This is a genomic window from Rhodovarius sp. (genome assembly GCF_040399605.1).
GTDB lineage: Bacteria > Pseudomonadota > Alphaproteobacteria > Acetobacterales > Acetobacteraceae > Rhodovarius > Rhodovarius crocodyli_A.
Map to the genome: position 1 here is coordinate 24,501 of NZ_JBBARU010000009.1, position 54,404 is coordinate 78,904.

A 54,404-nucleotide genomic window follows, 5' to 3' on the forward strand; every position below is an offset into this window, starting at 1 on the left:
CGCCGCCCCGGCGGCACGGTAGGCCCACGCCATGCTTTCCTCCGTCTTCGTCGATCGCCCCAGGCTCGCCATTGTCATCGCGATTGTGACCACCATTGCCGGCGCGCTGGCGCTTTCGGTGATCCCGGTCAGCCAGTTTCCCAATATTGTGCCGCCGCAGGTGCAGGTGACCGCGCGCTATCCCGGCGCATCCGCCGCGGTGGTGGAGGCCACCGTCGCCCAGCCGCTGGAATCGGCGGTGAATGGGGTGGATCGTGCGCTCTATATGCGCAGCAATTCGGCCAATGATGGCACCTATACGCTGAGCGTCTCCTTCGCCCTGGGCACGGACCCGGATATTGCGACGGTGAATGTGAATAACCGCGTGCAGGCGGCGCTGGCCCGATTGCCGACGGAGGTACAGCGCAATGGCGTGACGGTGCGCAAGCAGTCATCGGCCGTGCTGCAGTTTCTGTTCGTCTATTCGCCCGATGCCTCGCGCACGCCGATTTTCCTGTCGAACTACACCACCATCAATATCATCGACCGGCTGGCCCGGGTGCCGGGGGTGGGGCAGGTCACCCTCTTTGGTGCCCTCGACTATTCGATGCGCATTTGGTTTGAGGTGGATCGGCTGATCAGCCTCAATGTTTCGCCTTCGGATATCATCGCCGCCATTCAGGGGCAGAATGTGCAGGCGGCGGTGGGGCGGATTGGTGCGCGGCCCACCGGGCCTGACCAGCAATTCCAGTTCAACCTGCAAACCCAGGGGCGGCTGACGACGCCGCAGCAATTCGGCGACATCATCATCCGCGCCAATCCCGATGGCTCGGCATTGCGGGTGCGCGATGTGGCGCGCATCGAGCTGGGTGCCGCCAATGAGGACACTGAGAGCCGGCTGAATGGCCAGCCCGCGGTCACCATGGGGATTTATCTCTCGCCTGGCGCCAATGCCGTGGCGGTGGCGGCCAGTGTGGGCAGGGCGATGGATGAGCTGAAGGGCCGCTTCCCGGAAGGCGTCGATTACCGGGTGTTTTATGACACCTCGACCTTCGTCTCCGACACCATCAAGGAGGTGCTCAAGACGGTGGTGGAGGCCTTCGTGCTTGTCGTGCTCGTGGTCTATCTGTTCCTGGGCAGTTTCCGCGCCACCATCGTGCCTGCCATCGCCGTGCCGGTCTCGCTGATCGGCACTTTCGCGGTGATGCTGGCCCTTGGCTTCTCGGCCAATACGATCTCGCTGCTGGCCATGGTGCTGGCGATTGGCATTGTCGTCGATGACGCCATCGTGGTGGTGGAGAATGTCGAAAGGGTGATGGAGGAGGAGCCGGAGCTTTCGCCGGCGGAGGCCACCAAAAAGGCGATGGGTGAGATCACCGGGCCGATCATCGCCATCACCATGGTGCTGCTCTCGGTCTTTGTGCCGGTGGCCTTCATCCCCGGCGTGGCGGGGGTGCTGTTCCGCGAATTCGCGGTGACGATCATCGTCGCCATGATCATCTCGGCGATCAATGCGCTCACGCTCTCACCGGCCCTTTGCGCGATTCTGCTGACACATTCGGGGCCCCGGCGCGGGCCGATCAAATATGTGCTCAAGGCGATTGATGGCGCGCGGGACGGCTATGCCTGGATTGTGAGCAAGCTGGTACGGGTGGCAGTGCTGGCCATTCCCATTACCGCCGTGATCGGTTTTGGCATTTACGCCGCAGGGTCACGCACACCGCAGGGCTTTCTGCCGCAGGAGGATCAGGGCGCCTTCTTCGTGCAATTGCAATTGCCGCAGGGCGCCTCGGTGGGGCGCACCCGCGCGGTGGTGGAGCAGGTGGAGGCGATTCTCAAACAAAATCCGGCGATTGAGAATACCCTGGCCATTGTCGGCTTCTCGCTGATCGATGGTGGCGCGCAATCCAACGCCGCCTTCATGGTGGCGCGGATGAAGCCTTTTGCCGAGCGCACAACGGTGCAGGACAGTGTTTTCACCGCCATCGGGCGGGTGTTTGGCGCCGCACAGGGCATTCGCACCGCCAATGTCTTCGCCTTCAATATCCCGCCGATCATCGGCTTGGGCACTGGCGGGGGCTTTGAATACCAGTTGCAGGATCTGGAGGGGCGCGACCCCGTGGAATTGGGCGGCGCCATGCTGGGGGTGATGATTGCGGCCAATCAGGACCCCAGACTGCGCGGGGTATTCTCCACCTTCTCGCCCACCACGCCCTCGCTCTTTCTCGATGTGGATCGCGACAAGGCGCAGGCGCTGGGGGTGCGCATCTCCGATATCTTCACCGCCTTGCAGGCCACTTTGGGTGGTTTTTATGTCAATGATCTCAACCTGTTTGGCCGGACCTGGCAGGTCAATATCCAGGCCGAGGCGCGCGATCGGGACGAATTGTCGGATATCTGGCGCATTCGCGTGCGCAGCCAGACCGGGCAGATGGTGCCGCTGCGCTCCTTCGCCGATGTGCGGGTGGTGCTGGGGGCGCAGACCATCAGCCGTTACAACAACAGCCGCACCGTGCTGCTCAATGGCGCGCCATCGCCCGGCACCTCCACAGGTGATGCGCTGCTGGCGATGGAGCAGCTCTCCGCCCGGGTGCTGCCGCCTGGCTATAGTTTTGAATGGACTGGCACGGCATTCCAGGAAAAGCAGGCGGCGGGGCGGACGAGCGTGCTGATCGCCCTGGCCATGCTCTTTGCCTATCTCTTCCTGGTGGGGCTGTATGAGAGCTGGACCATACCCATCCCGGTGCTGCTCTCGGTCGCCGCGGGCGGGTTGGGGTCGTTTGGGGCTTTGCTGATCGCTGGCAAGGCGCTGGACGTTTATGCCCAGATCGGCCTTGTCGTGCTGATCGCGCTGGCCGCGAAGAACGGGATTTTGATCGTGGAATTCGCCAAGGAGCAGCGCGAGAAGGGCATGCCCCTGCGCGAGGCTGCCGTGCTGGGCGCCAGAATGCGATTCCGCGCGGTGATGATGACCTCCATCGCCTTTATCCTGGGCCTGGCGCCGTTGGTTTGGGCCGAAGGTGCCGCTGCTTTATCGCGCCAGGCGGTGGGTACCCCGGTCTTTGGCGGCATGATCGCTGCGGCGGTGGTTGGTATCTTCATGATTCCAATGCTGTATGTAACGTTCCAAGGCATGCGGGAGACCATCAAGGGATGGTTCAAGCGCAAGCCCCGGGCGCCGCATCCGCCCGCGCCACAGCCGGCCGCGTAACGCCGCGGCATGGAAGGGGCGGATAGCCCCTTCCCGAAATGCCACTTCGCCCCCATCCTCTTCCCAAAGCAACGGAGCGTCACCCATGGCAAAGTTCGGCCTCAGCCAATCCATCCGCCGCGTCGAGGATCCACGCCTGCTCAAAGGCGTTGGGCGTTATACGGGCGATATCGCCCTGCCGGGCCAGACCCAGGCCTATGTGCTGCGCAGCCCGCATGCGCATGCCGCGATCACCGCCATCGACACATCGGCCGCCAAGGCCATGCCGGGCGTGCTGGCGGTGATCACGGGGGCTGATCTGGTCGCCATGGGCGTAGGCGAGGTGCCCTGCGTCATCCCCCTGAAGAATGCCGATGGCAGCCCGCGCGGCGACACACCGCGCCTGCCCCTGGCCACTGATACCGTGCGCCATGTGGGGGACCCGGTGGCCTTCATCGTGGCCGAAAGCACGGAGCAGGCGCGCGACGCCGCCGAGGCTATCCTGATCGACTACAGTACCCTGCCCAGCACGACCGACCTGGCCACCGCCACCGATGCCGGCGCGCCGCCGGTCTGGGCCAGCGTGCCCAGCAACACCGTCTTTGACTGGGAAGCCGGCGACAAGGCGGCAACCGACGCGCTCTTCGCCCAGGCTGCCCATGTCACCAAGCTGACGGTGGTGAATAACCGCGTGGTCGTGGCCTCGATGGAGGGGCGCGCCTGCACCGCCGAATATGACGCGGCGGCCGAGAAATTCACCATTTACGCCGGCACCCAGGGCTCGTGGCTGGTGAAGAACCTGCTGGCCGGCAATGTGCTGAAGGTGGCGCCCGAGAAGGTGCGCGTGGTCACCCCCGATGTCGGCGGCGGCTTTGGCATGAAGCTCTACCTTTACGCCGAATACGCGCTCTGCGCGATTGCGGCGCGGCAGGTGGGCCGGCCGGTGCGCTGGGCGGCGGAACGGACGGAGGCCTTCCTCTCCGACACGCATGGCCGCGACAACATCACCCTTGGCGAATTGGCGCTGGATGCGGCGGGCAAGTTCCTGGCCCTGCGCACGAAGAATTACGCCAATATGGGCGCCTATCTCTCCACCTTCGCGCCCTTCATTCCGACAGGTGCGGGCACCAAGGTGCTGGCGAGCATTTATGGCTTCCAGGGCATCCACGCCCATGTGATTGGCGTGCTGACCAATACGGTACCGGTGGATGCCTATCGCGGTGCTGGCCGGCCGGAGAGCAATTATCTCGTCGAGCGGCTGATCGACACTGCCGCGGGCGAGATGGGGATCGACCGGATTGAATTGCGCCGGCGCAATATCGTGCCATCCTCCTCCATGCCCTTCACCACCGCCATCGGCCAGCGTTACGATAGCGGCGAGTTTGAAACCATCATGGATGCGGCGCTCGCCAAGATCGACTGGGCCGGCTTCCCGGCGCGGCAGGCGGCGGCGGCCAAGAAGGGCATGAAGCGCGGCATCGGCCTCGCCTATTACCTGGAGGCCACGGGCGGCGGGCCGAGCGAGAGGGCCGAGGTGCGCTTCACCCAGGATGGTTTTGCCGAGGTCTGGGTTGGTACCCAATCGACCGGCCAGGGCCATGAAACCGCCTATGCCATGCTGACCAGCCATGAGTTGGGCATTCCCATGGAAAAAATCCGCATCATGCAGGGCGATACCGACCAGGTGCCCACCGGCGGCGGCACCGGCGGCGCGCGCAGCCTGTATTCTGAGGGCACGGCCATTCTCGCCACCACGGCGACGGTGGTGGAAAAAGGCCGCCAGGCGGCCTCCGAGGTGCTGGAGACGGCGGTGGTTGATATCGAATTCGAGAAGGGCCGCTTCTCGGTGACCGGCACCGATCGAGGCATTGATATCCTCGCCCTGGCGCTGCGGCAGAAGGAGCGGGCGGCGGCTGGCGAGGCCGCGACGCTGCTCGACGCCGCCGAGGTGGCCGATATTCCCGCCCACACCTTCCCCAATGGCTGCCATGTGGCCGAGGTTGAGGTGGATCCGGAGACCGGCATCATCTCCATCCCGCGCTATATCGTGATGGATGATGTGGGCCATGCGCTGAACCCGCTGATCGTCCGTGGCCAGGTGCATGGTGGCGTCGCCCAGGGCGTGGGCCAGGCCTTCTTCGAGCGCACCTCCTATGATGAGGCCTCGGGCCAGCTGCTCAGCGCCTCCTTCATGGATTACGCCCTGCCCCGCGCCGATGACCTGCCGGATATCGAGGTGGATTTCATCGAGGTGCTTTGCGAAACCAACCCGCTGGGGGTGAAGGGTGCCGGTGAGGCCGGTGCCGTGGGCTCGCCGCCTGCGGTGATCAATGCGCTGATCCATGCGCTGGCGGTGAAGAGCATCGACATGCCGGCCACGCCCGAGGTGGTGTGGAAGGCCTTGGCGGGTGCTGCTTGATGCAGACCGCGTTGACCATCCTGCTCATCACGGCCATGGCCGGCACGCTCGTCGTGCTGGCCCTGGGCGTGGTGCAGATGGTGCGCGGGGATGCCAATGGTAAGCGCTCCAATGCGCTGATGCAGTATCGCGTGCTGTTCCAGGGGCTGGCGATTGCCTTGTTCCTGGGGCTCGCGCTGCTACTGAAAGGCTAGGCCCCGCGCGCGCATCCGGGCCAGCACCCAAGCCGCCCAGAGCAGCTGCACGGCCAGTGCGGGCAGCAGCACCGCGGGCTTCCAGGCCGGGGCCAATTGGATGAACACCGCCGCCAGTATCGCGTGGAAGACGGTGAAGCCGGCATGGATGGCGGCGACATGGGCGGGTTGAACACCGGCCCTGACCGCCATCTGGTAGAGATGGGTGCGATGCGGGGTGCTCACCCGCTCACCGGCCAGGGCCCGGCGCAGCAGGGTGAAACCGGCATCAAACAGCAAACCCAGCAGCAGTAGCGGCACGATGAGGAAACTGATCTGCGTGGCGTCAAACCGCGCCGCCGCCACCGCCAGCACCGCCATCACGAAGCCGGCAAACTGGCTGCCCACATCGCCCATGAAAATCCGCGCCGGCGGCAGGTTGAAGGGCAGAAACCCGGCAAAACCGGCAGCCAGAAACAGCGATGCGGCATAAACGAACCAGGCGCCCTCGCTGGCCGAAATCAACGCCAGGGCTAGGGAGGCCACCAGCATCACCGAGGCCACCAGCGCATCGCTGCCATCCATGAAATTCACCGCATTGGTGCAGCCCAAAATCCAGAACAGCGTGAGGCCCACGCCGAACCAGCCCAGCTGCACTTCCCCCAGGACAGGCACCGCCAAGCGCTCCAGCACCAGGCCTGAGGCCACGGCCACCACGGCAGCACCGGCTTGCGCCGCCAGTTTGACCACGAAGCGGAAATCCCGCGCATCATCGGCCAGCGCCACGCCGGCCATGACAAGCGCGGCGAGAATGACGCCCAGGAACTGCAAGGGCACCAGCCGGGCGATATCGGCGATGACGAAAAGCGCCAGCATGCCGATCATGAAGGCCACCACCACCCCCACGCCGCCGCCTTTGGGCGTGGGATGCAGATGCGCCTTGCGGGCATCGGGATGGTCGAGAATAGGAAAGCGGATCATCAACACCACGCAGCCGGCAGAGACCAGTGCGAGGAAGAGCGCGAAGCCCAGATGGGTGAGAATGGCCGTGATCTGCATTGATCGCCGCTATGGCCCGCGCGCGGGTCCCATGCAACCTCAGGGCCCGGCGTGCAGCCCGGCCCGCAGCCGCTGCCCCTCGGCGCTGGCGGGGTCGATCAGCCCCTCGCGCAGAAAGAGGTCGATCAGCACGAGATTAACGTTGAACTTGACCGTATCCGTCTCGCGCACCGCCTCCAGCAGGCGGGTGGCGGGCCAAAGTTCGAAGGCTTCAACCTCATCATCATTTGGCCGGGGGATAAAGTCTTCGGGCAGATCAATATCGTAGATATGAAGGACATCGCGCCGCAGCCCCTCGGGCAGGGTCAGGATATAGCTGATGCGGCCGGTGCGGCGGGCCTGGGCGGCGATGGCGGCGGGCATGCCGGCCTCCTCCTCGGCCTCCTTGATCAGGCATTGCTCAGGGGTCAGCCCGGCCGGGATGCCGCCGGCCACCACATTGTCGAGTTGGCCCGGCGCCACCGCCTTGTCACGGGCGCGAATGCCGACCCAGACATGCAGCCCATCGGACCGGCGCACCAGACCATTGAGATGCACCCCCTGGCCGATCACGCCGAAAGCGGGGATGGCGCCACGGTCCAGCGTGGCGAGGCTGGGGCCCTCGGCGGTGGCGCGGATATCGAAGGGCTCGCCCCGGGCGCGCAGCCCCAAGGCGCGGCACAATGCCTCCAGCGCCGCGCTGCGGGCGGTGGGGCTGCGGTGGCGCGCGGCCAGGGCCACGCCCTGCGCATCGAAATGCACATCCCGCGGGTGGAAGGTCAGCGCCCGGGCCAGTTCCGGCGCAACCCAGCCAACCTGCTGCTCGCCCAGGCGAAAGGGCAGCAGATGCGCCGGCGATGGGGTGTTGTTGCAGGCCTCGATATGCCGGTGAAGATCGCTCATCCGCCCTTATCGGGCGGCTTGGTGGGGAAACTCAATCCCGCCTGATGGGAAGGCTGGCCTCGCGCATCACGGGCGCCGCGCCGGCATCGGGTTCTGGCGCGGCCGCCGGCACGGGGGTGATGCTCAGCCAGGTGGCGAGCAGGGTGGGCCAAAGCCCGCTATTGCTGACCATGAAGTCTCTCCCGCCCTATTGCAGGCGGATTTGGCCAGCCGGGTGTGGCGGGAGAATGGCTGAAACATGTCCAAGTGTATCAGCCGCCTCGCGCCCCGGTCTCGCGCAGAATCGGCAGCCAGCGCGCCTGCTCGGCGGCGATGAAATGGGCGAGATCGGTGTTCACCGCCTGCACCCCCACCTCGGCATAGCGGCGCAGCAGCGCGGGGTCTGCCAATGCGGTGGCGGCGGCGGCGCGCAGCCGGGCCAATTCGCCAGCCGGCGTGGCGGCGGGGGCATAGAGCGCCTGCCAGGACGAGGCGTCGTACCCGGCGAGGCCGATCTCGGCGAAGGCCGGCAATTCGGGCAGGAGCGCCGAGCGTGCGGCAGTGGTGACGGCCAGGGCGCGCAACTGACCGGCAGCGGCGAGCGGCGCCAGCAGGGTTTGGCTGTCCAGCATGAAATCAACGCGGCCAGCGACCAGATCCGTCACCGCCTGGGGCGTGCCGCGATAGGGCACGACCTCGAAATCCACCCCAGCCAGCTTTTTGAGCAATTCGCCCGCGAGGTGTGAGGCCGCCCCCACCCCAGTGGTGGCAAAGCGCGCCTGGCCTGGGCGGGCGCGCAGCCAGTCCAGAAATGCCCCGGCATCGCGCGCGGGATTGGCCGGATGCACCACGAGCACGAAAGGCTGCTGGCCGAGCAGCGCGATGGGGGCGAAATCCGCCACCGGGTCCACCCCGGCATCCGGGTAGAGCGCGGGAATGACGGCGTGCGCCGCACCCGAAAGCAGCAGGGTGGAACCATCAGCCGGGGCCCGCGCCACGCTGCGCGCGCCGATCACGCTGCCGGCGCCGGGCTGGTTCTCCACCACCATGGTCTGACCCAGGAGGCGCCCCATCGGCTCGGCGACGATGCGCGCCACCACATCGATGATACCCCCGGCACCAAAGGGCACCACCACGCGAATGGGGCGAGCGGGTTGTGCCAAGGCTATGGTGGGAACCAGGGCAAGCAGATTGCGGCGGTGCATTCTTTACTCCATGCGGATATTGCTGGCGCGGATGATGGCGGAATAGCGCTGGGCATCCTCGCGCAGCAACTTGGCAGCATCGGCCTGGGTTCCGCCACCGGGGATGAAGCCGGCATCGCGCACCCGGCCGCGCAAGGTGCTGTCTGAAAGGGCACGATTGACGCTGGCCACCAGCCTTTCGGTCACCGCCTCGGGGGTGCCGGGTGGTGCCATCAGCATGTACCAGACATTGGCATTGAAGGTTGGGAAGCCGCTTTCCGCCACCGAGGGGACATCAGGCAGCCAAGGCGTGCGCTCGGGCATGGTGGTGGCGAGCGCGCGCACCCGCCCGGCGCGGATATGGTTGAGATAGGTCGGCAATGTGTCGATGGCGATGTCGATGCGCCCGGCCAGAATTTCCGTCACCGCCTGGCCGGTGCCGCGGAAGGGGATATGCACCATGCGCAGCCCCGCCTCGGCGGAGAGCAATTCGGCCGCGAGATGCTGCTGGGTGGCAACGCCCGAGGAGGAATAGTTCAACCGGCCCGGATTGGCCCGGGCATGGGCGATGAAGCCGGCAAAATCCTGCGCCGGGGAACTCTGCGGCACCACGGCCACCAGCGGCACCGTGCCGCAGAGCACGACGGGGAGCTGATCGGCATAGATATCGAAGGGCGGCGGGTTCATCTGCGGCGGCACCACGGCCGAGGCGCTGACGGTGGTGATGCCCAGCGTATAGCCATCCGGCCGGGCCCGGCCCACCGCGGCGGCGGCCAGCGTACCAGAGGCGCCGAGCCGGCTCTCGATGGTGAGGGGCTGGCCCAGATCCTCCTGCATGGCGGGTTGCAGGGCGCGGGCGATGATGTCGGTGCCCCCGCCCGGGGCGAAGCCGATCAGCACATTGATCGGCCGGGTGGGCCAGGCCTGGGCATGGGCCGGGAGGGCCAGCAGCGCGGGCGCGGCCAGAATGACACGACGGTTCAGCATGGCGATCCTCATTCCTGTTGCAGTCTTGTTGTTGCGCGCATCTTTGCCCGAGGTGACATCGCGGTAAAGAAGCCCCAAGAGCGGGTCGCAGAATGTAACATCAGATGCGAAGCGCCGCCGGGCTGCCTATCTTGCGCCACAGGCGGGCAATGAACGCTCTGCAAGGTGAGATGATGACACAAACCACACCCATATCGGCCCTGGCCGGGGCTGCCCTCGCATTGACCGCCTGTGCCACGCCGCCGCCGGCCGGCCCGGCCGTGCTGGCCTTGCCGCCCAAGGGCGGAGACTATGTGCTGTTCCAGCAGCAGGATGCCGCCTGCCGGCAGAATGCCGCGGCAAGCATTGGGAATGGCAGCCCGCAGGTGGCGGCGAACCAGGCCGCCGCGGGCACGGTGGCGCTGGGCACATTGGCCGGGGCGGGGATAGGTGCGGCCATTGGCTCGGCCACCGCCAATGCGGGCGCGGGTGCTGCCATCGGCGCGGGCGTCGGCGCTCTGGCCAGCGGTGGGGCGGCAGCGAATGCCGGGGCGGCTTCAGGCTATGGCACGCAGCAGCAATATGACATCACCTATTCCCAATGCATGACGGCGGCGGGCAATGAGGTACAGCCCCTTGCCGCGGCCCCGCCGGCGGCCGTGGGCTATGCCGTGCCCTACGCCTATCCCACGCCTTATCCGTATTATGGCGGGGGGGTGTATCTCGGCGCGGGGCCGCGTTGGGGCGGGTATTACGGCGGGTACCGCGGTGGTTACAGCGGCAGTTACCGCGGCGGATACTATCGTCGGCGGTAGGAGCGGGCGGCACCGCTGACAGAGAGGGCTGCAATGCCCGCCCGCGTCAGAGACCAATTCGCATGCGGGTGATACCCCACACGATCGCCGCGGAAAGGGCGAGCAGGGCCAAACCGAAGGCCGGGCTAGCCATGCGCGGCGGTGGGATATCGGCCGGAAGCTTCTTTTCGCCATGGATCATCGGGCCCAGCAGGTCATGGCTCTTGGCCACGAAATACACCCCCACCGCCACCACATGGGCAACGATCGCAGCCAGCAGCCAATAGAAATTCTTCACATGGAGCGTGGAGGCGAAATCGACCCATTCTTCGGAGACCCAACGCGCCAAGGGCCCGCGGGTAAAGACCTGATCATAGGTGAAGAGGCCGCTCGTCGCCTGGGTTAGCAGCAGGGCCAAGAGCAGCACGACCATCCAGCCACCGGCGGGGTTATGGGAGACCTCCGTATCCGGCTCCCGGCGGCCAAGCTTGGCCAATTGCCGCCATGCCGCGCCGGGCCAGGCCAAAAATGTCGCGAAGCGGGCGCTATCGCTGCCGAAGACGCCCCAGAGCAGGCGAAAGATCAGCAGGGTGAGGATCGTGTAGCCAGAGAGCATGTGCCAATCCATTTTCTGGGATTTGGCCGTGCCGAAGGAGACCAGCATCAGCACCAGGATGAGCCAGTGGTTCATTCTCACCCAGCCATCCCAAACCTTCACATAATGGAATTGCATGCTCGCTCCTGCGCCTGATGATGCAACGCAGCATGATGATGCGACGGGTTCAATAGGTGATTCCACCGCGCGGCCAGCCGGGGCAGAATGGCGGCATGCTCGATGATCCACGTCTTATTGCCTGCCTCGCCACGGCTCTGCTCACCCTGACAGGGGCGGGGCTGGCACGGTTTGCTGGATTACCGCGGCTGGGCGCGGCGGCGCTGCCACTGGCGCTTGTGCTGGGCTTCACGCTGATCATTGGCGGGGTGCAGGCCAGCCCCAGGCAATTGGGCGAGCGGTTGCCCTTGCTGGCGTTGCTGCTGCTCGCCCCGGCCCTGCTCGCGGCCTGGCGGCCACGCGTGGCGCTGGGCTGGGTGATGCTGGTGGTGGCAGCGCTTTTGGCAGGCTGGTGGATGAGTGGCGGCGCGCTGTATGGCCCTGATCTTGGCCGGGCGCTGCCGGTTCTGCTGCTGGTGGCCGTGAGTGCCGGGCTGGCCGGCCTTGCGATGCGCAGCGCCTGGCAGGGCGCCATCCTGCCGCTAGGCCTCACTGCAATGCTGCTGCAGGCAGGGCAGCCCGGGCCATGGGCGGAGTTGGGGCTGGCCTTGGGCACGGCCGGGCTGGCCAGCTTGGCCTATGGCCACCGCTTGCCTATGGCCGGGTGGCTGGCGCTGGGGCCGGCTATGGCGGCGCTGGCGGCGGGCCCGGTGATCGCGCTGGGCCGGCCGCAGGATTGGGCCCTGGCGCTGAGCCTGACCGCCGCAGCTTCCCTGGCGGCGGCGCCACTGCCGCCGCTGGCACGGCTGGTGCTTGGCCCCGCCATCATACTCGGCGCAGCGCTGGTGTTTGGCCTGCTTTGAGATCGCATGCCGTCCCGCTCAGCGAGAAAAGATCGCGTCGCCAGGACCTCAGGCAACTTGCCGCCTCGGGGTGAAGAGAGGATAAACCGCGACCATGGCCCTCGCGCAATCACTCAGCATCGTCCTCGCCCGCCCTCACCCGGCCGGCTATCCTTTCATTGGTGGCGGTGCCGCTGCCTGCGGGCTGGGCTTGATCCTGGGAGGGTGGCTATTCTGGCCCGGTCTCGCCTTCACCCTATTCTGCCTGTATTTCTTTCGTGACCCGGACCGCGTGCCACCCGCCACGCCCGGGCTGGTGATTGCGCCCGCGGATGGCCATGTGGTCAGCATCGGCGAGTTCCCGCCCCCGGCCGAACTCGATATGGGCAACTCCCCGGTCTGGCGTGTGGCGATCTTTCTCTCCGTGCTCGATGTGCATGTGAATCGCAGCCCGGTGGCGGGGCGGGTGAAGAAGATCGTCTATCACCACGGCAAATTCCTCTCCGCCAACCTCGACAAGGCGTCGGATGAGAATGAGCGCAATGCGCTGGCGATCGAATTGCCGGATGGGAGGATGGTGGGCTGCGTGCAGATCGCCGGGTTGGTGGCGCGGCGCATCCTCTGCGACGCCAAGCATGGCGACAGCCTGCAGGCGGGCGAGCGCTTTGGCATTATCCGCTTCGGCAGCCGCACCGATGTGTATCTGCCGCCCGGCGTGCTGCCCTCGGTGCTGTTGGGGCAGACCATGATCGGCGGCGAGACGGTACTGGCGGATCTTCGCTAGTGGCGCGCGCTGCGCGGGAGACCACCCCGAAGCTCTCCGCGCGGGAAAGGGCGCGCAGGGCGCTGCGCCGGCGGCTGGAGCGCCGCCCGCGTTATAGCGGGCCCTCCATCAACCGCTTGATTCCCAATATTCTGACCATGCTGGGGCTTTGCGTCGGCATGATCGCCGTGCGGTTTGCCTTCGAGGGCCATTTTGGCCAGGCGGGGGCGATGATCGTTGTGGCGGCGGTGATCGATGGGCTGGATGGAAGGGTGGCGCGGCTGCTGAAGGGCACCTCGCTATTCGGCGCCGAGTTTGACAGCCTGAGCGACTTTCTGAGTTTCGGCGTGGCGCCGGCCTTGGTGCTTTATCTATGGGCGATGCAGTCGGTTGGGCCGCTCTTCTTCCTGCCATCGCTGATCTACGCCGTGGCCCTGGCCTTGCGGCTGGCACGCTTCAATGCCGCCCTGTTCGAGGACCCGGCCCAGCCCAAGCCGGCCAAACCGCTCTTCGTGCATAATTTCTTCACCGGGGTGCCGGCGCCGGCGGCGGCGGGGCTGGTGATGTTCCCGCTCTTCGCCTCACAGGCGCTGCTGGAATGGGGCTGGCTGGTGAGTGCGCAGGCGCTGCGCAACCCGGTCTTTGTCGCGATGGTGCTCGTGCTGGTGGCGGGGCTTGCGGTCTCCACCCTGCCGAGTTGGAGTTTCAAGCGGGTCAAGGTCAAATCGGGCCTGGTATTGCCGCTGATGCTGGGCGTGGTGGCCTATGCCACCTTGCTGGTCACTGAGCCATGGGCGGCACTCGCGCTGGCGGGGCTAATCTATATGGGCATGCTGGTGTTCTCGGGGCAGCATTATCGCCGCCTGGCGCGGGAATGGGCGGCGGCGCATCCGCCGGCGGGGTGATGCTACCGCACCAGGGTGCGGGCCATATCGTCGAGCCCTGAGAGGGTGAGAGGGTACATCGCACCCTCCATAATCTCGCGCAGCATGCCGATGCTGCCGGTGTGGCGCCAATGCGCTTCTGGCGTGGGGTTGAGCCAGGCTGAACGGCGGAAATGGGCGCGCAGACGCTGCATCCAGACCCGGCCCGCCTCCTCATTCCAATGCTCCACACTGCCGCCGGGCTGGATGATCTCATAAGGGCTCATCGCGCCATCGCCGACAAAGATCAGCTTATAGTCGGGGCCATAGGTGCGCAGCAGGTCGTTGGTTGGCAGCATATTGGCTTGCCGCCGCTGATTGGTGGTCCAGACCTTTTCATAGACGCAGTTGTGGAAATAGAAGTGCTTGAGGTGCTTGAACTCCGCCCGCGCGGCGGTGAAGAGTTCTTCCGAGGCGCGGATATGATCATCCATGCTGCCGCCAATATCGAGCAGCAGCAGCACTTTGATGGCATTGCGCCGCTCGGCCACCATGCGGATATCGAGCAGGCCGCCTTTCGCCGCAGTGTCGCGGATGGTGCCGTTGAGGTCGAGCTCGGTGGCCTCGCCCTGGCGTGCGAAGCGGCGCAGGCGGCGCAGCGCCAGCTTCATATTGCGGGTGCCCAGCGCGACATCATCGGCAAGGTCGCGGAATTCGCGCTTGTCCCATACCTTGGTGGCGCGGCGGTTGCGGCTTTTATCCTGACCGATGCGGACCCCTTCGGGATTATAGCCATGCGCGCCGAAGGGGGAGGTGCCGGCGGTGCCGATCCATTTCGAGCCACCCTGGTGCCGACCCTTCTGCTCCTCAAGCCGCTTCTTCAGGGTTTCCATCAGTTTTTCGAAGCCGCCCATGGCCTCGATCTGCGCCATTTCCTCCGGCGTCAGGTTCTTCTCGGCGATTTTTCGCAGCCATTCTTCGGGGAGAAGTGGTGTCTCCTCACCCTCGGGTGGCTCCAGGCCTTTGAAGACCTGGGAGAAGACACGGTCGAACCGGTCGAGATAGCGCTCATCCTTTACCAGCGCGGCGCGGGCGAGGAAGTAGAAATCCTCGACCGAGTAATCCGCCACGCCAGCCCGCATGGCGCCCAGCAGGGAGAGCCATTCGGTGAGGCTGGAGGGCACGCCCGCACGGCGGAGTTCGAGGATGAAGGGGGCGAACATCGCGCTACCTACGGGCGCGGTTGAGGAAGGCCAGGCGCTCGAAGAGGTGCACATCCTGCTCATTCTTCAGCAGCGCGCCGTAAAGCGGCGGGATGGCCACCTTGGCATCGCTCGAGCGCAGGGCTTCGGGCGGCATATCCTCGATCATCAGCAGCTTCAGCCAATCCAGCAATTCGGAGGTGGCGGGTTTTTTCTTCAACTCATTCACCTCACGGATCTGGAAGAAGACATTGAGCGCCTCGCTCGCCAGATCCTTGCGGATATCGGGGTAATGCGCCTGGACGATGCGCTCCATCGTGTCGCGCTCCGGGAAGCGGATGAAGTGGAAGAAGCAGCGGCGGAGGAAGGCGTCCGGCAATTCCTTTTCATTGTTGGAGGTGATGATGACGACGGGGCGCTGCTTCGCCACCACCGTCTCGCGGGTTTCGTAGACATGGAACTGCATGCGATCGAGTTCGAGCAGCAGGTCGTTGGGGAATTCGATATCGGCCTTGTCGATTTCGTCGATCAGCAGCACCACGCGCTGATCGGCGGTGAAGGCCTCCCAGAGCTTGCCCTTGGCAATATAGTTGCGGATGTCATGCACCCGCGCCTCGCCCAATTGGCCATCGCGCAGGCGGGATACGGCGTCATATTCATAGAGCCCCTGCTGCGCCTTGGTGGTGGATTTGATGTGCCATTCGATGAGCGGCGCGCCGAGGGCGAGTGCCACCTGTTGGGCCAGAACGGTCTTGCCGGTGCCAGGCTCACCCTTGACGAGCAAGGGCCGGCCCAGGGCGACGGCGGCGTTCACCGCCACCTCGAGTTCACGCGTGGCGATGTAGTCCTTGTTGGTCTTGAACATGCCGGGCTCCTGGCTGATTGGCCTGAATGTCGGACGGCCTTGCGCGCTGCGCAAGCATCGGGCTAGGCCTGCGCCATGCAGTCCTATTTCGCAGCGCTGGTGATGTTGAGCATTGCCGCCTTCATTGAAGGCCGCTCCTCCACGGCCGGCTTGCGCCCCAGCCATCCACCGGCGGACCGAGCCTTTCGCAATCTGGGCCGGGTGAGCCTGGCGGTATGGCTGGGGATGCTGGCCTGGGGGGCGGTGGTGCTGCCCTGGTGGCAGCCCTTGGCTGGGTTTGCGGGCTCACTGGCGGCCAATGCGCTGGTGTTGCAGGCCGGGCCGCGGCCGGGATGGCCGGGCATGGCGATGGGCCTGGCATTGGCCGGGCTGGGGGCGGCGAGTTGGACCTTGTCGCGCCACTTTTGAGGGGCGGGTGGCTTTAGGCGTTCAATGGCGGGGTGTTTTACCTCACACCATCTCCACAACACCAGCGACGCGCAATGAATCGGCAAGAAGGGCTACGCGGCGATCAATAGCCTCGCCGGGAAACACGGTGTTGCTCCGAGGCAATTTGAGAAACAAGCCTTGTTTCCGTGATTCTATTTTCGTCTCTTTCAGTATTTCTGCGATACCTGCCGATAATGTAAATGCAAGACGAAATGCGAGGCCAATTTGATTGGCGATATCCCGACGCCTTTCGTCTAAAAGACAAAGGGCGCCTTGGAGAAACCTATCGGTCAGCTTGGCATCATAGCGGATAGCGATAACGACTGCGAGAAACGCCCTTACAACATGGTCTAAGCCAGCGCCGTTTTGTAGGAAAATACGATCAAAACTCTGTTCCGCACGATAATCTGGGTGGTCGTAACAGCCGACATCGCATAATAATACTGAAGCAATCAGCAATTTTTGTTCATTTTCTTGAAGATTTATATTGATATCCATCATCCAGATGAGCAGGGCATCGGGGAATAGATCATTCCGGCCCAAACGGGCGCCAAGCTCTTTGGCTGCGCTGATCACGGGATCCTGCTGGCGGATAACCTCGGGCAACAGGGCACTATACCACCCCTCGCGCAGCCCATTTGCGCTGAAAATAACGTTTTCTGGCTTAAAGGCACGCAGCACTTCCCGAATTATGATTGCTACATAAGGCAAATCATCAAGCCGCTTGGTGGAGACGATTTGAATTTTATCACGAGACGGATTTTTTGCTGCGATCAATTTTGGCGCGTAATTTCTCGCTTCATTTCTTCCGATTGTATAATTATGAATCATTGACAATGGATAAGACGTGGAAGATATATGTAACTTTGCAAAAGCTCTAAATCCGCCACCAACCAGATAAATGTTATTTATCCCGACCAGATCGGCCCAATTTATATTTTTTATTTTTTCTTCAACAATTGATTTGGCCAATAACAGCGAGCCATTGGACATATCGCTCAGCCTAATGGTGCCGATGGATAGAGAGACGGATTCCATCACCTCGCCATTGGAGAGGTGGGCCAGTTCGAGTGAACCCCCTCCCAGATCCGCGATCAAACCATTGGCACCAGCATTGCCAAGAAGAACACCATTGGCCGAAATTCGCGCTTCGTCATCGCCAGTCAGAACAATAATGGTGACAGAGGGAACTGCAGACTGTACCCTTGCAAGAAAATTACTGCCATCACTCGCCTCTCTTACGGCGGCAGTGGCTAAAATCTCCAGACGCTCGCAATTAAAACCAGAAGCGATCGCATTATAGCGCGATATTATTGTAATCGCCAAATCGGATGCGGCAGGGTTGAGGTTCCCAGTTTCATTCAGGCCGCGAGCCAGCCCTATAATTGCCTTTTCATTGAAAATGACATGCGGATTACGTGACAAACCTTCAAATATGACAAGCCTTATCGAATTGGATCCTAGATCGATAATTCCAAAACGCATGCCTTACATTCCATTTAATATTAACAATGCTGTCAACAGGAGGGTCCGATAGCAAATCATCATTCGCAACTGCAAAATTGTTTTATGAAATTTGATGTCGGACATACCCATCCTGCGCATGAGAAGGCCCCATACCGGATCAGTCCATACCGCCAATCCCCGGCGCCGGACAGCCTGCAGGCCCCGCACCAGCCGCGCGGGCGGCGCGGGCAGTGGCAAGTCTGCAGGTATTTTCGGCGCGGCGGACGGGCAATTCACCGCAATATCGGGAAATTGCCCCTGCCCGAGATCAGGCAGAGCCGGGATCGAGCCAACCCACATTCCCATCCGCGCGCCGATAAACCACGTTGAGCGCGCTGGAGGCACTGTTGCGGAACAGCATCACCGGCAGATTGCCCAGGTCGAGCCGCATCGCAGCCTCACCCACGGTGAGGTGCATGATCTCGGTGGTGGGTTCGGCCACCACAGCAGCATGGTCGGCCGTGCGGATCTCTTCCTCATGATCCTCAGCCTCATCGCGCAGCAGGTATTCCTGTGCCATTTCCCGCGGCAGGCGGTCCGTCGCCTTGCTGCGAGCATGCTCATTCACCCGACGGCGATAGCGGCGTAGGCGCTTGCCCACATGCTCGGCCGCCTGTTCGAAGGCGCGATGCGCATCGGCGGCCTGCCCCTCGCCGCGCATGATCAGGTTCCGTCCAGCGTGAAAATTGATGTCGCAGGAGAAAAAGCTGCGCACTTTGCTGAAGGTCACGCGGGCCTCCATCGCGTGGTCGAAATACTTTCCTGCGATGGTGCTGAGCCCATGCTCGACATGGGTTCGCAGCGCATCGCCGGTTTCCACCTGCTTTCCAGCCACAGTAATGTGCATGTTCGCGGTCATCCCTTCCTATCGAAGGTCCAACCGCAGGACCGGTGGCTTTCGCCCCAATAAGGCTAGGCCCAGGCCGTTGCGACCTTTCCTTCCTTGTCGCGCTTGCGTTGCACCGAACTTGGTATTCGCAGCGCGTCCCGATACTTCGCCACAGTCCGACGGGCGATGTCCACACCTTCTTCACGCAACCGCAACACAATTGCATCGTCGGACAGCACACAGGCTGCGGTTTCGGCATCGACCATGGTCTTGATGCGGTGGCGCACCGCCGCCGCGCTGACGGATTCGCCCCCCGCGGTGCCGCTGATGGCGGTGGTAAAGAAAAATTTCAGCTCCAGCACGCCGCGCGGCGTGGCGATGTATTTATTCGCGGTCACCCGGCTGACGGTGCTTTCGTGCATCTCCACCGTCTCCGCCACCTCGCGCAGGATCAGCGGCTTGAGGAATTCCACCCCGTGGCGGAAGAAGCCATCCTGGCGCTGCACGATATCGGCGGCCACCTTCAGGATGGTATTGGCGCGCTGTTCAAGGCTTTTCACCATCCAATTTGCGGTTTGCAGCTTCTCGGCCACAAAGGCTTTCTGATCCTTATCGGTGGTGCGCAGCATGCAGCGTGCCGCGAAACCCTGGTTGATGAGCACGCGCGGCAGTGTCTCGGGGTTCAGTTCCAAAATCCAACTGCCATCGGGGCCAGCGCGCATCAGCACATCAGGCTCGATGGGCCTCGCGGGCGTGACATCGAAGCCAGCGCCGGGCTTGGGATCGAGCCGCTTGATTTCGGCGATCATCTCGGCGAGATCCTCGGCATCGACCCCGCAGCAGGCCTGCAGCGCGCGGTAATCGCGCCGCGCCAGCAGCGGCAGATTGTCCAGCAGCGCTTCCATCGCCGGGTCCAGCCGGTTCTTCTCCGCCAATTGGGCGCACAGGCATTCTGCCAGGTTGGCCGCGAACATGCCGGTGGGGTCGAGCCGTTGCAGCCGCAGCCTGACGCCCTCCACCACCTCCTTGGCGCATCCCAGCCGCGCGGCCATGGCCGCGACATCCACCACCAGACGGCCCGAAGGCTCCAGCATGGCCAACATGGCGCTGGCGATTAGTTGCTCACGGGGCTCACGAAAACCAAGGCGAATCTGCTCTGACAGATGCTCGCGCAGCGTGGGTTCGCGGCCGGCCAGGTTCTCGATGGTGGAGAGGTCATCGCGGAAATCGCTTCGACCGCCCGCACCCAGGCTGGAACTGAAGGGTGTGCCCTCGTCATGCACATTGGACCAATCGGCGTCGAGCGGCGCTGCTGCCTCACTCGGTAGTGAATCGGCCGCCGCCGCAGCGGCGCTGTCACGGCTGTCGAGCACCGGCAGCACATCCGCGCGACGGCCATCCTCCATCGCGGGCTCGGGGCGTTCATCACGCTCCAGCAGCGGGTTGCGCTCCAGCTCCTCCTCGACGAAGGCAGCCACTTCCAAATTGGAGCTTTGCAACAATTTGATGGCCTGCCGCAGCTGCGGCGTCATCACCAGGGATTGCGACTGCCGGAGATCCAGCCGCAAGCCGGAGCTTCTCGGCCCTATCGCCATGGCACTGCGGCCGGTTTGGCGCGAATAGGGTCCATGGCGAACAAACTACAACGAGAATTTTTCGCCCAGGTAAACGCGGCGCACACCTTCATGCGCCACGATATCCTTCGGGCTGCCCTCCATCAGCACCAGGCCATCATGCAGGATATAGGCCCGGTCAATGATCTCGAGTGTTTCGCGCACATTGTGCTCGGTGATCAGCACGCCGATGCCGCGATTCTTCAGGTGCTTCACCAGGTCGCGGATTTCGGAGACGGCGATGGGGTCGATGCCCGCCAGGGGCTCGTCCAGCAGGATATAGGCAGGGTGGGTGGCCAGTGCGCGGGCGATTTCGCAGCGCCGACGCTCACCGCCCGATAGCGCCAGCGCCGGCGCGCGGCGCAAATGGCCAATGCCGAATTCCGCCAGGAGATTGTCCAGCATCTCCTCCCGCCGCTCGCGGATCGGCTCCACCACCTCCAGCGCGGCGCGGATATTATCCTCGACTGAAAGGCCACGGAAAATCGACGCTTCCTGCGGCAGATAGCCCAAACCGAGCCGCGCCCGGCGATACATCGGCAGCTTGGTGACATCGTGGCCATCCATCGTCACCGTGCCCTCATCGGGTGAGACGAGGCCGGTGATCATGTAGAAGGTCGTCGTCTTGCCGGCACCATTGGGCCCCAGAAGCCCCACCGCCTCACCGCGCTTGAGGCTGAGCGATACACCGCGCACCACCGGCCGCTTGCGGTAGCGCTTGACCAGATTGGTGGCGACAAGGCCGCCAGCGCCGTCGAGAGCTTCAAAGGCGGTCATTGTGGCGTCCCCGTGGGCGGCGGCGTGGCCCGCCGCTGCTGCTGTTGCTGCGGCACGATCAGCCCCTGCACGCGGGCGCCTGGGGCATTCACCAGGCGCGAGATGCCGGTATTGAAGTTGACCAGCGCCTCAGTGCCATTCACCTGATTATCGCCGCGGGTGATGCGGACATTGCCCAGGATGCGGGCGAGGCCGGTCTCGGCTGAATAGACACCACGATCGCCGCGCACGACTTCGGTTTCGGTGCGAATCTCGACATTGCCGAAGAGTTCCACCCGGTCGATCCGGCCTGAGCCTGGCGGCGGTGGCGCGGCGCCGGGTGTTGTGCTGCGCACCGGCGCGGGTGTCCCCTCGGGCGTCAGATAGGAGACCAGGGTATCGGCGCCGACATAGCGGTTATCCTTGGTCCTCAGCACCGCATTGCCGCGCGCTACGGCCATGCGGCGCTGGCTCCAATATTCCAGGCTGTCGCGCGCCACGATGTTCTGGTTGGGGGTGGTCAGCGCCAATTGCCGGCCGGTGAGGACGAGGACCGCCTGGTCCATGTCATAGACGCCGCGGTCGCCGGTGGCGACATCGGTGGCGGTGGTGATCCGCACATTGCCCTCAGCCTCGAAACGCCAGATCTCATTGCCGCCGGAGAGCGGCGACTCGGCCGCGCCGGGCGCCACCGCCGGCTGCGTACCGGCCTGCGGGCGGTATCGTGCCAGCAGCCGCGTCGCATCCACCGTGACGCCATCGCGGATCGCGCGGGCATTGCCGCGGGCGATCACCACCCGCTGCTCCTGCCGCCACTCGATCCCATCATTGCTGGTAATATCGACAGGGCCGCCCTGGCTCATGTCGATATTCTGCGCGGCGGCAGGCAGCGCAAGAGCCAGCAAGAGGGCAAGGACGGGTCTCATTTCTGATTGCCCTCGAGCACCGCATGGGCATTGCCGGTGAAAATGACCACGGCACCGCGCTCCCTCAATTCAAAACCCTCGGAGACGATGGTGCCAAAGGAGCCCTGCGCCTGGGTTGGCCGGTTGCCATTGGCATTGCCACCGGTGATGTCCACCGATGCGGTATCGCTCAGGAACCGCATGCCATTATCGTGATAAATCGTCACATCACCGGCGAGGTGGAGCCAGTTGCGGCCACGATCATAAACGCCATCGCGCGACTCGATCAGCAGCCAGGCGCCATCGGTCATCGTCATATCGGCGCGTGGGGCGTCGAGTTCGATCACCTCTGTGCCGGCGGCGACAGGCATCCCCGCAGCGGCGTTGGAGCGCTGCCGCGCCAGCCGTGCGGTGACGGTATAGGGGCGGTTCAACTCATCAAGCCCCTGATAGAGCGGCGCGGTCACTTGCAGGGCCTCTGCCACCATGGCCGGGCCGCGGCGGAAGGACAGGCGGCCCTCCTTACCCTCGATATCTGGCCAGAACATCAGCAGCGCCAGCAATGTTGCGGCACCGGCGGGCAGCGCGAGCTTGGCAAGCCGCATCGCTGCATGCCGCCGCGCCATGCCACGCATGGAGGGGGCCAGCCGCGCGCGGGAGGGGGCCAGCATATCCCGCCTCGCGGGCAGCGCGGTGACCGGGGCCAGGCTGGGTTGCTCTTTCACTGCCATGGTCATGCCACACCGGCGCGCAGCAGGTCATGGATATGCAGGATACCCACCGGCCGCGCGGCCTCATCAACCACGAACATGGCGGTGATGCCGCTTTCATTCATCAGGCGCAGCGCCTCGGCCGCCAGCGTGTCGGGGCCGATGCTGCGGGGGTTGTGCGTCATCACCGCGCCGGCGTCACGTGCCAGCAGGTTACCACCCGCCTTCAACGCGCGGCGGAGGTCACCATCGGTGACGATGCCTGCCAGCCGCCCGGCATCGATGATGCCCAGGCAGCCGAAGCGCCCCGCCGTCATCGCCACCAGCGCATCGGCCATGGCGAGGTCGGGCCCGGCGAGGGGCATGTCGCGGTGCATAAGTTGGGCCACCCGCATCAGCTTCGCGCCCAGCTTGCCGCCGGGGTGGAAGGTGCGGAAATCAGTGGCGGTGAAGCCACGGCGGGTGAGCAATGCGACGGCCAGGGCATCGCCGAGCGCCAATTGCATGGTGGTGCTGGTGGTGGGTGCGAGGCCCATCGGGCAGGCCTCGGGCGCTGTCGGCAGTACCAGTGCCACATCGGCATCGCGCGCCAGGCTGCTGCCCGGCCTGCCGATAATGGCCACCAACGGCAGGGCGAAGCGCTTGCAATGCGCCACCATATCCGACAGTTCCGCCGTCTCGCCGCTATTGGACAGTGCCAGCACAGCGTCCCCCTGCACGATCATGCCCAGGTCGCCATGGCTGGCCTCACCGGGATGGACGAAGAGTGCGGGGGTGCCGGTTGAGGCCATGGTGGCGGCGATCTTGCGGCCGACATGGCCGGATTTGCCCATGCCTGTGACCACCACGCGGCCGGTGCGCCCGGCCAGAAGTTCTACCGCGGCATCGAACCCGCCATCGAGGCTCGCGGCAAGCGCCGAGAGCGCCTGCGCCTCCAGCACCACAACATTGCGGCCCACATCCTGGTGGGAGGTTGAAACTGGATGGTCCACGGATGGTCTATGAAGCGAGCCGGGGGGCAGGGTCAACCTCAGAATAGCGGTTACCATTCAAGAATTGTGCCATCCTCGGATCAGAACCTTTCAGAAGCCTTGATCGCCAGCTTGCAGCCGGCCTTGATGGCCGCCGAGAGTAGCCGATAGCCCGGGGTCAACTCCGCTTCATGGGCGAGGCCGGTGTCGCGATGCTCCAACTCCTCGGCCCGGAATGTCTCGATCGATTCGCGCAGAGGGGCCTCATCCTCGCCCAAAGCGGCGGATTGGGCTGAGTAGTGCTCGTCGATCGCCTCCTCCACCGCCACGGTGCAGGCCATGGCGGCGCGGTGGCCGAGGGCGGCGGTGGCAGCGCCCAGGGCGAAACCGGCCACATGCCAAAAGGGCAGCAGCGCCGTGGGCCGCACCCGTCGCTCGCCGATCAGGCGGGAGAAATGGTCGAGATGGACCTGCTCCTGCGCCTGCATATGGCTGATGATGGGCTCGTATTTCGTGCCTTTCAGCACGGCCAATTGGCCTTGATATATTCGCTTGGCGCCATATTCGCCGGCGTGGTCGACGCGGATGACACGTTCGAGATAGTCGCGCGGGGTGCTGCTCATGCGGGGCGTCGTCCTCTCAGGGCCAGGGCGGCCAATGCTAGACCATAGATGGTGTTCATCGCCGCCATGGAAAGCGGCAGGCCGGGGATGAGAAAGGCCGGCTCGTCGCAGGGCTTGGTGGGGGTGGGGGCCAGGCTGCGCATCAATTCCTCAATAGTCTGGCCGATGGCGGCCTGGGGCGTGGCGCAACCGGCCAGGGGCGAGGGCCACCACTTGAATTCCACGCCCATATGGAAGGCCCCGATCAGCGCCGAGGCCGCCGCCGCCAGGGCCGCGCCCAGCAGCAGCCAGGGCCGCGCCCGGGGCAGCAGGGCCGCCGGCAGGGCCAGGCCCGCCGCCAGCCAATAGGGCGCGCGCTGCCACAGGCACAATTCGCAAGGGGCGAGGCCGAACCAACCCTCGCTCAAGCCGGCGAAGACCGGGGCCGCGAGGGCCAGCAGAAAAACGGCAATGGGCATGTGGTTTTGTGGAATTGCGCGCGGGCCCGCGCAACCCCATTCTGCGCCCTTTCGGGTAAGGAAACGCAACATGCTGACGATCTGGGGCCGCAACACCTCATCCAATGTGATGAAGGTGCTGTGGCTGTGCGACGAATTGGGCATCGCCTATCAACGGGAAGAGGCGGGCGGCGCCTTCGGGCGCACGACCGAGGATTTTTATCGGGCGATGAACCCCAACCCCACCGTGCCCACCATTGTCGATACCGATGGCTATACGCTGTGGGAGAGCAATGTGATTTTGCGCTACCTCTGCGCCACGCGCGGCGGTGAGAGGCTGTTTCCGACAGATCCTCGCGCCCGGGGCGATGTTGAGCGCTGGGTGGATTGGCAGCAGACCAGCCATAATCCGCGGATGTCGACGATGTTTCTCGGCCTGATCCGCACCCCGCCGGAAAAGCGGGACATGGCGGCCATCGAGGCGGCGCGGGTGCAAACGGCGGGGCTGAACGATATGCTGGAGCGGCAATTGGATGGCCGGGACTATCTGGCCGGGGATTTCAGCATTGCCGATATCGCCCTGGGGCCGCAAATCCATCGCTGGTTCGCGCTGCCCATCGAGCGCCCGCATCAGCCTCGGCTGCGGGCCTGGTATGACAGGCTGCTGAGCCACCCTGGCTATGCCAAGCATTGCGCCGGGGGGCTGGCCTGATGACCACACAGGTGCGCCACGCCGATGCCGCGGGGTTTGAACGCGGGCTTCGGGCGTTTTTTGAATATCGCGACCTGGGCGTGCAGGGGGAGACTGGCGGGGCCTTCGGCGCCCATGTCATCCGTGCCGTGGCCGGCGAGCATCCTGAGCCGAAATGGCATTGCCACCGGCTCGATTTCCAGTTTGTGGTGGTGCTGAAGGGCTGGGTGCGCTTCGAGTACGAGGATATTGGCGAGGTGCTGCTGCAGGCCGGCAGCACCGTGTTGCAGCCGCCGATGGTGAAGCATCGTGAGGTTGAGCACAGCGATGACCTGGAACTGATCGAGATCACCGCGCCGGCGGAATTCGAGACCATGCTGGTGGAGGGGCCGGGTTAGGGGCCATGCGCCCCCCACCTGCATGAAAAGGGGCGGAATTATTGGCCTCAGGCGCCAAAGCCATCCGCCGTCACGCCCCGCGGCAGCACCAGATCATAGGCGCTGCGGGCCAGATATTGCCCGCTGCCGGGCTGGGCCAGCACCACACCATCCTGCATGACCACCTCGCCTCGGCGCAGGGTGGCGACCGGCCAGCCGGTCACCTCCATGCCCTCATAAGGGGTATTGTCCACTGCATGCTGCATCATGGTGTTGGTCAGGCGCACCTGCTTCTTCGGGTCCCATAGGACGATATCGGCATCGCTGCCGGGCGCAATCACGCCCTTGCGGGGGTAGAGGCCCATCAGCTTCGCCGGGTTGGTGGCGACCAGGGCGCAGAATTGCTCCAGGCTGATGCGGCCCTTCGAGACACCCTCGGAGAAGATCAGCGGCAGCCTAGCGGCCAGCCCTGGAATGCCGTTGGGGATGGTCGAAAAATCCTGGCCAGTCTTGGCTGAGGTGCTGAAGGCGCAATGGTCGGAGGTGATAACGTCGAGCGTACCGCGGCGGATCATCTCCCAGATTTTGGCGTGTTCATCCCCGCCGCGCGGGGGCGGGCTGCACATGAAGAGCGCGCCATCAGGCCGGGCCATATCCGCCGCCGTCAGGGTGACATATTGCGGGCAGGTCTCGCCCCAGACTTTCAGGCCGCGGGCTTTGGCGGCGGCGATTTCGGCGGCGGCTTCCTCGCAGCTGACATGGAATACCTGGATCGGTTGGTCCACCAATTCGGCCAGGGCGATGGCGCGCTGCGTGGCCTCGCGCTCCACCACCGGTGGGCGGGACCAGGCATGGTATTGCGGCGCAGTCCGCCCGGCCGCCAGCAGCCGCTGGGTGCGCCATTGGATGGCCTCGTAATTCTCGCAATGCACCGTCACCAGGCAGCCCAGTTTCCGGGCCGTCTCCAACACGCGGATATATTGCGCATCGGTGAGGTGCAGCGGGTCATAGGTGAGGAAGACCTTCAGGCTGCGCACGCCCTCGGCCACGATGCGCGGCACCTCCTCCTGCATCACCGCATCGGTCGGGTCGGTGATGATCTGGTGGAAGGCGTGGTCCAGCATGCCGGTGGCAGCGCGGGCGCGGTAATCCACGAAGCGCTCCCATACCCCATGGCCCTTCCATTGCGGGATGAAGCTGACCACCGTGGTGGTGCCACCCACAAAGGCCGTGGTGGAGGCGGTGATGAAGCTCTCCTCCGAGCGGCTTCCATCGGGTGCCGGTTCCTCGATATGGCAGTGGCTATCCACGCCGCCGGGCAGCACCAGCAGGCCGGTGGCGTCGATCACCCGCTCGCCATCGGGGATATTCTCGCCCAGTGCTACGATGCGCCCGCCGGCCACCGCCACGTCGCAGCGTATCGGGCCGGAACCGGCCGCCACGAGACCATTTCTGATCACCACATCATGCATCTGCGCGTATCTCCTTTGGCATGGCGCAGAATGGCGATGGCGCATTGTGCGTGCAACTGCCCGCAATCACCGCAGCCCCGGCGTGTGGCGGGGCAAAACGCCCGATAACCCCCCATGGCAGCCCGCCCCACGGGCGTGCCAGAAAGGGCCAGGAGGACCCGCCATGCTTGACCCCAAGAATTTTGACCCAGGCGCCTATGTCGCTGCCGTTGCCCCTGCGGTGGGGCTGCAACTCAGCGCCGAGCGCCAGGCGCGCGTGGCCGAAGCCCTGGCGCTGGTGGTGAAGGTGGGTGCCGCCGCCCTGACCCGGCCAGTGCCCGAAAGTGCCGAACCGGCGGCGATGTTCCGGCCATGAGCGCGCTCGACAATACCCGAGGAGCGCTCGCCCGCATCGCCGCCCATGATGCCCAGGTGAATGCCTTCACCGAGGTGCTGGCAGAACGGGCGCTGGCCCAGGCGGCCCGGGTGGATGCCGCCAGCCTGACCGGCCCGCTGGTGGGTATGCCCTTCGCGGCCAAGAACCTGTTCGACCTTAAGGGCATCCCGACGCGGGCCGGCAGCAAGATCCGCCGCACCGCGCCGCCCGCCACCGCCGATGCCACGCTGGTGGCCCGGTTGGAGGCTGCGGGCATGGTCTGCGTCGGCGCGCTGAACATGGATGAATTCGCCTATGGCTTCACCACAGAGAACAGCCATGACGGGCCGGCCCATAACCCGCATGATCTGAGCCGGGTGGCCGGGGGCAGCAGCGGCGGTTCGGCGGCGGCGGTGGCGGCGGGGATGGTGCCGGTCTCGCTCGGCACGGATACCAATGGTTCGATCCGGGTGCCGGCCTCACTTTGCGGTATTTTTGGCATCAAGCCCAGCTATGGGCGGCTGCCGCGCAGCGGGGCCACGCTGTTTGTGGCGGCACTCGACCATGTAGGCCCCTTCGCCCGCGATGTGGCGACGCTGGCGGCGGTGTATGATGCGCTGCAAGGCCCTGACGCGGCGGACCCGGCGCAGGTGCCCATGCCGGTGGAACTTGTCTCGCCCGGCATGGAGGCGGGGCTGGGCGGCTTGCGCATCGGCAGGCTGGGCGGGTGGTTCGACGGGCCGCAAACCCCCGCCGCCCGCGCCGCGGTGGCCGCGGTGGCCAAAGCGCTGGGCGCCAACGGGACCGCCATCTGGGCAGATGCCGAGGCGACCCGCGCCGCCGCCTTCCTGATCACTTCCAGCGAGGGGGCCGGATTTCGCCTGCCGGAACTGCGGGACCATCTGGAAGATTTCGAGCCGCTGATCCAGGACCGGCTGCTGGCCGGCGCCCTGCTGCCAGCAGCCTGGATATTCCACGCCCAGCGGGTGCGGGCTATGGGCAAGGCCAGCATGGCCGCTTTGCTGGCCGATTGGGACATTCTAATCGCTCCCGCCACCCCCACGCCGGCCACGCCCATCGGTCAGGACATTCTGACCATGGAGGGAGTGAGCATGCCGCTGCGCCCCTCCATGGGCCTCTTTACCCAGCCGATCAGCGCCATTGGCCTGCCGGTGCTCACCGTGCCGCTGCAAAACGCCGAAGGGGTGCTGCCGATTGGCGTGCAGTTGATCGGCCGGCCCTGGCAGGAAGCCGCGCTGTTTCGCGCCGCGCGGGTGTTGGAACAGGCGGGCCTTTGCGCCGCACCCGTCGCACCCGCTTTCACAGTTTGACGATAACGCTATATCTGCGCGATGGACGAAGCCCATGGATGATGACTGGGAAATACCCAACGCGCTGCAGCCCGACCCCGTGGATTACGGGTTCGATCTACGTCCACGTCTGGACGCCGTGGTCGCCGTCAAATCGCTGATACCGCCCGATGCCTTCACCGCCCCCACGCTGGGCGTGGAGCGCGAGGGCAGTGCGGTGCTGATCGACGCACCCAATGGCCGGGGAGGGCTGTTTCTCACCATCGGGTATCTGATCACCGAGGCGGAGACGATCTGGCTGACGGCGAATAATGGCCGGGTTGCACAGGGCCATGCCCTGGCGGTGGATCCTGAGACCGGCTTTGGCCTGATCCAGGCGCTGGGCCGGCTGGATGGCATCACGCCGATGGAGTTGGGTGACAGCCATTCCCTCAAAAGCGGCGATCCGATGATCCTGGCGGCAGCGGGCGGCGCATCGCATGCGGTGGCGGCACGGGTGGCGGCGCGCCAGCCCTTTGCCGGCTATTGGGAGTATATCCTGGAGGAGGCGATCTTCTCGGCGCCGGCGCATCCACATTGGGGCGGTGCCGCCTGCATTGGCGGCGATGGGCGGCTTATGGGGGTGGGGTCGCTGATCCTGCAGCAGGGCGAACCCGGCGGAAGACGGCTGGACCTCAATATGGTGGTGCCCATCCAGGAACTGACGCCCATTCTGCCGGCGCTGCTGCGCCAGGGCCGCAGTGACCGCCCGCCCTTGCCATGGCTGGGTCTTCTGGCGATGGAGGAGGAGGAGGGTGTCTCGGTGGGCAGCGTGACGCGCGGCGCACCGGCGGATCTGGCGGGGGTGCGCCCGAAGGACCGTATCCTGGCCGTGGGTGGCGAGGGCGTGACCGATTTGGCCACGCTGTGGCGCGCGGTGCGGGCGCAGGGCAATGCCGGCGTGCCGGTGCCGCTCAGGCTGGAGCGCGGCACGCGGGTGATAAATCTGACATTGATGTCATCTGAGCGCCGAAAATTTCTCAAGGCGCCGCGGCTGCATTGAGGGGCTTACCGGCCTGCGGTTCATGCACGGGTCAAGCCCATGCATGAACTGGGGAGGGTTACTTGGGCGCCAGCTTGTCTTGCGTCTTGGTGTCAAAATCGCTGGCCTCGTGCCGCTCCCACAATTGGCTCGACAGATCGCCCTGCACCCGGTTGACCATGCGGCCGCGCTGGGCGGCCGGGCGGTCAAAAATAGCCTGCGCCCAGCGCTGCACATGGGTGTAGCTGGCCGCATTGAGGAAGGTGACGGAGTCGCCATAGAGCCAGCCGCGCACCAGGCCACCATACCAGGGCCAGATCGCCATATCGGCGATGGTGTATTCGGCGCCGGCGATGAATTCACTCTCGGCCAGGCGGCGATCGAGCACATCGAGTTGGCGCTTTACCTCCATGGTGAAGCGGTCGATCGGGTATTCCTGCTTATTGGGCGCATAGGCGTAGAAATGGCCATAGCCGCCGCCGAGATAAGGCGCGCTGCCCATTTGCCAGAACAGCCAGGAGAGCGTCTCGGCCCGGTTGCTGCCCAAAAAGGCGCCGAATTTTTCCGCCAGATGCAGCAGGATGGCACCCGATTCGAAGACGCGTACCGGCTCGGGCCCCGAGCGGTCGAGCAAGGCCGGGATTTTCGAATTGGGGTTGATGCCGACGAAGCCGCTGCCGAACTGATCGCCCTCACCGATGCGGATCAGCCAAGCGTCGTATTCGACACCGGTATGGCCGGCGGCGAGGAGTTCCTCCAGCATCAAGGTCACCTTCACGCCATTGGGCGTGCCGAGTGAATAAAGCTGCAGCGGATGCCGACCGACCGGCAATTCCTTCTCATGCGTGGCCCCCGCGATCGGGCGGTTGATATTGGCGAAGCGGCCGCCATTGCCCTGCTTCCATTCCCAAACGCTGGGGGGGACGTATTCAGACAAGAAAGCTTTCTCCACAGCCGCAGCGGCCTTTTTCATTCGGGTTGACGAAGGTGAAGCCGGCACTCATTGGCTTCACCTCGTAATCCATCTCGGTGCCAATCAGGAACAATGTGGCTTTACGGTCCACCAGGATGGTGATGCCGCGATCGGTCACCCGCTCATCGGTGGGGCCAGCGGCATCGACGAAGGTGAGGTCATAGGCCATGCCGGAGCAGCCCTTGGTCTTGATGCCGATGCGCAGCAGTTTTCCCTGTTCGGCATTGGCATAGAGCGCGGTGAGGCGCTCGGCCGCCGCTTCGGAGAGCGTCATCAGTGGCGGCAGGGCGCGGGCGCGTGGCTTATCGGTGGTGGTGGACATGGCGCGGGTCCTCCTCAGAACATATTCATGGCGAGGCGGGAATCCTCGCTCATGCGGCTGGGGTCCCAGGGCGGGTCCCATACGATCTCGACCTTGCTGCTGGTCACGCCAGGCACGCTGCCCACCGCCTGCTCGGCCATGAAGGGCAATTCCTGCGCCGAGGGGCAGGAGGGGGTGGTGAGGGTCATCTCGACCTTCACCGAGCCGTCATCGCCAATCTCGATGGCGTAGACTAGGCCGAGTTCGTAGATATCGACCGGGATTTCCGGGTCGAAGACGGTTTTCAGCGCGGCGATCACGCCCTCTTCCGAGAGGGGGGGGTGCTGTTCGCCATCAGGCGTCCAGGCCGATACGGGGGTCTCACTCACTGCTCGCCTCCTTGCCGCCGGGGTCGTCCAAGGCGTTGTTCAGGGTGTGCCAGGCCAGGGTGGCGCATTTCACCCGGCTGGGGAATTCATGCACGCCGGAGAGGGGGGTGAGGCGCTCCATATCCTCCTCCAGCGCTGCATCGCAGGCCGGGCAATGGCCCGTCATGGCGAGTTCGCGAAAGCCTGCCCCCATGGCCTTGGCCTGAGCGGGGGTCTTGCCGCGCACCGTCTCGGTCATCAGCGAGGCGCTGGCCATGGAAATGGCGCAGCCGCGGCCCTGGAAGGCGGCATCGGCGATGCTGCCATCCTCATTGAAGGCGAGCCAGAGGTCCATCTTGTCGCCGCAGAGGGGATTGTCGCCGCGGGCGTGATGGGTGGCATTCTCGAGACGGCGGAAATTGCGCGGCTTGCGGCCGTGGTCGAGAATCACTTCCTGGTAGAGGTCGCGCAGATCGTCGAACATCAGGCGAAGAACCTCCGGGCTGAGACCAGCGCCTCGGCGAGATAATCGATCTCGGCGGAGGTGGTGTAGAGGCCGAAACTGGCCCGGCAGGTGCCGCTTTCGGCGCCGAGGCGCTCATGCAGCGGCTCGGCGCAATGGCGGCCGGCGCGCACCGCGATGCCGGCACGGTCCAGCAGGGTCGAGAGGTCATGCGAATGCGCATTGTCCAGCGCAAAGGCGAAAACGCCGCCGCGATCCTGCGCCGCCCCCAGGATGCGCAGGCCCTCAATGCCCGGCAGCACCGCCATGGCGTGGTCGACCAGCGCGCGCTCATGCGCCTCGATCGCGGCCATGCCGATGGCCTCAACGTAGCGGATGGCAGCGTGCAGGCCGATGGCCTCGATGATGGCCGGGGTGCCGGCCTCGAATTTCGCCGGTGGCTCGGCCCAGATGGAATGGTGCAGGCCGACGCTGGCTATCATGTCGCCGCCACCCAGGAAGGGCGGCATCAAACGCTGGAGATCGGCCTTGGCGTAAAGCACGCCGATGCCGGTGGGGCCGTAGAGCTTGTGGCCGGTGAAGGCGTAGAAATCCGCATCGATCGCCTGAACGTCCACCCGGCGATGCACCGCCGCCTGGCTGCCATCGAGCAGCACTTTCGCGCCGGCCTCATGCGCCATGCGGGCGATCTGGGCGGCAGGTGTGACCGTGCCCAGCACATTGGACATATGGGTGATAGCCACCAGCCCAGCCCGGCCATCGGCCAACAATTCGGCCAGATGGCCGAGGTCCAGCTCGCCCGCATCGGTGATGCGGCAAATGCGCAACTCGGTGCCATGCGCGTCGCGCAGCATCTGCCAGGGGACGAGGTTGGCGTGGTGCTCCATTTCCGAGGCGATAACCGCCTGCCCCGGCTTGAGCATGCCGCGGCCGAAGGAATGGGCGACCAAATTCATCGCCATGGTGGAATTGGCGGTGAAAATAATGTCAGCCTCGGAGGGCGCATTGATGAAGCGTGCCACGGCGGCGCGGGCGGCCTCGTAATCGGCGGTGGCCTGTTCGCTCAGGTGGTAGGCACCGCGATGCACATTGGCATAGGCGCTTTCCATGCAGGTCACCATCGCCTGGATCACCTGGCGGGGTTTTTGCGCCGAGGCGCCGCTGTCGAGAAATACCAGCTTCTTGCCGCGATATTCGCTGGCCAGAATGGGGAAATCGGCGCGGATGGCGGCGATGTCGAACGGGGCTGGTGAAAGACCGTCCATCATGCCCTCTCTTGCGCCCACCAGGCGGTGACAGCCTCGCTCAGCGCGGCGCGGCAGGCCTCATCACCCACGCCTTCGGTCGCCTCGGTAAGAAAGGCCTCGACCAACATGGAGCGCGCGGCCTGCTGCGGAATGCCGCGGCTGCGCAGATAAAACAGTTGCGCCGGGTCCAGCGCGCCCACCGTGGCGCCATGGCTGCATTTCACGTCATCGGCGTAGATTTCCAGCTGGGGTTTGCTGTCCATCTCGGCCTCTTCCGAGAGCAGAAGGGCCTGGTTCATCTGGTAGCCATCGGTGCGCTGGGCTGGCTTGCTGACCAGGATCTTGCCCTGGAAGACGCCGCGCGATTTGCCCGTCAGCACGGTCTTGTAGGTCTGGCGGGAGCCGCAATCCGGGGCGGCATGGTGCAGCACGGTGGTGGTATCGGCATGTTGGCCATCACCCACCAATTGCGCGCCGTTCATATGGCACATGGCTTTGGGGCCATTCAGGGCGGCGTGGATTTCGTTGCGCGCCAGCCGGCCGCCGGCATTGAGGGTGAAATTATCATAGGTGGCACCGGCGGCAATGGCGCAATGCACCGAGGAGAGATGGAACGCCGCCCTGCCCTCGCGCTGGATACGAACATGAGCCAGCTCCGCCCCCTCATCGAGGCTGATTTCGAAGACCGGGTTGTGCAGATAGGCAAGGCCTGCTGCGCCGTCGCTGGTGTCCAGCAAGGTCAGCTTGGCCCGCCGGCCCAGGCGCAGCACATGGCGGGGGTGGAAGCCGATGGCGCCGCGGGCACCGGTGACGACACAGACCAGCTCGACCAGCCCGGCATCCTCGCCCTCCGGCACGTCGAGGAATAAGCCATCCTCGAAGAGGGCGGCATTCATCGCCGCGATAGGCTGGGTTGGCAGGGAGGTGAGCCCGCCCAGCAGCGCTTGCGCATCCGATAATGGCCGCGGCGGCAGGGAGGACAGATCACCACGCAGCACGCCATCGACAAAGACCAGCCGGGCGGCGCCGCGCGTCAGCGGCAGGCTGGGCATGCCAAGCCCGCGCGCGCCCATCGGGGAATTTTCGCCGAAGCTTGCCTGCGCAACCTGCGCGAGGTCGGTATAGCGGAAGGCCTCGGCACGGCGCGTCGGCAGGCCATGGGCGCGCAGCGCGGCGATGCCGGCGGCGCGGGTTTCAGCCGCCCAGGCGGGCGTGGCCAAGGCATCCGCCCGGCCAAGCAAACCGGCAGCATTGTTATTGACGATGGCGTTCATGCGGCGACCGAGGCGTAGCCCGAGGCCTCCAGCGCCAGCGCCAATTCCGGACCGCCGGATTTGACGATCCGCCCGCCCATCAGCACATGCACCCGGTCGGGCACGATGTAATCGAGCAGGCGCTGGTAATGGGTGATGATCAGCGCCGAGAATGCTGGCGAGCGCAGGGCATTCACACCTTCGGAGACGATTTTCAGCGCGTCGATGTCCAGGCCGGAATCCGTCTCGTCCAGGATCGCCAGCTTGGGGCTGAGGAGGGCCATTTGCAGCACCTCGTTGCGCTTCTTCTCACCGCCGGAGAAGCCGACATTCACGCCGCGCTTGAGCATGTCCTCCGGCATGGAGAGTTCCTTCATGCGGGCGCGGGCCAGCTTGAGGAACTGCATGGCGTCAACCTCGTTCTCGCCGCGGTGGCGGCGCTGGGCATTGAGCGCGGTGCGCAGGAAATTGGCATTGCCCACGCCGGGCAATTCCACCGGATATTGGAAGGCGAGGAAGACGCCGGCGGCCGCACGCTCCTCGGGTTCCATCGCCAGCAGATCGACGCCGTTGAAGGTGACCGAGCCGCCGGTGATCTCATAGCCCTCACGCCCGCTCAGCACATAGGAGAGGGTGGATTTGCCCGAACCATTGGGCCCCATGATGGCGTGCAACTCGCCCGAGGGCACTTCCAGATCGATTCCTCTGAGGATGGCCTTGCCGTCGATTTCCGCGGTCAGGCCTTCGATACGCAACATCAACCAACACTCCCTTCGAGCGAAATCGCCAGTAATTTTTGGGCTTCCACGGCGAATTCCATCGGCAATTCCTTCAGCACCTCACGGCAGAAACCATTCACGATCAGCCCCACCGCCTCTTCCTGCGTGAGGCCGCGCTGGCGGCAATAGAACAGCTGGTCCTCGGCGATGCGCGAGGTGGTGGCTTCATGCTCCACCTTGGCCGACATGCAGCGATTCTCGATATAAGGCACGGTATGGGCGCCGCATTCATCGCCGATCAGCAGTGAATCACACTGGGTGAAATTGCGCGCGCCGATGGCCTTGGGGCTGATCTTCACCAGGCCACGATAGGTGTTCTGGCCACGACCGGCGGAGATGCCCTTGGAGACGATGGTACTCTTCGTGCGCGCGCCGATATGGAACATCTTCGTTCCCGTATCGGCCTGCTGGCGGTTATTGGTGATCGCCACCGAATAGAACTCGCCCACGCTGTCATCGCCCTGCAGGATGCAGGAGGGGTATTTCCAGGTGATGGCCGAACCGGTTTCCACCTGGGTCCAGCTCACCTTGCTGCGGGCACCCCGGCAGGCGGCGCGTTTGGTGACGAAATTATAGATGCCGCCACGGCCCTCGGCATCGCCGGGATACCAGTTTTGCACCGTGGAATATTTGATTGTCGCGTCATCGAGCAGCACCAGTTCCACCACCGCCGCATGCAGCTGGTTTTCATCGCGCATCGGCGCCGTGCAGCCTTCGAGGTAGCTCACCTTGCTGCCCTCATCGGCGATGATCAGGGTGCGCTCGAACTGGCCGGTGCTCTTGGCATTGATGCGGAAATAGGTGCTGAGCTCCATCGGGCATTTCACGCCCTTGGGGATGTAGACAAAGCTGCCATCGGTGAAGACGGCGCTGTTGAGGGCGGCAAAATAATTATCGGCCTGGGGCACCACGCTGCCGAGATATTTGCGCACCAGTTCGGGGTGTTCCTGCACCGCCTCGCTGATGGCGCAGAAGATGATGCCATCCTTCGCCAGCCGCTCCTTATAGGAGGTGGCGACGGAGACACTGTCGAACACCGCATCGATGGCGATGGGCATGCGCCCTTCGGAGGGGCTGTCGCCAGCGCCCTCCACACCAGCCAGGATCGCTTGCTCACGCAATGGGATCCCCAGTTTTTCGTAGGTGCGCAGCAGTTCGGGATCAACCTCATCGAGGCTTTTCGGGCCCTGCTTATTCTTCGGCGCAGCGTAGTAATAGGCGTCCTGATAATCGATTTTGGGGTAGTCCACCGCCGCCCAATCGGGCTCCTCCATGGTCTGCCACAGGGCGAAGGCCTTCAGGCGCCATTCCAGCAGCCAGGCGGGCTCATTCTTCTTGGCGGAGATGAAGCGCACGATATCCTCGTTCAGGCCCTTGGGCGCGAACTCCATCTCGATATCGGTCTCAAAGCCCCATTTATAGCCGCCCTCGGCGACGGACTGAACGGCTTCGATGGTCTCGGTAACGGCTGCCATTTTCTATGTGTCTCTCAGGCGTTCAGGGCGAGTGCGGGGGCGCGGCGGGCGTGGTTTGCGCCGGCGAGGTCCGCCACGGTGACATGGGCAAGGGCATCGCGGATGGCACGATTCACCGGGTCCCATCGGCCACGGACGGGGCACATCGCCTCGGCCTCGCAGCCACCCATGGCGCCATCGACGCATGCCGTCAGCGCGATGGGGCCATCAAAGGCGACGATGACCTCGGCGAGCGGGATTTCGGTAAGTGGACGCCCCAGGCGATAGCCTCCCCGGGCGCCGCGCAGGCCTTCGACCAACCCGGCCTGGCCAAGGATTTTCAGCACCTTGGCGACAGTGGGCTCGGCGAGGCCGGATGTCAGCGCCAGTTCCGGCACCGCCACCACGCGCTCCTGTCCGGCGGCGCGTTCCAGCCCCGCCAGCACCACCACCGCATAATCCGTCAGCTTTGAAAGCCGCAACACGGCCTATTCCTTCACCCAATGGAGGTGAAATAGGACCAATGGTGTCGGCTTTCCAGAGGGCTTGGGCGAGATTCAGTCGCGGAAATAGAGAAGGCCCGGATTATCCACCAAAATTCTCTGCCGCGTGGCCAGGTCGGGCGCCCAATCGGCGAACCAATCCAGCAGCATGGCGTCATCCAGCATATCCAGCGCGTCAGGGATTTGGGTGTGCGGCCAGTCGGTGCCCCAGACGCAGCGCTCGGGCACGGCGGCGATATAGCGCGCCGCCAGGGCGGGCAAATCGGTCCAGGGTGCGGTGCTGGAACGGTAGCCCGAGAGCTTGACCCAGGCCCGTCCGGTTTCCAGCAGGCGGAGAGCGGCCTCCACCACCGGGCCATCCGGGCCCTCGGCCGCTGGCGCGCCGGCCATATGGTCGAGCACGATCGGCACCGGCAGCGCGGCCAAGCGGGGGGCGAGTTCGACCATCGCCGCCCCCTTCGAATAGATCTGGATATGCCAGCCAAAGGGGGCGATGCGCCGGGCCAGCGCGTCCAATTGCTCCAGGGGCGTGCCATTGCCGCTGACGGCGTTGAAGCGCACGCCGCGGGCACCGGCGGCATGCATGGCGGCCAGATCGGCCGCCTCATCCACCACCACCACGGCGCGGGCATGGTCCAGGCCGAATTCGGCCACGGCATCCAGCGTCACCGCATTGTCGGTGCCATAGACGCTGGCCTGCACCACTATGGCGCGGGTGAGCCCCAGCTTTTCCGCCATGGAGCGATAATGCGGGATGGTGGCGGGCGGCGGGGTGTAGGGGCGGCGGGGGTCCAGCGGGTAGCGGTCATAGGGGCCGAAGATGTGGAAATGCGAATCGCAGGCGCCCTCCGGCGCGCGCCATTTGGGGGTGCCGGTGACGTCGAGGGCCGGGGCGCAGGTGAACATGGCTGTTTCTCCAATTTTGCTGTCCCCAGATTGCGGGCCGCGCGGGAGCGACGCAATCTGGGAGCAGAAATGTGAGGGAAAGATCCATGAAGATCGCTGTTGTCACTGGCGCGAGCGCCGGTATCGGTCGCGCCACCGCGCTGGGCCTGCTGGCCGCAGGCTATGGGGTGGCCCTGGCCGGCCGCCGCCTTTCCGAATTGGAGGAGACCGCCGCCCTGGCCGGCGCCAATGCCGCCCATGCGCTGCCGGTGGCGACCGATGTGTCAGACCCCGATGCGGTCAATGCCCTGTTTGCCGCCGTGGTGCAGAAATGGGGCCGGTTGGATTTGCTGTTCAACAATGCCGGCATGGGCGTGCAGGGCTATTTGTTCGAGGATCTGCCGGTGGAGAAATGGCTGCAGGTGGTGGCGGTGAACCTCACCGGCAGTTTTCTGTGCGCCCAGGCGGCCTTCCGCATCATGAAGAACCAGACGCCACGGGGCGGGCGCATCATCAATAATGGCAGCATCTCGGCGCATACGCCGCGGCCCGATAGCGCGCCCTATACCTCGACCAAGCACGCCATCACGGGGCTGACCAAGAGCATCATGCTTGATGGCCGGAAATACGATATTTGCGCCGGGCAGATCGATATCGGCAATGCCGCCACGCCGATGACGGCGCGGATGCAAAAGGGCGTGAAGCAGCCCGATGGCACCATGAAGGTTGAGCCGACCATGGATGTGGAGAATGTGGCCAAGGCCGTGGTCTATATGGACAGCCTCGACCTCTCGGCGAATGTGCTGACCATGACGATCAAGGCGACGCATATGCCGTTTGAAGGCCGGGGCTGACCCGGCGCAGGATAGCGCAAAGCGGCACCATGCGGCCGATGGCGTCGGAGGTGAAGGCCTCCAGCGCCGGCAGCACGCCAGGCGGTGGCGGCGACATTTGGGGCGGCAATAGGCTGCCCAGGCTGGCAGCCTCCTCCCGCGCCGCGGCCTGACCGGCAGCGATGATCCCCCGTGCATCCAAAGGCGCCAGCACCGCCCAGGCCAGGGCAAGATAGCCGGGCCAATAGCCCAGATGGCGGTACATGCTGGCCAATATGGGTGCCTCGCCGGCACCGATGGCGTTGAGGCGGAGCACCAATGCGGCGGTTGAAGGGGCCAGGGCAGAGAGGTCCGGCAAGGGTGGCAGGGGCAGAGCCTCGGCCATGTCATGGGCCATTGGTTTGGGCAGGGGGCCGGGGGTAAAGCCGGGTTTGGCGGCTTCCTGCAGCAAGGTCAGCGCCACCAGCGCCATGGGGTTGGTGCGGTCATAGGCGGCGAGAATGGCGTGGATCGGCCCGAGAGCCTCGGCCGGCACGCCCGCCGCCTGCAGTGCTTCCGGGGGGATTTCCGGTAGCCTCGGCAGGGCCAGGCGGGCGCGCAGCCGGGCGGCGGTGGCTGGCATATGGCCCTCGGCATAGAGCGGGCGCAGGCTGCCCCAGGCCCATTCCAAACCGCCCGGAAACACCGCGAGGTGCCGCCAGATCAAATTCACCACCCCCACGCCGAAAACGGCGCGGATATCGGCAAAGATCGCCGCCACTGCGCCCGTGGCATCGGCCTCGCGGATGGCGGGAACCGGGTCGCTCATCGCCCGGTGAAGTGGGGGTCGCGCTTTTCCAGCATGGCGGAGACCGCCTCGCGGTGGTCTTCCGTCTCATGCGCGATGGCCTGGAAGGCGGCGCTCATTTCCAGCAGCGTGGCCAGCGAGGCGTGCTGGCCCTCACGCAGCAGGCGCTTGGTCATGCGCAGCACGCCGGGCGGGTTTTTCGCCACCCGCGCGGCCAGGGCCTGGGCGGCGGCCAGCAGGTTTTCATGCGGCACCACCTGGGAGACGAGGCCGACCGATTTCGCCTGCTCGGCATTCAGCGGGTCGCCGGTGAAACTCATCTCGGCGGCCACCGCATTGCCGACGATGCGCGGCAACAGCCAGGCGCCGCCATCGCCGGGCACGATGCCCACGCGCACGAAGCTTTCGGCGAAGACCGCCCGTTCCGAGGCCACGCGCATGTCGCACATGCAGGCGAGGTCGAGTCCCGCGCCGATAGCCGGTCCATTGACTGCGGCGATGGTCGGCACATTCAGCTCATAAAGGGCGAGGGGAATGGTCTGGATGCCGCGGCGATAATTCTCCCGCATGGCGGCGGGGCCGTGGCCGGCCATCATGCCGGTCTTGTCGCGCATGGCCTTCAGGTCACCACCCGCGCAGAAGGCGGGGTCGGCGCCGGTCAGAATCACGCAGCGCACGCTGTCATCACGCTCGATCCGGCGGCAGGCATCGACCACCGCCTCGCAATCCTCCCGCGTGCCGATGGCATTGCGCTTTTGCGGCGCGTTCAGGGTGAGCGTGACAATGCTGCCCGCTTGTTCGTAGGTGATGAAGCTCATGAAATGTCCCTCGCGGTGATATCGGGCCACAGGGCGGCGCCGCCCTGTGCCAGGGTGTTGCGGCCGATTTCGCCGGCCCAGGCGCGTTCACTGCCGCCCTCGTCGCGCCAGCTCCAGAGCCGGCGGGTGGTGTGGTGCAATTCGTGATCCTCGGTGATGCCAATGGCGGCGAAGACCTGGTGGACGGTGGCCGCAGTGGTCTGCGCCGCCTCGCCCGCCACCACTTTTGCACAGGCGATTTCAAACGAAGCACCTTCCAGCCCCCGCGAATCCACCGCGCGGGCGGCGGCGGACACGGCCACCGAGACGGCCGCGGCCTCGGAGGCCACCACGGCCAATTGCTGCTGAATCGCCTGAAATTTTGCCAGGGCGCGGCCGAATTGTTTTCGCGTATTGGCCCAATCCACCGCCAGGGCCAGGGCGTGCTCCACAGCCCCCGCAATCAAGGCTGCACGCAGCAGGGCATGGCCCAGGCGCAGCGCGCGGGGGCCGTGGCTATTGGGCAGCGCGCCCTCGGCCAGCAGGGGGCCAGGGGTCATGGCGTCGCGCGGCTCGCGGGCGATGTTCTGGCCCGGTGTGGCGGCGCCGGGGGCATGCAGCGCCAGCCGTCCCGGGGCAGGTTCCAGCAGCAATTGGGCGGCGAAACGGCCGAAGGGGGCGGTTTGGCCAAAGCTGGAGAACCCGCCGCGCGGCTCGATGCCCGCTGCCGCCGCCAAGCCATTGGCCAGCATGCATTCCGCCACCGGCGCGGGCGCTGCATAGCGGCCTATCACCTGCCAGACCGCCGCGGCATCGGCCCAGCCCAGGCCAATGCCGCCGAGTTCCTCGGGCACCAGCAGCAGCGGCAGGCCCAGCCCCTCCAGCGCCTCCCACAATTCTTCCGGCCATTCGCCGGCCTCCAGCCGCCGCAGCGCTGCCGCGCCGGATTGGGCGGCGAGCAGGCGGTCCACCTGCTCGAGAATGATCGCCCTCATCGCAGGCCAAGTTCACGGGCAATAATGCCGCGCAGAATTTCCCGCGTGCCGCCGCGCAGCGAGAAGGTGGGGGCAAGCTGCGTCAGATCGGCCAGCAGCGCGCGTAAATCCTCGGGCATGTCTTCAGGCTCCAGCAGAGCGCGGATCTGCTCTGGCAGGCGCTGTTCAAAATCATTGCCGGCATCCTTCACCAGGGCTGCCTCCTGGGCCGGAGCCTCGCCAGCCTCCAGCATACCGGCCACCGAGAGCGACATGCCGCGCAAGGTGTTCAGCCGCGCCACCATCCGGCCCACCGCCACATCAGCGCCGGGCACATCGCGCAGCGCATCCACACCCGCCGTCAGGGCGGGCAGCGAGGAGAGGTAGCGCTCGGGCCCGCTGCGCTCGAGGGCCAGTTCCTCGGTCGCCTGGGCCCAGCCGGCACCTTCCTGGCCGAGCAGGGCGTCTTCGGGCAGGAGCACATCGTCGAAGGTGACTTCGTTGAAGCTTTCCTCGCCCAACAGGTCGCGAATCGGGCGGATGGAAATGCCGCTGAGGCGCAAATCCACCAGCAACTGGGAGAGCCCGGCATGGCGGGAGCCACCCTCGGGCGCGGGCGAGGTGCGGACCAGCGCGATCATCCAATCCGAGAGATGGGCGTTGGTCGTCCAGATTTTCCGGCCATTGAGCTTCCAGCCACCCGGAACCCTCTCGGCCTTGGTGCGCAGCGCGGCCAGGTCGCTGCCGGCCTCGGGCTCACTCAGGCCGATGCAAAAGGCCAGCTTGCCGCTGGCGATGCCGGGGAGGATTTTTCGCCGTTGTTCCTCGGTGCCGCGGCGCAGGATGAGTGGGCCGGATTGCCTGTCGCCAATCCAATGCGCGCCCACGGGCGCACCCACCGCCAGCAATTCCTCCAGCACCACCACGCGTTCGAGGCCACTGCGCTCATGCCCGCCATAGGCTTTGGGCCAGACCATGCCGATCCAGCCGCGCGCGCCGAGTTCTCGGGAGAACTCCCGGTCAAACCCCATCCAGGAGCGGGCGCGGACCGCTGGTGTCCAGTCGCGCCCGGCCTCGGCCAGAAAGGCGCGCAGCTCGGCCCTCAGGCCGGCGCTGCCGCCGGGGAGGCTGGGCAATTCAAAACGCATGGCGTTTCCCTCTTCACATCCGCCCACGCTCCCATAGGGTGCGCGCAGCATCTCAGGGGAGTATCATTATGGATAAATTCGGCATGGGCCAGCCTGTCCGTCGCAAGGAGGATGTGCGGCTGCTGACAGGGCGCGGCAGCTACACCGATGATCTCTCGCGCGAGAATGAGGCGCAGATGGTCATTTTGCGCTCGCCGCACGCCAATGCCCGGATCAATTCCATCGATCTGGCGGCGGCGCAGGCTGCGCCGGGCGTGCTGATGGTGCTGACCGGGGCGGAGGCGGATGCCGATGGGCTGGGGCTTTTCCCCGTCATGGTCGAGGTGCCTGGCAAGGATGGCACCCGCGTCTTCGCGCCGCCGCGCAAAATTCTGCAGGCCGAGCATGTGCGCTTCGTGGGCGACCCGGTGGCCGTGGTGGTGGCGCAAACCCGCGCCCAGGCGCAGGACGCGGCCGAGTTGATCGAGGTGGATTACGATGTTCTGCCCAGCATCACCGATACCGCCGCCGCCGCTGAGGCCGCGGCGCCGCTGGTCTGGGAGGAGGCGGGAACCAATACCTGCGTGCTCTGGACCAATGGCCGCAAGGAACAGACGGACGCCGCCTTCGCCGCAGCGGCCAAGATTTCCACCGTGCGGCTGGTGCAGAACCGGCTGATCGGCAACCCAATGGAGCCGCGCGTCGCGCTCGGCGAATATGATGCCGCGACCGGCGGCTTCACCCTGACCAGCCCCACCCAGGGCGTGGTGCGGGTGCGCGAAACCCTGGCGCAGTTCATCTTCCAGGTGGACAAGGCAAAGATGCGAGTGATTTCGCCCGATGTGGGCGGCGGCTTTGGCCTGCGTGGCAAGCTGTTTCCCGAATCCGCCATGGTGCTCTGGGCCGCCAAGCGGCTGGGCCGCCCGGTGAAATGGACCGCCGGGCGCACTGAGACCTTCATGTGCGACCCGCATGGCCGTGACCATGTGACCGAGGCCGAGATGGCCTTTGATGCCAATGCGAAAATCATGGGCATGCGGGTGCGCAGCATCGCTGCCATGGGGGCCTATTTGTCGGATTTCGGCCCGCGCATCCCCACCGTGGCCGGCGGGCGCATCAGCGGCACCGTCTATGACATGCAGAATGTGAATATGGAGGTGCGCTGCGTCTTCACCAACACAACGCCGACAGACGCTTATCGCGGCGCCGGGCGGCCAGAGACGGCTTATGTGATCGAGCGCCTGCTCGATGCTGGTGCCGGCGATTTTGGCATCGCGCGGGAGGAGATCCGCGCCCGCAACTACATCCGGCAGGAGCAGATTCCCTATACCAATTGCGTGGGCGTGGAGATCGATAGCGGGCATTTCGAGGAAACCCAGGGCAAGGCGCTGGAACTGGCGGATTGGTCGGGCTTTGACGCCCGCGCAGCCGCCAGCCGGGCCGCGGGCAAGCTGCGCGGCCGTGGCCTGGGCTATTTCATCGAGGCCTCGGGCGGGCAGCCGCAGGAATGGGCCCGGGTGAAGATGGAGCAGGATGGCACGGTGGCGCTCACCGTTGGCACTTTTTCGCATGGCCAGGGGCATGAGACGGCCTTCGCACAGTTGCTGCATGACCGGCTGGGGGTGGATTTCTCCGCCGTGCGACTGGTGCAGGGCGATAGTGACGTGGTGCCCTCGGGCGGCGGTACGGGCGGCTCGCGCTCCTCGCAGATGGGCGGCGTTGCCGTTGTGCGTGCGGCCGAGATGGTGATCACCAAGGCCAAGCGGATCGCGGCGCATCTGCTGGAGGTGGGTGCCGGCGATGTCGAGTTCGATGGCGGGAAGTTCCGCGTGGCCGGCACGGATCTCTCCACCGATTGGACGGCGGTGGTGGCTGCGGCCGAAAACCCGCCCGAGGGCGAAACCCCGGGGCTGGACGAGCAACTGATCTATAAGCGCGACACCGAGTGCAATTTCCCCAATGGCTGCCACGTGGCCGAGGTGGAGATCGACCCCGATACCGGCGTGGTGACGCTGGCGCGCTATGCCGCGGTGGATGATGTGGGGGTGGTGATCAACCCCATGCTGGTGCATGGCCAGTGCCATGGCGGCATCATGTCCGGCGTGGGCCAGGCGCTGCTGGAACATGCGGTGTATGATCAGGAATCCGGCCAGTTCCTCACTGCCAGCTTTCAGGATTACTGCATGCCGCGCGCCGATGACGCGCCGGATTTTGCCCTGGGGCTGAATGTGGTGCCCTGCCCTTCCAATGATCTGGGCGTGAAGGGCGCTGGCGAGGGCGGCAGTTGCGGCGCGCCGCCGGCCATCGTCTCGGCGGTGTGTGATGCGCTGGGCATCGCCCATATCGATATGCCGGTCACGCCTGAGAAGGTGTGGCGGGCGCTGGCGGCGAAGGCGGCGTGAGCCAGCGCTTCATCCCTGCGATTTTCATGCGGGGCGGCTCGTCGAAAGGCGTGTTTTTTCACGCCGCCGACGTGCCGGCGGACCGGGCGGCGATGGATGCCATCCTGCTGGAGGTGCTGGGTTCGCCCGACCCTTATGGCCGGCAATTGGACGGTATGGGGGGCGGCATTTCCTCGCTCAGCAAGGGGGTGATCATCGGCCCGCCAACCCATCCGGAGGCGGATGTGGACTATACTTTCGCCCAGGTCGCAGTCGATCAACCGGTGGTGGATTGGAAGGGCAATTGCGGCAATCTCTCCTCCGCCGTTGGTCCCTTCGCCGTTGATGAGGGCCTCGTACAGGTGGCGGATGGTGAGGCGCTGGTGCGCATCCATCAGGTCAATACCAGGAAGCTGATCCATGCCCGCTTCCCGGTGAAGAATGGCCGGGCGGTGGTGGTGGGCGATTATGCCATTGCCGGTGTGGCCGGCACCGGGGCACGGGTAAGGCTGGATTTTCTCGCCCCCGGCGGCACGCAATGCGCGGGGCTGCTGCCCACCGGCCAGGCGCTGGATGTGATCGAGGGCCTGGCCTGCACCATGATCGACGCGGCCAACCCGGCCGTGTTCTTTGCGGCCGCCGATCTTGGCCTGACCGGCACCGAATTGCCCGATGCGATTGAGGCCATGCCCGGCATGATGGCGCGCCTCGATGGGCTGCGCCGCGCCGCTGGGGTTCGGATGGGGCTGGGTGCCACGCCGGATGCGGTGGGGCTTGCGGCGCCGCGCATCGCCATACTGGCGCCCCCCGCCGAGGCGCGGCTGCTGGATGGCACGAGCCTGGCGGCGGGCAGCCATGATATTCAGGTGCGCATGCTCTCCATGGGGCGGGTGCACCGCGCCGTGCCACTGACCGGCGCGCTGCCGCTGGCGGTTGCCTGCCGCATCACCGGCAGCCTGGCCCATGCGCTCTGCGGCCCCACGCCGCGCGCCGATGAAATCCGCGTGGCGCAGCCCTCTGGCATGCTGGCGGTGGGGGCTGAGGTGCGGCGGCAAGATGGCGGCTGGCATGCCCAGAGCGGCGTGATCTTCCGCACCGCCCGTAGCTTGATGAAAGGCGCTGTCGCGCTGCGGGCTTGACCGGGCGGGGCCGGCGCGGTCAAGTCCAGGCCATAAAGCTGGGAGTTTAAGGGTGGTGCGTCGCCGTTTTCGCGTGGGCTATATTGGTTGGGTCCCGCATCCTGCCTTCCTGGAGACCGCCTCCCAGGACCCCGATCTGGAGATCGTGCAGATCTCGATGGATCAGCCGGAATCGGCGATGATCCAGACGCTCTCCTCCTGCCATGGCTACTACGTCATGGCCGCGCGTGATGAATTGCCGCAGGCCCTGCATGTGCATGCCGAATTGCTGGCCAAGCTGCCCAATCTATTGGTCGCCGCCAGCTATGGCGCTGGCTACGACACCTGCGACCCGCAGGCCTGCAGCGATGGTGGCGTGCTGCTGATGAACCAGGCCGGCGGCAATGCCGAGGGCGTGGCCGAGCACGCGGTGGGCATGATGCTGGCCTGCCTCAAGCGGATGCCCGAGGCCCATGCCGCGATGCAGGCCGGCCAGGCGGCCGACCGCAATGCGCTGATCGGCCGCGATATCAAGGGCATGACCGTGGGGCTGATCGGCTGCGGCAATGTGGGCCGGCGCACGGCCGAGATCCTGCAACTGGCCTTTGGCTGCCGTATTCTGGCCAGCGACCCCTATGTGGAGGCAGCCAGCCTCGCCCCGCTGGGCATCACCAAGGTGCCCTTGGAAATGCTGCTGATCGAGGCTGATGTGGTGAGCGTGCATTGCCCCCTCACCCCGGAAACCAGGGGCATGATCGGCGCTGATGCCTTTGCCGCGATGAAGCCCGGCGTGGTTTTCGTCACCACCGCCCGTGGCTCCATCCATGATGAGGCGGCGCTGCTGAATGCGCTGAATTCCGGGCAGGTGGCCAGCGCTGGTCTTGATGTCTGGGCCCAGGAACCCCCACCGGTGGACCACCCGCTGCTGGCGCATCAGGCGGTGATTGCCAGCCAGCACACCGCCGGCGTCACGCTGCAAAGCCGGGCCAATATCACCCGCATCGCGGCGCTGGCATTTTCCGATCTGGCAGCGGGGCGGATGCCACCCAGGGTGATCAATCCAGCCGTGCTGCCGCGCTGGCGGGCGCGATATGAGGCCGCCATGGGCCACCCCGTAGGGTAACGATTATCGGGATCAAAGGGCCCCTCGGCCCTTTGCGGATAGGTTTGGGAAGGCAGAGCCTTCCCAAGGGCAACCCCGCCGCGCGGTCCATCACCAGCAGCAGGAGCGGCGCAGCTTGGCCGCAGCGGGCGACATGGAAGCACGCGCCTCGATGTGTGGATGCTCGATCACCGGGCGCTCAGGCCACGCTGTCCCAGGCCCAGGGGCGGGCGGCGCGGTCACCCACGCGCCAGGCGGCTATGGCCTCGGCATGGCGCTTGGTCAGGGCGATGTCGTCCAGGCCATGCAGCATGGCCTCGCGCTTGCGGGTATCCACCTCAAAGGGGATTTCGGTGCCGGTGGGGGTGATCACCACCCGGCGTTCGAGGTCCACCGTGGTGCGGGCATTGCCGGGGCTGGCCTCGGTTTCCTCGGCGATCTGCCGAATAACCGCGATGGGCAGGCGCACCGGCAGCAGGCCGTTCTGGAAGCAATTGGCGAAGAAGATGTCGCCGAAGCTGGGCGCGATGACGCAGCGCACCCCCATGCCCATCAGCGCCCAAACCGCACCCTCGCGCGAGGAACCGCAGCCGAAATTCTCATCCGCCAACAAAAGCTGGCTGCCCTTATAGCCCGGCTGGTTGAGCGGGAATTCCGGATTATCCGACCCATCGGCCAGATAGCGCAGCCGCTCAAAGGCATAGGGGCCAAGGCCAGTGCGGCCGGTGCCGACCAGGCGCTGGATGGGGATGATCACATCGGTATCGACATTCTGGCGCAGAAACGGCACCGCGGTGGCGGTGATGCTGGAAAAGCTTTCCATCAGACCATCTCCCTGACATCGACCAGCGCGCCGGCGAGTGCCGCCGCCGCCGCCATGGCGGGGCTGGCCAAATGGGTGCGTGCGCCCGTGCCCTGCCGGCCGACAAAATTGCGGTTTGAGGTGGAGACGCAGCGGGCGCCGGCTGGCACCTGCTCGCCATTGGCGGCGACGCATAGCGCGCAGCCTGGCTCGCGCCATTCAAAGCCGGCTTCGAGGAAGCGGGTGTGCAGCCCCTCGGCCTCCGCCTCGCGCTTGACCGTCTCGCTGCCCGGCACGACCCAGGCGGTGACGTGCTTCGCCACATGCCGGCCGCCTATGACATCGGCGGCGGCGCGCAGGTCGGAGAGGCGGGAATTGGTGCAACTGCCGATGAACACCCAATCGACCTTGGTGCCGGCGAGTTTTTGGCCCGGCTCCAGGCCCATATAAGACAGCGCCGCTGCGTCGCCTTCCGGCACGAAGCCGGTGATGGGCGCGACCTGCCCGGGGCTGGTGCCCCAGGTGATCTGCGGTGCGATGTCCTCCATGCGGATCAGGTGATCAACGTCAAACCGCGCGCCAGGGTCGCTGGGCACGGCCCGCCAATCGGCGATGGCGGCCTGCCATTGCGCGGCTTTGGGCGCGAAGTCACGGCCCTGGAGATAGGCGAAGGTCTTCTCATCGGGTGCCACCATGCCGATCTTCGCGCCCATCTCGATGGAGAGGTTGCACAGCGTCAGGCGTTCCTCGATCTCCAGCGCCTCCACCGCGCTGCCGGCATATTCAATGGCGTAGCCGGTGCCCGCGGCGGTGCCGAGGCGGCCGATGGCGTGCAGGATCATATCCTTGGCGGTGACGCCGGGTGGGCGCGCACCCTCGAAGCGGATGCGCATGGTGCGCGGCCGGCGCTGCGGCAGGGTTTGCGTGGCCAGCGCATGGCCCAACTCGCTGGCGCCGATACCAAACGCCATGCAGCCCATGGCGCCATTGGTGCAGGTGTGGCTGTCACCACAGGCGAGCGTCAGGCCCGGCAGCACCACGCCCAGTTCGGGCGCCATGACATGGACGATGCCATGGCCGGGGCGGCCGAGATCGAAGAGCCGGACGCCAGTTTTACCCGTGGTTTCGCGCAGCGATTTCAGCAGTTTTTCGCCGATGGGGAAGGTCGTCTCGTCGCGTCCGGGGCGGGAGGAGACGGCGTGGTCCGGCACGGCGAACACCTTATTCGGCTCGGCCACGCCATGGCCGGCATCGAGCACCTCGCGGATGGCCCGGCCGCCCGAGAGATCATGGATCAGCACCCGGTCGAGATAGAGCAGCGACCAGCCATCGCCGAGATCAGCCACCACGCGGCTGTCCCAGATCTTGTCGAACATGGTTTTCGCCATGGCGTTCAGCCCAGCAACGAATTATCGACGCCGGCAGCCCAGCCGGGCTTCCGCTTGATCACCCCGGCGGTGAACATGGCGTGTTCCAGCCGCTCCCAGGGTTCGGCCGGGAATTCCGGGCTGCGGGCCCAGATATTCAGCGGGCGGTAACGGGCCACGCAGCGCTCGAACAGCACCGGGTCCATGCCGGGGAAGAAGGGCAGCACGGTTTGTACCACCTCGGCATCCGGGGCGGCGTGCAGCCAATCCTGGGTTTTTTGCAGGCCGCGCAGCATGGCGCGGAATTCCGGGGCGTATTCCACCATATTCGCCGCCGTGGTCATGAAGGTGGTGTAGGCGGTGGGGCCGCGGCTGGCGGCAGCGTGCCAGACATGGCCGGTGCCGGCCATTTCCATCTGCGAGACATAGGGCTCGAAGATTTGGATCACATCGATTTCGCCGGCGGCGAGCGCCGCGCAATTCTCGGCCATGGAGTTGGTGGTGACACGGTTCAGGCTGTCAGGGTCCACGCCATCCTGGCGGATATCCTCCTGCAAGGCCCACCAGGGGGTGGGCACCTCGCTCACGCTGCCGACCCGCATAGTGGCCAGGTCGCGCAGGCGGAAGCAGGGATTGGGCTTGGCGCCGACGAGAAAGAACGGGTCGCCCAACACGGCGGCGCCGAAATCGCGCAGCGGGCATGCCGGGTCGGCATCATGGGCCAGCATGAGGCGCATAGGGCCGCCCCAGGCCACCTCGGCGCGGCCTTCTAGAACCGCATCCTTGGCCCGGGCGGGCTCACCACCATCAAGCAGCGTGACCTCCACGCCCTCCGCGGCATAGGCGCCGCGCGCCAGCGCCGCGTAGAAGGGCACGTAAAAGGCGGCGCGGAATGTTTCCTGAAGACGGATCGGACGCATGATTGTTCCCTTGAGACTGTCAGCCGTAAGGCTGCACCAACATCGGCGGCCGCGCCACCCGCCTGGACGGTGATGCCAAGCGGCGCGCAATCTGGCAGATGGGGAGTCGCCATGCAGACATTATTCGATCTTTCGGGAAAAACCGCGCTGGTCACCGGCGCATCGGGCCTGCTGGGCGGGCATTTTTGCCGCGTTCTGGCCGGTGCCGGCGCCCATGTGGTGATGGCGGCGCGGCGGGTGGAGGCGATGGCGCCGCTCGCCGCCGAGATCGGCGCCACCACCCTGGCGCTGGATGTGACCGATGAGGCCTCCATCGCCGCCTGCATCGCCGCCGCGGGCCCCATCGATATTCTGGTGAACAATGCCGGCACCGCGGTAACCAGGCCGCTGCTGCAGCACAGCGCCGCCGATTGGGACGCGGTGATGGGGGTCAATCTGCGCGGCTGCTTTTTGGTGGCCACCGAGGCCGCGCGTGGCATGGCGGCGCGCAAGCAGGGCGGTTCGATCATCAATATCGCCTCCGTCCTCGGCGAGCGGATCATCCCAGGCGTGGCCGGCTATACCGCCGCCAAGGCGGGGCTTTTGCATCTGACGCGGCAAATGGCGGTTGAACTGGCGCGGTATAACATCCGGGTGAATGCCATCGCGCCGGGCTATATCGCCTCGGACATCAATGCCGAATTTTTTGCCAGCGAGCCGGGCCAGGCGATGGTGCGGCGCATCCCGCAGCGCCGGTTGGGCCAGGCGGATGACCTCTCGGGACCGCTGCTGCTGCTGGCATCGGACGCTTCGGCCCATATGACAGGCAGCACCATCACGATTGATGGCGGCCATTCCATCTCCAGCCTTTGAAGGTTTCCCATGGATTTCTCCCTCCCCCCTGAACTGGATGCCAAGCGCGCGGCGGTGCGCGAATTCGTGCAGGACCGGCTGATCCCGCTCGAGGCCGACCCAGCCAGCTATGATGAGCACGAGAATATTGCGCCGGCGCTGCTGCGCGTGCTGCGGGGCGAGGCCAAGGCCGCCGGGCTCTGGGCCTTGCAGAGCAAGCGCGAGCGTGGCGGTGGGGAGCTTCCCTTCATCGGCATGGCGGCCTGCTATGAGGAGATGAACCGCTCCATCTTCGGGCCCGTGGTGTTCAATTCAGCCGCCCCCGATGACGGCAATATGATGGTGCTGGAGAAGGTGGCGACGGCGCAGCAGAAAACCCGCTGGCTGCAGCCCATCATCGATGGCGATATCCAGTCCAGCTTTGCCATGACCGAGCCAGGTGGCGCGGGCAGCGACCCTGGCCTGACCTATACCCGGGCCGAGCGGGTGGGGAATGATCGCTGGCGGATCACCGGGCGCAAATGGTTCATCACCGGCGCAGGTGAGGCCACGCATTTCATCGTGATGGCGCGCACCAGCGATGATGCGCGAAAGGGCCTGACTGCCTTTCTGTTCCATAAGGACAGCCCGGGCTGGCACATCGTCCGCCGCATCCCGATCATGGGGCCGGAGGAGCATGGCGGGCATTGCGAATTGGTGTTTGACGGCCTGGAAATCCCCGATGAGGACATCCTGATGGGTGTGGGCGATGGGCTGAAACTGACGCAAATCCGCCTGGGCCCCGCCCGCCTCACCCATTGCATGCGCTGGACCGGCATGGGCCGCCGGGCGCTGGAAATAGCCCTCGAACACATCGAGGGGCGGCAGAGCTTCGGCCAGAAGCTGGCCGACCGGGAAAGCGTGCAGGGGCTGGTGGGCGAGGCTGCGATGCAACTCGACATCTCGCGCCTCGTGACCATGCGGGCGGCGTGGAAGCTGGACCAGGGGGATTTCGCCCGCAAGGAAATCTCCATCGCCAAGATTGTCGCCGCCGATGCGCTGCACAAGGCGGCCGACACTGCGCTGCAATTGCTGGGCGCCAAGGGCTATTCCAAGGACACGCCCATCGAGTGGATGTACCGCTATGCCCGCCAGGCGCGGCTGGTGGATGGTGCTTCCGAGGTGCATCGCATGGTACTGGCCAATTTCCTGCGGCGGGAGGGGCGGGAATTTTTCGGCTGGGGCGTGCCGCATCTTGGCTGAGGCGGCCATGCACCCGGCGGAGCCGTTAATGGATATGGGGAGGCTGGCGGCTTGGCTGTCGGAAGCAGCAGGGGCGCCGGTGGTCATTCTCACCCATGCGCGGCTTTCGGGCGGTGCCATCCAGCAGAATATTGCTCTCAGCGTGACCTGCGGCGGCGTGGCTGAGACGTGGGTGCTGCGCACTGATAATGCGGCGACCCTGGCGGTTTCCTTGGGCCGCGGCGCCGAATTTGCGCTGTTGCAGGCCGCCCATGCCGCCGGGGTTATGGTGGCTGAGCCGCTTTTTGGCTGTGAGGATCGCAGCGTGATTGGCGCGCCGTTTTTTGTCATGCGCCGGGTTTCGGGCAGTGCGGCGGGCCATGCCGCGGCTAAGCGGGCGGCGGCGATGGGCGGCGATGCGGCGCTGGCGGCAGAGCATGGCAGGCAGATTGCGCGCATTCATCGCATTCGCCCACCACGGGCGGATTTGGGTTTTCTGGGCGAACCACCCGCAGACGCCACCGCCGCCTTCATCGCCCGCATGCGCGGCCGGCTGGATGAGGCCGGCACTCCGCGCCCCGCCCTGGAATACGGGCTGCGCATGATGGAGCGCCAGGCCCCTGCCCCCTTGCCAGCGGTGCTCTGCCATAATGATTTTCGCACCGGCAATACCATGCAAGATGCCGGGCGCATCACCGCCGTGCTGGATTGGGAATTCGCCGCCTGGGGCGACCCGCATGAGGATCTGGGCTGGTTCACCGCGCGCTGCTGGCGCTTTGGCCAGAATCATCTTGAGGCTGGCGGCATCGGCCCTATGGAGGCGTTTCTAGGCGGCTATGCGGCCGAGGCCGGCTGGCAGCCTGACCCGGGGCGGGTGCGCTTCTGGCAGCTTGGCGCCACCATTCGCTGGGCGGTGATCGCCGCAGATCAGGCGGCGCGCCACCTCTCAGGCCAGGAGCCGAGCCTGGAACTGGCGCTGACCGGCCATATGGTGCCGGAACTTGAATGGGATGTGCTGAACCAGGCGGAGGCCCTGCATGCTGGAAAAGCCTGACCCGAAGAACCTGCTGGAGACTGCCCGCGCATTGCTGCTGGAGCGGCTGCTGCCCGCCCTGCCCGAATCGGCGCGGCTGGAGGCACGCATGGTGGCCAGCGCCATGGCCATTGCCGCGCGCGGCATTGGTGCTGCCAATTCAGCGCCCGAGCCGGAACTGGCCGCCGCCATTCGCGCCGGCGCGCTGGATGATGACCCAGGCCTGCTGCCCAGGCTGCGGGAGAGGGCGCGCGAGAGGCTGGCTGTCAGCAACCCCCGCGCGCTGTGACAAAAACGCAGAAGGCCCGGCGGATGACCACCGGGCCTTCACATCACCTGCACCCCAGCGGCATCGCAGGGATCTTACTGGGCTGTCTCCATGGAGACCGCGACCAGGGCCGCGAGAACACTGGGGGACACTAGGCAATGAGACACTGGATCACCTCCTTTCAGCATGTTGAGCCACCGAGATGGTGCGCCACAGGCTGATTGAAAGGCCTCAGACCTTCTCGACCTGGCCGTATTCCAAATCGACCGGCGTGGAACGACCGAAAATGCTCACCGAGACGCGTACCCGGCCCTTTTCCTCGTCCACCTCCTCGACAGTGCCCATGAAGCTGGTGAAGGGGCCATCGGCCACACGAATCTGCTCGCCCACCTCGTATTGCACGGCGGGACGGCGCGGCTTGTCTGCGCCCTCGGTTACCTGCTGGACAATACGCAAAGCTTCGGCCTCGGAAATGGGCGTGGGCTTATTGGCCGGGCCGAGGAAGCCGGTGACCTTGGGCGTGTCACGCACAAGGTGCCAGCTGTCATCGGTCATCTGCATCTTCACCAGCACATAGCCGGGGAAGAATTTACGCTCGGTGTCGGTCTTTTGGCCGCGACGGACTTCGGTGACCTGCTCGGTCGGCACCAGGATTTCGTCGATCTTGTCGGCGAGGCCTTTCTGGGCCGCCTGCTGGCGGATCTGTTCGGCAATCTTCTTTTCGAAGCCCGAATAGACGT

The 54,404-nt window shown here is 65.5% G+C and carries 57 protein-coding genes (1 of these 57 only partly in view); 21 read left to right on the forward strand and 36 right to left on the reverse strand.

Annotated elements, in window-relative coordinates:
• Positions 1–31 precede the first annotated feature (31 nt).
• The 3 genes from ABWP84_RS04720 (at position 32) to ABWP84_RS04730 (ending at position 5,782) form a co-directional block, all read left to right on the forward strand.
• Positions 32–3,190, forward strand: a complete 3,159-nt coding sequence (locus ABWP84_RS04720; RefSeq protein ID WP_353210843.1) for a multidrug efflux RND transporter permease subunit — start codon at positions 32–34, stop codon at positions 3,188–3,190.
• Positions 3,191–3,275: 85 nt separating this feature from the next.
• On the forward strand, positions 3,276–5,588 hold the full coding sequence (locus tag ABWP84_RS04725; RefSeq protein ID WP_353210844.1) for a xanthine dehydrogenase family protein molybdopterin-binding subunit: 2,313 nt from the start codon (positions 3,276–3,278) through the stop codon (positions 5,586–5,588).
• A complete protein-coding gene (locus tag ABWP84_RS04730; protein WP_353210904.1) occupies positions 5,588–5,782 on the forward strand; it encodes a twin transmembrane helix small protein in 195 nt (64 codons plus the stop codon). Before ABWP84_RS04725 ends, ABWP84_RS04730 begins: the two co-directional genes overlap by 1 nt.
• On the opposite strand, the gene ABWP84_RS04735 is transcribed toward ABWP84_RS04730, so the two are convergent.
• The 5 genes from ABWP84_RS04735 to ABWP84_RS04755 all read right to left on the reverse strand — a co-directional run bounded on the left by ABWP84_RS04735 (position 5,768) and on the right by ABWP84_RS04755 (position 9,852).
• Positions 5,768–6,820 (reverse strand): MraY family glycosyltransferase, encoded by a 1,053-nt coding sequence (locus tag ABWP84_RS04735; protein ID WP_353210845.1) that lies wholly within the window; start codon positions 6,818–6,820, stop codon positions 5,768–5,770. The genes ABWP84_RS04730 and ABWP84_RS04735 overlap by 15 nt on opposite strands.
• Before the next feature lie 39 nt (positions 6,821–6,859).
• On the reverse strand, positions 6,860–7,702 hold the full coding sequence (locus tag ABWP84_RS04740) for a DUF4743 domain-containing protein (protein WP_353210846.1): 843 nt from the start codon (positions 7,700–7,702) through the stop codon (positions 6,860–6,862).
• A gap of 31 nt (positions 7,703–7,733) precedes the next feature.
• Positions 7,734–7,874: a hypothetical protein gene (locus ABWP84_RS04745; RefSeq protein ID WP_353210847.1), complete on the reverse strand. Its 141-nt coding sequence runs from the start codon at positions 7,872–7,874 to the stop codon at positions 7,734–7,736.
• A gap of 79 nt (positions 7,875–7,953) precedes the next feature.
• Positions 7,954–8,886, reverse strand: coding sequence for a tripartite tricarboxylate transporter substrate-binding protein (locus ABWP84_RS04750; protein ID WP_353210848.1), 933 nt, complete (start codon positions 8,884–8,886; stop codon positions 7,954–7,956).
• Positions 8,887–8,889: 3 nt separating this feature from the next.
• Positions 8,890–9,852, reverse strand: coding sequence for a tripartite tricarboxylate transporter substrate binding protein (locus tag ABWP84_RS04755; RefSeq protein WP_353210849.1), 963 nt, complete (start codon positions 9,850–9,852; stop codon positions 8,890–8,892).
• Positions 9,853–10,001: 149 nt separating this feature from the next.
• Between ABWP84_RS04755 and ABWP84_RS04760 the strand changes: the two genes are divergently transcribed.
• Positions 10,002–10,646, forward strand: coding sequence for a hypothetical protein (locus ABWP84_RS04760; protein ID WP_353210850.1), 645 nt, complete (start codon positions 10,002–10,004; stop codon positions 10,644–10,646).
• 46 nt (positions 10,647–10,692) lie between these two features.
• On the opposite strand, the gene ABWP84_RS04765 is transcribed toward ABWP84_RS04760, so the two are convergent.
• Positions 10,693–11,358, reverse strand: a complete 666-nt coding sequence (locus tag ABWP84_RS04765; RefSeq protein ID WP_353210851.1) for a cytochrome b/b6 domain-containing protein — start codon at positions 11,356–11,358, stop codon at positions 10,693–10,695.
• A gap of 56 nt (positions 11,359–11,414) precedes the next feature.
• On the opposite strand from ABWP84_RS04765, the gene ABWP84_RS04770 reads away from it, so the two are divergent.
• From ABWP84_RS04770 to ABWP84_RS04780, 3 genes are all read left to right on the forward strand, one after another.
• A complete protein-coding gene (locus ABWP84_RS04770; protein ID WP_353210852.1) occupies positions 11,415–12,200 on the forward strand; it encodes a hypothetical protein in 786 nt (261 codons plus the stop codon).
• 94 nt (positions 12,201–12,294) lie between these two features.
• Positions 12,295–12,963 (forward strand): phosphatidylserine decarboxylase, encoded by a 669-nt coding sequence (locus tag ABWP84_RS04775; RefSeq protein ID WP_353210853.1) that lies wholly within the window; start codon positions 12,295–12,297, stop codon positions 12,961–12,963.
• Positions 12,963–13,847 carry a phosphatidylcholine/phosphatidylserine synthase gene (locus ABWP84_RS04780; protein ID WP_353210854.1) on the forward strand — a complete coding sequence of 295 codons (885 nt, stop codon included), beginning with the start codon at positions 12,963–12,965 and terminating at the stop codon, positions 13,845–13,847. The genes ABWP84_RS04775 and ABWP84_RS04780 overlap by 1 nt, the downstream gene beginning before the upstream one ends.
• Before the next feature lie 2 nt (positions 13,848–13,849).
• Here ABWP84_RS04780 and ABWP84_RS04785 read toward each other — a convergent pair whose 3' ends face one another.
• Positions 13,850–15,028 carry a VWA domain-containing protein gene (locus ABWP84_RS04785; protein ID WP_353210855.1) on the reverse strand — a complete coding sequence of 393 codons (1,179 nt, stop codon included), beginning with the start codon at positions 15,026–15,028 and terminating at the stop codon, positions 13,850–13,852.
• A 4-nt stretch (positions 15,029–15,032) separates the two neighbouring features.
• Positions 15,033–15,872: a MoxR family ATPase gene (locus ABWP84_RS04790; RefSeq protein WP_353210856.1), complete on the reverse strand. Its 840-nt coding sequence runs from the start codon at positions 15,870–15,872 to the stop codon at positions 15,033–15,035.
• Between the two features lie 75 nt (positions 15,873–15,947).
• Between ABWP84_RS04790 and ABWP84_RS04795 the strand changes: the two genes are divergently transcribed.
• On the forward strand, positions 15,948–16,280 hold the full coding sequence (locus ABWP84_RS04795; RefSeq protein ID WP_353210857.1) for a hypothetical protein: 333 nt from the start codon (positions 15,948–15,950) through the stop codon (positions 16,278–16,280).
• A 42-nt stretch (positions 16,281–16,322) separates the two neighbouring features.
• On the opposite strand, the gene ABWP84_RS04800 is transcribed toward ABWP84_RS04795, so the two are convergent.
• The 9 genes from ABWP84_RS04800 to ABWP84_RS04840 form a co-directional block, all read right to left on the reverse strand.
• Positions 16,323–17,786 carry a Ppx/GppA family phosphatase gene (locus ABWP84_RS04800; RefSeq protein ID WP_353210858.1) on the reverse strand — a complete coding sequence of 488 codons (1,464 nt, stop codon included), beginning with the start codon at positions 17,784–17,786 and terminating at the stop codon, positions 16,323–16,325.
• Positions 17,787–18,075: 289 nt separating this feature from the next.
• Positions 18,076–18,654 carry a ribosome hibernation-promoting factor, HPF/YfiA family gene (gene hpf / locus ABWP84_RS04805; RefSeq protein WP_353210859.1) on the reverse strand — a complete coding sequence of 193 codons (579 nt, stop codon included), beginning with the start codon at positions 18,652–18,654 and terminating at the stop codon, positions 18,076–18,078.
• 65 nt (positions 18,655–18,719) lie between these two features.
• Positions 18,720–20,231 (reverse strand): RNA polymerase factor sigma-54, encoded by a 1,512-nt coding sequence (rpoN, locus tag ABWP84_RS04810; protein ID WP_353210860.1) that lies wholly within the window; start codon positions 20,229–20,231, stop codon positions 18,720–18,722.
• A 45-nt stretch (positions 20,232–20,276) separates the two neighbouring features.
• Positions 20,277–21,026, reverse strand: coding sequence for an LPS export ABC transporter ATP-binding protein (lptB, locus tag ABWP84_RS04815; protein ID WP_353210861.1), 750 nt, complete (start codon positions 21,024–21,026; stop codon positions 20,277–20,279).
• A complete protein-coding gene (locus tag ABWP84_RS04820; protein WP_353210862.1) occupies positions 21,023–21,931 on the reverse strand; it encodes an LptA/OstA family protein in 909 nt (302 codons plus the stop codon). Before ABWP84_RS04820 ends, lptB begins: the two co-directional genes overlap by 4 nt.
• On the reverse strand, positions 21,928–22,635 hold the full coding sequence (gene lptC / locus ABWP84_RS04825) for an LPS export ABC transporter periplasmic protein LptC (protein ID WP_353210863.1): 708 nt from the start codon (positions 22,633–22,635) through the stop codon (positions 21,928–21,930). The genes ABWP84_RS04820 and lptC overlap by 4 nt, the downstream gene beginning before the upstream one ends.
• 8 nt (positions 22,636–22,643) lie before the next feature.
• Positions 22,644–23,612 (reverse strand): KpsF/GutQ family sugar-phosphate isomerase, encoded by a 969-nt coding sequence (locus tag ABWP84_RS04830; protein WP_353210864.1) that lies wholly within the window; start codon positions 23,610–23,612, stop codon positions 22,644–22,646.
• Between the two features lie 80 nt (positions 23,613–23,692).
• On the reverse strand, positions 23,693–24,214 hold the full coding sequence (locus ABWP84_RS04835; RefSeq protein ID WP_353210865.1) for a demethoxyubiquinone hydroxylase family protein: 522 nt from the start codon (positions 24,212–24,214) through the stop codon (positions 23,693–23,695).
• On the reverse strand, positions 24,211–24,672 hold the full coding sequence (locus ABWP84_RS04840) for a disulfide bond formation protein B (RefSeq protein ID WP_353210866.1): 462 nt from the start codon (positions 24,670–24,672) through the stop codon (positions 24,211–24,213). Before ABWP84_RS04840 ends, ABWP84_RS04835 begins: the two co-directional genes overlap by 4 nt.
• 70 nt (positions 24,673–24,742) lie before the next feature.
• Between ABWP84_RS04840 and ABWP84_RS04845 the strand changes: the two genes are divergently transcribed.
• Both ABWP84_RS04845 and ABWP84_RS04850 read left to right on the forward strand, forming a co-directional pair.
• Positions 24,743–25,363: a glutathione S-transferase family protein gene (locus ABWP84_RS04845; protein ID WP_353210867.1), complete on the forward strand. Its 621-nt coding sequence runs from the start codon at positions 24,743–24,745 to the stop codon at positions 25,361–25,363.
• Complete coding sequence (locus ABWP84_RS04850; protein ID WP_353210868.1) at positions 25,363–25,740, forward strand: cupin domain-containing protein; 378 nt, start codon at positions 25,363–25,365, stop codon at positions 25,738–25,740. The genes ABWP84_RS04845 and ABWP84_RS04850 overlap by 1 nt, the downstream gene beginning before the upstream one ends.
• A 47-nt stretch (positions 25,741–25,787) precedes the next feature.
• Here the strand turns inward: ABWP84_RS04850 and hydA are convergent, their stop codons facing one another.
• On the reverse strand, positions 25,788–27,191 hold the full coding sequence (gene hydA / locus ABWP84_RS04855; protein ID WP_353210869.1) for a dihydropyrimidinase: 1,404 nt from the start codon (positions 27,189–27,191) through the stop codon (positions 25,788–25,790).
• Positions 27,192–27,354: 163 nt separating this feature from the next.
• On the opposite strand from hydA, the gene ABWP84_RS04860 reads away from it, so the two are divergent.
• The 3 genes from ABWP84_RS04860 to ABWP84_RS04870 are packed head-to-tail and all read left to right on the forward strand — an operon-like array spanning position 27,355 to position 29,898.
• Complete coding sequence (locus ABWP84_RS04860) at positions 27,355–27,546, forward strand: hypothetical protein (RefSeq protein ID WP_353210870.1); 192 nt, start codon at positions 27,355–27,357, stop codon at positions 27,544–27,546.
• Positions 27,543–28,877, forward strand: a complete 1,335-nt coding sequence (locus tag ABWP84_RS04865; RefSeq protein WP_353210871.1) for an AtzE family amidohydrolase — start codon at positions 27,543–27,545, stop codon at positions 28,875–28,877. The genes ABWP84_RS04860 and ABWP84_RS04865 overlap by 4 nt, the downstream gene beginning before the upstream one ends.
• Before the next feature lie 34 nt (positions 28,878–28,911).
• Positions 28,912–29,898 carry a S1C family serine protease gene (locus tag ABWP84_RS04870; protein WP_353210872.1) on the forward strand — a complete coding sequence of 329 codons (987 nt, stop codon included), beginning with the start codon at positions 28,912–28,914 and terminating at the stop codon, positions 29,896–29,898.
• 58 nt (positions 29,899–29,956) lie between these two features.
• Here ABWP84_RS04870 and yghU read toward each other — a convergent pair whose 3' ends face one another.
• From yghU to ABWP84_RS04920, 10 genes are all read right to left on the reverse strand, one after another.
• Positions 29,957–30,814: a glutathione-dependent disulfide-bond oxidoreductase gene (gene yghU / locus ABWP84_RS04875; RefSeq protein WP_408904237.1), complete on the reverse strand. Its 858-nt coding sequence runs from the start codon at positions 30,812–30,814 to the stop codon at positions 29,957–29,959.
• Positions 30,807–31,172: an iron-sulfur cluster assembly accessory protein gene (locus tag ABWP84_RS04880; RefSeq protein WP_353210874.1), complete on the reverse strand. Its 366-nt coding sequence runs from the start codon at positions 31,170–31,172 to the stop codon at positions 30,807–30,809. The genes yghU and ABWP84_RS04880 overlap by 8 nt, the downstream gene beginning before the upstream one ends.
• 14 nt (positions 31,173–31,186) lie before the next feature.
• Positions 31,187–31,540 carry an SUF system Fe-S cluster assembly protein gene (locus ABWP84_RS04885; RefSeq protein WP_353210875.1) on the reverse strand — a complete coding sequence of 118 codons (354 nt, stop codon included), beginning with the start codon at positions 31,538–31,540 and terminating at the stop codon, positions 31,187–31,189.
• The gene (gene sufU / locus ABWP84_RS04890) at positions 31,533–32,003 is read right to left on the reverse strand and encodes a Fe-S cluster assembly sulfur transfer protein SufU (protein WP_353210876.1); all 471 of its coding nucleotides are present in this window, start codon (positions 32,001–32,003) and stop codon (positions 31,533–31,535) included. The genes ABWP84_RS04885 and sufU overlap by 8 nt, the downstream gene beginning before the upstream one ends.
• Entirely contained in the window at positions 32,003–33,247 is a 1,245-nt protein-coding gene (locus ABWP84_RS04895) for a SufS family cysteine desulfurase (RefSeq protein ID WP_353210905.1), read from the reverse strand. The genes sufU and ABWP84_RS04895 overlap by 1 nt, the downstream gene beginning before the upstream one ends.
• Positions 33,247–34,503 (reverse strand): Fe-S cluster assembly protein SufD, encoded by a 1,257-nt coding sequence (gene sufD, locus ABWP84_RS04900; RefSeq protein WP_353210877.1) that lies wholly within the window; start codon positions 34,501–34,503, stop codon positions 33,247–33,249. Before sufD ends, ABWP84_RS04895 begins: the two co-directional genes overlap by 1 nt.
• Positions 34,500–35,240 carry a Fe-S cluster assembly ATPase SufC gene (gene sufC, locus ABWP84_RS04905; RefSeq protein WP_353210878.1) on the reverse strand — a complete coding sequence of 247 codons (741 nt, stop codon included), beginning with the start codon at positions 35,238–35,240 and terminating at the stop codon, positions 34,500–34,502. Before sufC ends, sufD begins: the two co-directional genes overlap by 4 nt.
• Positions 35,240–36,736 (reverse strand): Fe-S cluster assembly protein SufB, encoded by a 1,497-nt coding sequence (sufB, locus tag ABWP84_RS04910; protein WP_353210879.1) that lies wholly within the window; start codon positions 36,734–36,736, stop codon positions 35,240–35,242. Before sufB ends, sufC begins: the two co-directional genes overlap by 1 nt.
• Before the next feature lie 14 nt (positions 36,737–36,750).
• The gene (locus ABWP84_RS04915; protein ID WP_353210880.1) at positions 36,751–37,200 is read right to left on the reverse strand and encodes an SUF system Fe-S cluster assembly regulator; all 450 of its coding nucleotides are present in this window, start codon (positions 37,198–37,200) and stop codon (positions 36,751–36,753) included.
• A gap of 72 nt (positions 37,201–37,272) precedes the next feature.
• On the reverse strand, positions 37,273–38,124 hold the full coding sequence (locus tag ABWP84_RS04920) for an amidohydrolase family protein (RefSeq protein ID WP_353210881.1): 852 nt from the start codon (positions 38,122–38,124) through the stop codon (positions 37,273–37,275).
• Between the two features lie 86 nt (positions 38,125–38,210).
• Here ABWP84_RS04920 and ABWP84_RS04925 point away from each other — a divergent pair, with 86 nt between their 5' ends.
• Positions 38,211–38,957 carry an SDR family oxidoreductase gene (locus ABWP84_RS04925; RefSeq protein ID WP_353210882.1) on the forward strand — a complete coding sequence of 249 codons (747 nt, stop codon included), beginning with the start codon at positions 38,211–38,213 and terminating at the stop codon, positions 38,955–38,957.
• Here ABWP84_RS04925 and ABWP84_RS04930 read toward each other — a convergent pair.
• Genes ABWP84_RS04930 through ABWP84_RS04945 form a run of 4 tightly spaced genes read right to left on the reverse strand, consistent with a single transcriptional unit; the run spans position 38,920 to position 42,642 of the window.
• Complete coding sequence (locus ABWP84_RS04930) at positions 38,920–39,744, reverse strand: hypothetical protein (RefSeq protein WP_353210883.1); 825 nt, start codon at positions 39,742–39,744, stop codon at positions 38,920–38,922. The two genes, ABWP84_RS04925 and ABWP84_RS04930, sit on opposite strands and share 38 nt — an antisense overlap.
• Positions 39,741–40,541, reverse strand: a complete 801-nt coding sequence (locus tag ABWP84_RS04935) for a crotonase/enoyl-CoA hydratase family protein (protein ID WP_353210884.1) — start codon at positions 40,539–40,541, stop codon at positions 39,741–39,743. Before ABWP84_RS04935 ends, ABWP84_RS04930 begins: the two co-directional genes overlap by 4 nt.
• Positions 40,538–41,515, reverse strand: a complete 978-nt coding sequence (locus ABWP84_RS04940; RefSeq protein WP_353210885.1) for an acyl-CoA dehydrogenase family protein — start codon at positions 41,513–41,515, stop codon at positions 40,538–40,540. Before ABWP84_RS04940 ends, ABWP84_RS04935 begins: the two co-directional genes overlap by 4 nt.
• A complete protein-coding gene (locus ABWP84_RS04945) occupies positions 41,512–42,642 on the reverse strand; it encodes an acyl-CoA dehydrogenase family protein (protein WP_353210886.1) in 1,131 nt (376 codons plus the stop codon). Before ABWP84_RS04945 ends, ABWP84_RS04940 begins: the two co-directional genes overlap by 4 nt.
• A 68-nt stretch (positions 42,643–42,710) precedes the next feature.
• On the opposite strand from ABWP84_RS04945, the gene ABWP84_RS04950 reads away from it, so the two are divergent.
• The 3 genes from ABWP84_RS04950 to ABWP84_RS04960 are packed head-to-tail and all read left to right on the forward strand — an operon-like array spanning position 42,711 to position 47,243.
• Positions 42,711–45,023, forward strand: coding sequence for a xanthine dehydrogenase family protein molybdopterin-binding subunit (locus tag ABWP84_RS04950; RefSeq protein WP_353210887.1), 2,313 nt, complete (start codon positions 42,711–42,713; stop codon positions 45,021–45,023).
• Positions 45,020–46,141, forward strand: a complete 1,122-nt coding sequence (locus ABWP84_RS04955) for a PrpF domain-containing protein (protein ID WP_353210888.1) — start codon at positions 45,020–45,022, stop codon at positions 46,139–46,141. The genes ABWP84_RS04950 and ABWP84_RS04955 overlap by 4 nt, the downstream gene beginning before the upstream one ends.
• A gap of 55 nt (positions 46,142–46,196) precedes the next feature.
• On the forward strand, positions 46,197–47,243 hold the full coding sequence (locus ABWP84_RS04960) for an NAD(P)-dependent oxidoreductase (protein ID WP_353210889.1): 1,047 nt from the start codon (positions 46,197–46,199) through the stop codon (positions 47,241–47,243).
• 178 nt (positions 47,244–47,421) lie between these two features.
• On the opposite strand, the gene leuD is transcribed toward ABWP84_RS04960, so the two are convergent.
• From leuD to ABWP84_RS04975, 3 genes are read right to left on the reverse strand one after another with little or no spacing between them, the layout of a single operon-like run.
• Positions 47,422–48,045, reverse strand: a complete 624-nt coding sequence (leuD, locus tag ABWP84_RS04965; RefSeq protein ID WP_353210890.1) for a 3-isopropylmalate dehydratase small subunit — start codon at positions 48,043–48,045, stop codon at positions 47,422–47,424.
• Positions 48,045–49,400: a 3-isopropylmalate dehydratase large subunit gene (locus tag ABWP84_RS04970; RefSeq protein WP_353210891.1), complete on the reverse strand. Its 1,356-nt coding sequence runs from the start codon at positions 49,398–49,400 to the stop codon at positions 48,045–48,047. The genes leuD and ABWP84_RS04970 overlap by 1 nt, the downstream gene beginning before the upstream one ends.
• A 17-nt stretch (positions 49,401–49,417) precedes the next feature.
• Positions 49,418–50,311 carry an ABC transporter substrate-binding protein gene (locus ABWP84_RS04975; protein WP_353210892.1) on the reverse strand — a complete coding sequence of 298 codons (894 nt, stop codon included), beginning with the start codon at positions 50,309–50,311 and terminating at the stop codon, positions 49,418–49,420.
• A 111-nt stretch (positions 50,312–50,422) separates the two neighbouring features.
• Here ABWP84_RS04975 and ABWP84_RS04980 point away from each other — a divergent pair, with 111 nt between their 5' ends.
• Genes ABWP84_RS04980 through ABWP84_RS04995 form a run of 4 tightly spaced genes read left to right on the forward strand, consistent with a single transcriptional unit; the run spans position 50,423 to position 53,685 of the window.
• Positions 50,423–51,163 (forward strand): SDR family oxidoreductase, encoded by a 741-nt coding sequence (locus tag ABWP84_RS04980; protein WP_353210893.1) that lies wholly within the window; start codon positions 50,423–50,425, stop codon positions 51,161–51,163.
• A gap of 9 nt (positions 51,164–51,172) precedes the next feature.
• The gene (locus tag ABWP84_RS04985; RefSeq protein ID WP_353210894.1) at positions 51,173–52,384 is read left to right on the forward strand and encodes an acyl-CoA dehydrogenase family protein; all 1,212 of its coding nucleotides are present in this window, start codon (positions 51,173–51,175) and stop codon (positions 52,382–52,384) included.
• Between the two features lie 28 nt (positions 52,385–52,412).
• Positions 52,413–53,417, forward strand: coding sequence for a phosphotransferase family protein (locus ABWP84_RS04990; RefSeq protein WP_353210895.1), 1,005 nt, complete (start codon positions 52,413–52,415; stop codon positions 53,415–53,417).
• Positions 53,401–53,685, forward strand: a complete 285-nt coding sequence (locus ABWP84_RS04995) for a DUF6285 domain-containing protein (protein WP_353210896.1) — start codon at positions 53,401–53,403, stop codon at positions 53,683–53,685. The genes ABWP84_RS04990 and ABWP84_RS04995 overlap by 17 nt, the downstream gene beginning before the upstream one ends.
• A 210-nt stretch (positions 53,686–53,895) precedes the next feature.
• Here ABWP84_RS04995 and nusG read toward each other — a convergent pair whose 3' ends face one another.
• Positions 53,896–54,404, reverse strand: the 3' portion of a protein-coding gene (gene nusG, locus ABWP84_RS05000) for a transcription termination/antitermination protein NusG (protein WP_353210897.1). Its footprint extends 28 nt past the window's final position; only the last 509 of its 537 coding nucleotides appear in the window; its start codon lies beyond the right edge, outside the window; the stop codon is at positions 53,896–53,898.

Excerpts from the sequence above, each read along its gene's own strand:
- ABWP84_RS04745 (WP_353210847.1), bottom strand. The coding sequence starts at position 7,874 with ATGGTCAGCAATAGCGGGCTTTGGCCCACCCTGCTCGCCACCTGGCTG.
- ABWP84_RS04720 (WP_353210843.1), top strand. The coding sequence starts at position 32 with ATGCTTTCCTCCGTCTTCGTCGATCGCCCCAGGCTCGCCATTGTCATC.
- ABWP84_RS04940 (WP_353210885.1), bottom strand. The coding sequence starts at position 41,515 with ATGAGGGCGATCATTCTCGAGCAGGTGGACCGCCTGCTCGCCGCCCAA.
- ABWP84_RS04760 (WP_353210850.1), top strand. The coding sequence starts at position 10,002 with ATGAACGCTCTGCAAGGTGAGATGATGACACAAACCACACCCATATCG.
- ABWP84_RS04840 (WP_353210866.1), bottom strand. The coding sequence starts at position 24,672 with ATGCCCATTGCCGTTTTTCTGCTGGCCCTCGCGGCCCCGGTCTTCGCC.
- sufU (WP_353210876.1), bottom strand. The coding sequence starts at position 32,003 with ATGTTCGACGATCTGCGCGACCTCTACCAGGAAGTGATTCTCGACCAC.
- ABWP84_RS04790 (WP_353210856.1), bottom strand. The coding sequence starts at position 15,872 with ATGTTCAAGACCAACAAGGACTACATCGCCACGCGTGAACTCGAGGTG.
- ABWP84_RS04985 (WP_353210894.1), top strand. The coding sequence starts at position 51,173 with ATGGATTTCTCCCTCCCCCCTGAACTGGATGCCAAGCGCGCGGCGGTG.
- ABWP84_RS04795 (WP_353210857.1), top strand. The coding sequence starts at position 15,948 with ATGCAGTCCTATTTCGCAGCGCTGGTGATGTTGAGCATTGCCGCCTTC.
- ABWP84_RS04945 (WP_353210886.1), bottom strand. The coding sequence starts at position 42,642 with ATGCGTTTTGAATTGCCCAGCCTCCCCGGCGGCAGCGCCGGCCTGAGG.
- ABWP84_RS04730 (WP_353210904.1), top strand. The coding sequence starts at position 5,588 with ATGCAGACCGCGTTGACCATCCTGCTCATCACGGCCATGGCCGGCACG.
- sufB (WP_353210879.1), bottom strand. The coding sequence starts at position 36,736 with ATGGCAGCCGTTACCGAGACCATCGAAGCCGTTCAGTCCGTCGCCGAG.
- ABWP84_RS04920 (WP_353210881.1), bottom strand. The coding sequence starts at position 38,124 with ATGTTCACCTGCGCCCCGGCCCTCGACGTCACCGGCACCCCCAAATGG.
- ABWP84_RS04755 (WP_353210849.1), bottom strand. The coding sequence starts at position 9,852 with ATGCTGAACCGTCGTGTCATTCTGGCCGCGCCCGCGCTGCTGGCCCTC.
- rpoN (WP_353210860.1), bottom strand. The coding sequence starts at position 20,231 with ATGGCGATAGGGCCGAGAAGCTCCGGCTTGCGGCTGGATCTCCGGCAG.
- ABWP84_RS04775 (WP_353210853.1), top strand. The coding sequence starts at position 12,295 with ATGGCCCTCGCGCAATCACTCAGCATCGTCCTCGCCCGCCCTCACCCG.
- ABWP84_RS04725 (WP_353210844.1), top strand. The coding sequence starts at position 3,276 with ATGGCAAAGTTCGGCCTCAGCCAATCCATCCGCCGCGTCGAGGATCCA.
- ABWP84_RS04845 (WP_353210867.1), top strand. The coding sequence starts at position 24,743 with ATGCTGACGATCTGGGGCCGCAACACCTCATCCAATGTGATGAAGGTG.
- ABWP84_RS04930 (WP_353210883.1), bottom strand. The coding sequence starts at position 39,744 with ATGAGCGACCCGGTTCCCGCCATCCGCGAGGCCGATGCCACGGGCGCA.
- ABWP84_RS04990 (WP_353210895.1), top strand. The coding sequence starts at position 52,413 with ATGGATATGGGGAGGCTGGCGGCTTGGCTGTCGGAAGCAGCAGGGGCG.
- ABWP84_RS04970 (WP_353210891.1), bottom strand. The coding sequence starts at position 49,400 with ATGTTCGACAAGATCTGGGACAGCCGCGTGGTGGCTGATCTCGGCGAT.
- ABWP84_RS04850 (WP_353210868.1), top strand. The coding sequence starts at position 25,363 with ATGACCACACAGGTGCGCCACGCCGATGCCGCGGGGTTTGAACGCGGG.
- ABWP84_RS04735 (WP_353210845.1), bottom strand. The coding sequence starts at position 6,820 with ATGCAGATCACGGCCATTCTCACCCATCTGGGCTTCGCGCTCTTCCTC.
- ABWP84_RS04995 (WP_353210896.1), top strand. The coding sequence starts at position 53,401 with ATGCTGGAAAAGCCTGACCCGAAGAACCTGCTGGAGACTGCCCGCGCA.
- ABWP84_RS04950 (WP_353210887.1), top strand. The coding sequence starts at position 42,711 with ATGGATAAATTCGGCATGGGCCAGCCTGTCCGTCGCAAGGAGGATGTG.
- hydA (WP_353210869.1), bottom strand. The coding sequence starts at position 27,191 with ATGCATGATGTGGTGATCAGAAATGGTCTCGTGGCGGCCGGTTCCGGC.
- ABWP84_RS04765 (WP_353210851.1), bottom strand. The coding sequence starts at position 11,358 with ATGCAATTCCATTATGTGAAGGTTTGGGATGGCTGGGTGAGAATGAAC.
- ABWP84_RS04935 (WP_353210884.1), bottom strand. The coding sequence starts at position 40,541 with ATGAGCTTCATCACCTACGAACAAGCGGGCAGCATTGTCACGCTCACC.
- lptB (WP_353210861.1), bottom strand. The coding sequence starts at position 21,026 with ATGACCGCCTTTGAAGCTCTCGACGGCGCTGGCGGCCTTGTCGCCACC.
- ABWP84_RS04800 (WP_353210858.1), bottom strand. The coding sequence starts at position 17,786 with ATGCGTTTTGGAATTATCGATCTAGGATCCAATTCGATAAGGCTTGTC.
- ABWP84_RS04740 (WP_353210846.1), bottom strand. The coding sequence starts at position 7,702 with ATGAGCGATCTTCACCGGCATATCGAGGCCTGCAACAACACCCCATCG.
- ABWP84_RS04860 (WP_353210870.1), top strand. The coding sequence starts at position 27,355 with ATGCTTGACCCCAAGAATTTTGACCCAGGCGCCTATGTCGCTGCCGTT.
- sufC (WP_353210878.1), bottom strand. The coding sequence starts at position 35,240 with ATGTTGCGTATCGAAGGCCTGACCGCGGAAATCGACGGCAAGGCCATC.
- sufD (WP_353210877.1), bottom strand. The coding sequence starts at position 34,503 with ATGAACGCCATCGTCAATAACAATGCTGCCGGTTTGCTTGGCCGGGCG.
- ABWP84_RS04865 (WP_353210871.1), top strand. The coding sequence starts at position 27,543 with ATGAGCGCGCTCGACAATACCCGAGGAGCGCTCGCCCGCATCGCCGCC.
- ABWP84_RS04980 (WP_353210893.1), top strand. The coding sequence starts at position 50,423 with ATGCAGACATTATTCGATCTTTCGGGAAAAACCGCGCTGGTCACCGGC.
- ABWP84_RS04895 (WP_353210905.1), bottom strand. The coding sequence starts at position 33,247 with ATGGACGGTCTTTCACCAGCCCCGTTCGACATCGCCGCCATCCGCGCC.
- ABWP84_RS04785 (WP_353210855.1), bottom strand. The coding sequence starts at position 15,028 with ATGTTCGCCCCCTTCATCCTCGAACTCCGCCGTGCGGGCGTGCCCTCC.
- ABWP84_RS04925 (WP_353210882.1), top strand. The coding sequence starts at position 38,211 with ATGAAGATCGCTGTTGTCACTGGCGCGAGCGCCGGTATCGGTCGCGCC.
- leuD (WP_353210890.1), bottom strand. The coding sequence starts at position 48,045 with ATGGAAAGCTTTTCCAGCATCACCGCCACCGCGGTGCCGTTTCTGCGC.
- hpf (WP_353210859.1), bottom strand. The coding sequence starts at position 18,654 with ATGCACATTACTGTGGCTGGAAAGCAGGTGGAAACCGGCGATGCGCTG.
- ABWP84_RS04750 (WP_353210848.1), bottom strand. The coding sequence starts at position 8,886 with ATGCACCGCCGCAATCTGCTTGCCCTGGTTCCCACCATAGCCTTGGCA.
- ABWP84_RS04975 (WP_353210892.1), bottom strand. The coding sequence starts at position 50,311 with ATGCGTCCGATCCGTCTTCAGGAAACATTCCGCGCCGCCTTTTACGTG.
- ABWP84_RS04880 (WP_353210874.1), bottom strand. The coding sequence starts at position 31,172 with ATGTCCACCACCACCGATAAGCCACGCGCCCGCGCCCTGCCGCCACTG.
- ABWP84_RS04820 (WP_353210862.1), bottom strand. The coding sequence starts at position 21,931 with ATGAGACCCGTCCTTGCCCTCTTGCTGGCTCTTGCGCTGCCTGCCGCC.
- ABWP84_RS04835 (WP_353210865.1), bottom strand. The coding sequence starts at position 24,214 with ATGAGCAGCACCCCGCGCGACTATCTCGAACGTGTCATCCGCGTCGAC.
- ABWP84_RS04870 (WP_353210872.1), top strand. The coding sequence starts at position 28,912 with ATGGATGATGACTGGGAAATACCCAACGCGCTGCAGCCCGACCCCGTG.